The following is a 57,671-nucleotide window of genomic DNA, read 5'->3' as shown; positions in this document are numbered from 1 at the left end:
GGTATATCCTGATGATTCTGAGTACATTGAACTGGGCCGTCTACTCCGTGCTGCTGAAGAAGCTTCGCATCGAGCTGCCATCCCTCGTCATCACGTTTTATATGAGCCTGCTTGGATTTAGTTTGACGATCCCATTCCTCATCCGAAACCGCAGCTGGGAAAGGATTTCCCTTTTATCAAATGTAGAGTGGGCCCACTTGATGTTCCTCGGGATATTTGTTTCAGGTATCGCGTACTGGTATTGGGCGAAATCTTTGGAGGTATTGGATGCGTCCAAGGTGTCGATGTTTCTATATTTGGAGCCTGTCACTACCCTCATTGCGGCAATCTTTCTCCTGCATGAGAAAATTGTTTTCATAAGCATCCTGGGTGGAGTCATAATTATAATAGGAGTTGTCATTGTGAATGGCCAGATGATTTCTGTACTCCACCGGTTTCTATGGAGGAAACGATAACATCAGGGGGGATCCGCCGTGACCTTAAAGGAAAGGATAAAGAATACATTGGATGAATTGACCAATCCTTCAACGAATGAGATGAAAGAAGTTTTGCAGTCTCTTCATTTAACTCTTGAGGAATTACAGCCGTACTTGCAATCTCCGGAAGGAAAGCCATATTATCGTAAGCTCCTTTATCAAAATGAAGCAGTCGAGCTTCTCGTGATGAATTGGTCCAATAGGGAATGTGCCCCGCATGATCACGGAAACTCAAAGGGGTGGATCCAGGTGATGACCGGGACTTCAGTCAATACAATCTTTGAAGTAAAGGATAACCAGCTCCCACAGGAAATATTTGACCGTGAATACTCGAAAGGTTCTTTCTTTTATGCTCCGAAGAAAGGTGTTCACAAAATGAAGAAAGGGAGTGGGGAGGACTTGGTGACCGTCCACCTCTACTCCCCGCCCATTCAGGGTATGATGGTGTATGATTTGGATAAGTGTGCTGCCTGTGTCGTTTCTGATGAATGTGGTGCATGGTGGCCGGATCATCTCAGGCAAAAGATTAAGGAAATGCAATTGAAATAAATAAGGAGCGCTTCGCCGTAATGGGGAAGCGCTCCTTTCATGATTAGTGGACCCTTACTGTTTTCGCATCCTTACTTTCCACCCCTGTCGGAGAAACGGAAGTAACACCATATGTGTACATGCCACCTTCAGCAGCAGACGTATCTTCATAGGTTGTGAGACTTTCTCTGGAATACACGACATCCACGATATTCTCTGGATTCTCGTAATCTCCTTCTTTCACTCCATCAAAACGGTAAATGACATACTTTCGTGCGTCAGAGTGCTTCTTATCATCGATGGTCAATTTGATACCGTCTTCCTGCTTATCCGCCTTCACCTTATTCGGCTTCTTGGGAAGGTGATCATTATTCCATGGAGTGGCAGGAGTCAATGCTTTCTCAGTGTATACTTCATTTTTTAAAATATCTGCGTATCCAAGCGGGTTCTCGAAAATTTGTCTGAGAGAGAAGTGCATCTGTCCAAGGGCCGTTCCGTTATCACGGTTGTCCATGATCTGCTCAGGCAGCTCGTAAGGATTGAACCATTCCTGGTCAAAATTGTCCCCGACCTTATAATCGGCCATCCCGATGTACAGATTGATCGGGTGCTCATACGAATACTCCTTCACTTCCCGGCTCCACCAGTCAAGGAGGACAGAGTAGTTGGCGACAGCGAGTTTCCTAGACCAATAGATTTGCGGGGTGATATAGTCTATGCTGCCATCCTTTATCCACTGACGGGTGTCGGCATACAGGTCGTCGAAATTCGTTTGTCCTGCCTGTGTCGCACTTCCTGTAGGATCATCAGCAATGTTTCTCCATACGCCAAAAGGGGAGATCCCGAATTGGACATAGTCTTTGATTTCTTTGATTTCATTGTTGATATCTGCTACGAGTTCATCGACGTTGTTGCGTCTCCAGTCGTCGATATTGTCGAAAGTACTGCCATATTTCTCGTATGTATCTTGATCTGGGAAGCTTTCTCCTGCAATTTTATAAGGGTAGAAATAATCATCCATATGAACGGCTTCTATGTCGTAGTTGTTTACCAGTTCTTTTACTGTATCAATCAGGTATTGTTGTACTTCGGGAATACCTGGGTTGAGATAATACTGTTTACCATACTTCAGTACCCATTCAGGATGAAGCTTGGCAACGTTATTCTCTGCCAGTGATTCGATGGTTTGATTCGGCATCGTGATGCGGTAAGGATTCACCCAGGCGTGGACTTCGATCCCGCGCTTGTGCGATTCGTCTAACATGATGGCAAGTGGGTCATAGCCTGGGTCGGTTCCCTGCTTGTCCCCGGTGATGTACTGGGACCATGGAGCGAGTTCAGAGGGATACAAGGCATCAGCGGTCGGTTTGACTTGATAGATCACCGTATTGAAGTTTAATTTTTTTAATTCATCCAGGGTGCTCATCACCCAGTCCGTAAATTCCTGCTGATCCATTCCGGCTGCCATGTCGATATTCGTGACGGTTGCAATCCACGCAGCCCGCATTTCGTGCTTTGGAGCACTTGTCTCTGCTGCTTTAACTTTCCCGGTAAAAGGGAGAGCCAGCGAGAACATCATCACGGCGATGATCATGTACTTAACTGCTTTCATGAACAAACTCCTCTCCTTCGGTTTAAAAGAAACCGTTTTCATTTTATTGAAATAATACTTCAAAAAATAACCCGAAAACATGAAATATTATTTCTAATTTCATTATAGTGGGAGATGAACGGATGGTATATAGTACCAACGAGGTGAAAAATCTGAATATTCAATGTATAAACAGGATGAAAGGACTAGTTGAATCGTTCTAAAATAGAATGAAAACGGAAAGAATAATTAGTGTAGAATAGGACATAGAGACCGTGAGGGGAGTGTTCGTTATGTTCAGGGATCTAACCATAGAGCAATGCGATTTACATCAGTATACACTCGTGGACGTACGTTCTCCTTCTGAATACAGGGAAATGACAATTCCGGGAAGCGTGAACATCCCTGTGTTTGATGATGGGGAAAGAGCAGAAGTCGGGACGCTGTATAAGCAGGTGAGTAAGGAAGTGGCGACGGATCGGGGGCTGGAGATTTTTTCAGGGAAACTTACTGCCTTTATTCGTGAGTTTCGAAAGCTGGATGGAGAGATTGTCGTGTTTTGCTGGCGGGGAGGAATGAGAAGCAAGGCGGCTGCGACATTCCTTGACCTGATGGGGATCAAGACACACAGGATTCTTGGCGGGGTCAGGGCCTACCGGCATTGGGTGTTGAACGGCCTTCACTCATTTAAGATGGAGCCACCTTCTTTTGTTTTGAACGGCGGGACAGGCAGTGGAAAGACTGCGATTTTGAAGAGGCTTCAAAGGGAGGGATATCCAGTACTTGATATTGAAGGACTGGCAAACCATCGGGGATCCATCTTTGGAGAAATCGGGCTGACCTCGAACAATCAGAAAACATTCGATTCCCTGCTCCTTCAAGAACTGATGAAGCTGCAGGAGTCTCCTTTTCTATTGTTTGAAGCAGAAAGTAAACGAATTGGAAAGCTTCTTCTACCTGACTTTTTAGTGGAGGAGAAGGAAAATGCGTTTCATATCTTCATTGAGATGCCAATGAAAGAAAGAGTGGGACATATTTTGGAAGAGTACCGCCTTCAAGAGCATCATGAAGAATTTGTAGAAGCGTTCAGGGTAATCAAGAGAAGAATCCACAGTCCCGTGGCGAATGAAATCGAGGATGAGTTGAAACAGAGACATTATGGGCGGATCTTGGAATTGCTACTTGAATACTATTATGACCCGCGTTACAGGCATATGGCCAATCAATATCCTGTAGATCGAAGGATTTCGGTGAAAGTGAATTCAATGGAAGAAGCCTATCAAGAGATCCAAAAGCTTCTTCAGGCAAAAAGTTCATTCGTTTCAGCACAGTGAGACTTTCCCCAGAAGATGGGGTAAAGTCTTTCTTTTTTGACTAAACTTTTATGGAAAGTATTGACCGTGTAGTGCACCACATGGTTTATGATTTAGGTGTGAGGTGATGGGGTTGTACAAAGTAAGCGAGTTTTCCAAGATGACCGGCCTGAGTAAGGAAACACTGCGTTACTATGCAGAGATCAACCTCCTTGAGCCGGTCTATATCGATCCTGCAAACAACTACCGCTATTATGATAATGGATCTTATCTTGTGGGGCGATTACTGGTTTACTTAAGAAGATTTAACTTTACCATACAAGAGATGCTGGCCGTGGTGAATGATGAGTCCTTCGAAAACCTGGAGGAATTGATCAAGGCGAAAAAGCGGGGGCTCGAAGCGGAAGTAGAACGAATACAAACGGTGATCCAGGAAATGGATGATTTCTTTGAAATGGGAATGGAGGATGTAATGGATGATTAAATGGCATGAAGAACGGATCATACCTGTCAATATCGAAACGATCTGGCATTTATTTGAGCTCGAGAATATTCAACGGATTATGCCAAACGTAGTTGAAAACAAGGTCCTTGAACAGAAAGAAGGCGTGGTGGGATCCACCTACCAGCAGAAATACAAAGAAGGGAAGAGGATTGAAACGTATATCGTGGAAGACCTCGAGTATGAGAATACAGCTCTGAAAAAACATAACAAGATCGGCTTCACATTGGCCAAGGCCTTTGAAATCGAGGCTTCATTCACCCTTCATAAAATCGGTGAGGACCAGACGAAATTCATCTACCAGGGTGAAAACAAAGGCCTGAACTTCCTTGGGAAAGTCCTTCTCAAACTAGGTGGAGAAAAAAACAACAACAAAGTCGTCACCGAATTCATGGACCGAGTCGAAACAGAAGCGCTGAAAGAAGCATGAGAAAGAGGGACGGACCTCCGAAATTTTTCGGAGGTCCGTCCCTCTTTCATATGGTTTGGAAAGTTGGAGAGGTGGGAATAGAAGAAGAGTTTCAGCTGATGAAATTGGGCTGTGATTCAGCAGTAGAAGGCAAGGTCCGTCCCTCAAAATGAGAATGTTTTTTTGTTTATAAAAAAAATTTTTTTAGTTATTGTTTTGCATGAAAATTCATGTTGGATTTTGGTGGGATTTGCTTAGGAACGCGAAATATTGTAAGCGATTTCTTTACGATAGTATCAAGCTTTTAAAGATTCTGAATATTAAGTCAAAAAGATGATTAATATATAAGGCTTCTCCCTTGTGTTTACACATATATTTGGAAAATATGCGCTCGTACCATTAACAAAATTTTTCGTTTTTTCTAAATTTCATGATATACTAACGAAAATTAAGAAAATTTAATCATTCGGTTAATTATTCAAAAAATATACAAGTTTAATAGAGGAGGACATTGGATGAAAACGAATCTTCCTGTAGCGCAAGGCATGTATGATCCTGCGCAAGAACATGAAGCATGTGGAATTGGAATGATAGCAAATATAGATGGGACAAAAAGTCACAGCATAGTTCAAAATGCCATTAATATTCTATGTAACTTAGAGCACCGCGGAGGACAATCTGCTGATACAAGTACCGGGGACGGTGCAGGTATCCTTACCCAAATCCCTCATCACTTTTTTAAAAAGCAATGTGAAAAAGAAGACATCATTCTCCCAAGGAAAGGCGAATATGGGATCGGGATGGTTTTCCTTCCTGAAAATTATGACAAGCGCCAGAAGAGTAAAGAAATATTCGAACGCATCATTGAAGAAGAGGGTCAAAAGACACTTGGTTGGAGACCTGTACCACTCAATGATTCCTTTGTAGGAAAAGTGGCATCGAAGTCAAAACCGTTCATCCGTCAAGTGTTCATAGGGGCATCGGAAGACATGCAATCACGGATGGATTTTGAGCGCAAGTTATATGTGATCCGGAAGCGTATTGAAAAAGAAGTAGCGACAGTCGAGGGACAAGAGGACGTTTACCTTTGCAGTCTGTCTTCTACGACCATTGTCTACAAAGGGATGCTCATCCCGGAACAGCTCGATTCCTTTTACATTGACCTCAACCACCCTGAGTTCCGTTCAGCCTTAGCGCTTGTACATTCCCGCTTTAGTACAAACACTTTCCCAAGCTGGCAGCGGTCTCATCCAAACAGATATACCATCCATAATGGTGAATTTAATACATTGCGAGGAAACGTGAACTGGATGCGCGCACGTGAAAAGCTGTGCAGCTCTAGTGCCTTCAAAGACGAAGACCTGGAAAAAATCCTACCCGTCATCGATGAGACAGGCAGTGATTCCTCCATGTTCGATAACTGCTTTGAATTCCTTCATTTATCAGGAAGATCCCTTGCACACACGGCCATGATGATGGTTCCGGAACCATGGGAAAACGATGACACGATCCATCCGAAGAAGAAGGATTTCTACGAATACCACAGCTGTTTGATGGAGCCGTGGGATGGGCCGGCAGCCCTTGTATTCACGGATGGAACGCAGATCGGTGCGTGCCTTGATCGTAACGGACTTCGACCTGCCAGGTACTATGTAACCAAGGGTGGAATGATCGTACTGGGTTCCGAAGTGGGTGCTCTCGATATTTTTGCCGATGACATCGTGTACAAGGATCGTCTGCAGCCAGGAAAGATGCTTCTCGTCGATTTGGAAAAAGGACGAATCATCCCAGATGAAGAGATCAAGCTCCGTGTTGCTTCCGAACAGCCTTACAGACATTGGCTGGATAATAATAAATTTGAACTGGAAGATCTGCAGGAAACGACCCATGAAGTGATTCAAATGGATCCTGATGAGGTCCTGCTGCAGCAACAGGCATTCGGCTACACGACAGAGGAACTGAACAAAATCATCAAGCCGATGGTGACGGATGGTAAAGATCCGGTCGGCTCAATGGGATATGATTCTCCTCTTGCGGTTTTATCGAAAAAGCCCCAACTTCTTTATAACTACTTTAAACAATTATTTGCACAAGTCACGAATCCGCCGATCGATGCGATTCGGGAGCAGATTATCACTTCAGTCGGAACCACGATTGGTGCAGAAGGAAACCTGGTGAACCCGGGGCCGGAAAGCTGCAGGCATATCCACCTCAAGACACCGATCCTGACTGGAGAAGAGCTTGAAAAGCTTAGGCACCAAAATGAAAAAGGCTTTAAAGCCGTCACACTACCGATTTTATTTGATGTAACCGATGAAGGAAACCAACTTGAAGGTACCCTGGATGCTCTTTATGAAAAAGCTGATCAGGCCGTAGCAGATGGTGCGACACTCCTTATTTTATCAGACCGTGGTGTGGTGAAGGAGAAGGCAGCGATTCCAGCCCTTCTTGCCGTTTCAGGTCTGCACCACCATCTGATCCGCAAAGGAACGCGTACAACCGTCAGCATCCTGCTTGAATCAGGGGAGCCAAGGGAAGTCCATCATTTTGCAACTCTTCTTGGATACGGGGCTGAAGCCATTTATCCATATTTAGCGTATGAAACACTGCGGGACTTGATTGAAAAAGGTGAGCTTCAAGACAAGACCTATGAACAAGCGGTGAAAAGTTTTGTAAAATCGGGAACAGATGGTGTCATCAAAGTCCTTTCCAAAATGGGGATTTCAACGATTCAAAGTTACCGTGGTGCCCAAATCTTTGAAGCAGTCGGCATTCATAAGGATGTCATCGATAAATACTTCACCCGAACCGCTTCAAGACTCGGTGGAATCGGAATGGACATCATTGAAAAAGAGGTACTTTTAAGACACACGAAAGCATTTAATGAACGAAAAGATAATCAGCGTACATTAGAATCTGGAGACGAGTTCCAATATCGCCGAAATGGAGAGGATCATGCATACAATCCAAGTACGATCCATACACTCCAGCATGCATGCCGTACGAATAATTATGAGCTATTCAAGAAATATTCCACTATGTTGACGGATGAGAAGCAGAATCTGCAATCTCTGCGTGGACTTCTTTCGTTTAAAGAAACAAAGCCTGTGCCAATCGATGAGGTGGAATCAGTTGAAGAAATTTGTCGTCGATTCAAAACCGGCGCCATGTCATTCGGTTCCATCAGTCAGGAAGCACATGAAGCATTGGCGATTGCCATGAATAAAATCGGTGGACGGAGTAATTCAGGAGAAGGCGGAGAACACCCAAGTCGTTTTGTCCCGGATGAGAATGGAGATTCGCGCCGCAGTTCAATCAAGCAAGTGGCGTCAGGTCGCTTTGGTGTCACAAGCCACTATCTCGTGAACGCCGACGAAATTCAAATCAAGGTTGCTCAAGGGGCTAAGCCGGGTGAAGGAGGACATCTCCCTGGTAAAAAAGTATACCCTTGGGTTGCTGAAGTAAGGGGATCGACGCCTGGAGTAGAGTTGATCTCGCCACCGCCTCATCATGATATCTATTCGATTGAAGATCTTGCCGAGCTGATTTATAACCTTAAGAATGCCAACCCTCAGGCACGTATCAGTGTAAAGCTGGTATCAGCTGTAGGCGTCGGGACGATTGCTGCAGGTGTGGCAAAAGGCAGGGCTGACGTCGTGTTGATCAGTGGGTACGACGGTGGGACCGGTGCTGCACCAAGGACCAGTCTGAAACATACAGGACTGCCTTGGGAAATCGGTCTGGCCGAAGCTCATCAGACATTACTGTTAAATCGCCTTCGCGACCGGATCGTCGTAGAAACGGATGGTAAGATGATGACAGGCCGGGATGTCGTTGTTGCATCGCTTCTTGGAGCAGAAGAATACGGCTTCTCAACTGCACCATTAGTCGTTCTTGGGTGTGTCATGATGCGTGTCTGTCATATGAATACATGCCCTGTCGGAATTGCGACACAAGACCCTGAGTTACGTAAGAAATACACAGGTGACCCTGAGCATGTAGCGAACTTCATGCGTTTTGTCGCCCAGGAAACAAGGGAGCTGATGGCTCAGCTTGGTTTCAGGACGATCAATGAAATGATCGGAAGAACCGATATTTTAGAAGCCAATGAGGCAATCGACCATTGGAAAGGAAAAGGAATCGATCTGTCGGCACTTCTTTATCAGCCGGATGTACCTGAGAAGGTTGGCCGGTATGCAACACGTAAGCAGAATCATGAGCTTGAGAAGACGCTTGATTATCAAGAGCTGATCCCACGTTGCCGAAATGCGATCGAAACTGGGGCACCTGTTGAATGGACGACGGCGATCCGAAACATTCACCGCGTGACCGGTACGATGCTTGGAAGCGAGATCACCAAACGATACGGAGCGGAAGGCTTACCGGAAGATACGATCCGTCTGACCTTCAAAGGCTCAGCAGGTCAAAGCTTCGGTGCCTATATTCCAAAAGGACTGACGTTGAGACTGGTCGGGGATTCCAATGACTTTGTAGGAAAAGGATTATCAGGCGGTAAGATTATCGTTCATCCGGATCCGACAGCCACGTTCATTCCTGAACGGAATACGATCATCGGTAACGTTTCCTTCTACGGGGCATCCGGAGGAGAAGCCTATATTTATGGAGTGGCAGGCGAACGTTTCTGCGTCCGTAACAGTGGGGCACAGGTTGTCGTTGAAAGCGTCGGGGATCACGGCTGCGAGTATATGACGGGTGGAAAAGTGGTCGTCCTTGGATTGACGGGGCGTAACTTTGCTGCCGGAATGTCGGGGGGAGTCGCATATGTCCTGGATGAAGATGAGCAATTCCGTTCAAGATGCAATCAGGAACTTGTCCTCGTACAGCCCCTGTTCGATCCTGATGAGATGAAAGATGTGTACAACATGATCGAGAAATACGTTCATTATACAAATAGTAACAATGGAAAGAAAATTTTAGCGAACTGGGAATCATACGTATCCAAATTTGTCCGTGTCATTCCTAAATCTTATCTCAAAATGAGAGAGCGGATCAGTGAGCTTGAGAATAGTGGATTAGAGAAGTTTGATGCGGAAATGGCCGCATTTGAAGAAGGTACAAAAGAAGAGAAAAAAGTACTGGAACCTGCGAATTAATCAGGGAGGGGGATACCATGGGAAAAGCAACAGGATTTATGGAATATAAGCGAAGAACATTGGATGAACGGCACCCGGCTGAACGGACGAAGGATTGGGACGATTATACGTCCCCTCTTTCGGAAGAAGAAGTCAAGAAACAAGGGGCGCGCTGCATGGACTGCGGCGTTCCCACTTGTCAGTCCGGGATGGAAATCAACGGATCGACTACAGGTTGTCCCGTTTATCACTTAATACCAGAGTGGAATGATCTCGTCTATCAAGGACAATGGAAAGAGGCTTTGAAGCGTGAGCATCAGATGAACAACTTCCCCGAATTCACCGGCTTCGCCTGTCCGGCACCGTGTGAAGGGGCTTGTGTTCTCGGGATCAACGAGCCGCCCGTTGCAATCAGGACCGTGGAACGTTCAATTATCGAAAAAGGTTTTGAAGAGGGCTGGGTCATTCCCGAACCTCCTACGTTCCGCACCGGTAAACGCGTCGCTGTAGTGGGATCTGGTCCGGCAGGATTGGCGTCTGCGGCACAGCTGAATAAAGCCGGTCACCTTGTCACTGTTTTTGAGAAGAATGATCGAGTAGGTGGCCTCTTGACGTATGGTATTCCTGAAATGAAGCTTCCATATTCAGTCGTGAAGCGCCGTGTCGATATTTTAGAAGAAGAGGGCATTGAATTTGTGACGAATACGGAAGTGGGAAAAGACTATACGGTCGAAAACCTTCGTGAAAATTTCGACGCCGTTATTCTGTGCGGAGGAGCCGCGGTTCACCGGGACATTAAGGTGGATGGACGCGATCTGAAAGGCGTGCATAACGCCATGGAATTCCTGCATGCCAATACAAAAAGTTTATTGGATTCCAATTTAGAGGACGGTCATTACATTTCTGCCGAAGGGAAAAATGTCATCGTCATAGGTGGAGGGGATACGGGTACCGACTGCCTCGCCACTTCTGTGAGACATAATTGTAAAAGCCTGACTCAATTTGATATCTACGATAAAAAAGGAGCCATGCGTGATGAAATCGGCAATCCATGGCCGCAGTATCCCGTCATCCACCGGGTGGAGTACGGTCAAAAAGAAGCAGCCGAAGTACTGGGCGAAGATCCTCGTGCTTATGCCGTCATGACGAAGAAATTTGTCGGCGATGAACATGGCCATATCAAAGAAGTCCATACAGTCAATGTGAAGCTTCGTTATGATGACGAAGGAAACAAGATCCGTGATGAAATCCCGGGAACTGAAAAAGTCTGGCCCGCGGATCTAGTCCTTCTGGCCATTGGATTCAGTGGTCCGGAACAAGACCTGATCAAGGAACTTGAAGTCGAAACAAACAGCAACTCCACTGTAAAAGCAGAGTACGGAAACTACATGACCAGCGTCGAAGGTGTATTCGCTGCCGGAGACATGCGCCGCGGCCAAAGCCTCATCGTCTGGGCCATCAACGAAGGCCGTGAAGCAGCCCGCGAATGCGACCGCTACCTCATGGGCACAACCGAACTACCTTAATTTTGAGAGACATTTTAGAGGGACGGACCTCCGTCGGGCTTGATGCCTGATGGGGGTTTTTATTTTTTGGGGACGGACCTCTGTTGGGGTTGGTGGCTGAAGGAGGTTTTGCTTGTTTGAGGGACGGACCTCAGTAGGTATTTGGATACCTTTTTAATGGAAGCAATAAATCATAGTGGGGTGGTATAAGATTTGCGAGGATGTGCTTCTGAAATTCGTTGAAAAGAAGAGGAGGTAGCTGCTTACTAAGGGAAGTGTGGTGAAACATCTTGATATTTGCTTGAACATGCGAGTGAAGCTCTAACAAGGTTTCCTATATGCTCCTATAGATCGTCTCGTAGAAGCATTCTAAAGAGGTTCTAGAGATAATTGCGTCATTTTTACAGGTGATTGCGTCATTATTAAAGTAATTGCGTCGTTTTTGTCTTAATTGCGTCATTTCAATTAGTAATTGCGTCTATTTCAATTTTATGGAAAATACGCACCCCCCGTACCCTAGCAACCCCCATCCAAGGTCCGTCCCTCAATTCCCTCTTGACATTACTACCAATATGCCGTAATTTATGTTTAATTTATCCAATTTAACAATTTGATTAGATGGATAACGAATCAGTTGAGGAGGTGTTGTGGTGGGCGTTGAAATTGTGTTTTCCCCATTTAATGAATTAATGGCCAGTTTGCATGTGCTGTGCAATCCGGTGCATCATCCTTATCGCAGGAAGTGGGCGATGGAGGTAGAGGGATCACTCCCAATAGAAATGATCGAAGAAATCCGCCTGTTAGGTTCGCTCTCGTACGAGTGGATGTACCTCATGAATATCCGTAACGAGTATCGGCTGAATGAATCTTCAACCGAGGAAGTAATCGAGTTTATTTGTTCGATGCCAGATGACACGTTTGTTTTTTATATGCTGGGAGAACAGTATAGTGCGGATATGCTTCTATCCTGGAAGAAGGACACCAGGATGTCCCCGTTGAACCATCATCAGAAGGACTTGTTAACTCAGCCTAAACAGTGGAAGGCCCGCATTCATCAGCTCCTGTACGATTACAACGAAAAGATCTTTCAGCCGGAATTATTCAGGATACGCCCATGGATTAAGAGGGCAGTTACAACGTTCCAACAGAAGCTTGACTACTCTTTCCCGGGGGCACTAAACAAAGTACACCCCGATGTCACTTTAAAAGACCAAACGATTAAAGTTCAAAAAGGAGAGACCTATCGATTTCCTTTATCGGACTATCCCCATATCACTTTACAGCCATCCACATTCATTACTCCCCACGTCATGCTTGGTGTATATCCGGGTAGGCTTTGCCTTGGGTTGCACGTGGCTGTTCCGGAAACAGAAGAGATGAAAGATGAGCCGCCGGAAGATTTAGTGCACATGTTCAAAGCCCTGGGAGAAGCAACAAGATTGAAGATTTTGCGGGACGTATTACTTCATCCTTATAGTACGAAACAGCTTGCTGAAAAACATGATTTTTCTGAAGCGACCATTTCCAGTCATATTAAGACTCTTCAAAAGGCAGGTTTGGTTAAGAGTGAACGCAAAGGGTATTACATCTTTTATTCGGGAAACAGAGATAGGATGGAGTCGTTGCGATCCGATCTGAGTCAATTCATCTCACTCCCATTACTGGAACAATTTATTTATGAGTCTGATTTTACATAAGGGGCCAAAAAGATGAGAACAACATTTATGAAAGAGATAGGTCAATTTGGATTGACGTGCACAAGTATCATTTTCATTCTTGCTTCACCTGCCCTGATACTTGGACCGAAGAGCTTTGCATCAGCCACACTGACGATTCTCCGGGGAATCATCCAGCCTGACACTCTTTCTTATTACGTACATTCGGAAACGCTCTCCTTTTCCCGGATGCCTGAGGCGCGATCGGTCGAATTCCATCAGAAGCTGGTGGCGATTGAATTGTTTCCCTCTATACTAGATTCCTATTTTTATAGTATGTCCCTGCTGATCGGGGGCTTCATGATGGCAATCATGTTGGCTTCTCTTGCCGGCTTGTTTATAATTCGGTTCCCTTCTTATTTGAAAAAAGTGATCTTGTCCGCTATAGACGTACTCGAATCACTTCCTGATGTGTTTTTTATCTTTAGTATTCAATTATTTGTTGTATGGTTTTACAAGCAGACAGGTGTTGAATTGGCCCTCGCTTATTCAACGATCGATAATCAGGCAATTATAGTACCACTGTTGACATTGAGCATCGTACCCGGCATTTACCTACTTAAAATGCAACTTCTTTTAATGAAAGAAGAGGAGGAAAAGGATTATGCACTTTTTGCGAAATCAAAAGGTCTCTCCGATGCGTTTATTTCGTTTCACCACCTTTTCAAAAATACGGTGATGGAGTGTCTGGCTCATTTACCAGTCATCATCCTGTGCCTGCTCACAAACCTCGTTGTTATTGAATACCTGTTTCACAGCAACGGGATCATGAGGTTTATCATGGGGGATCAGCCTGCATCATCCCGGGCCTTGATGCTCATTCTCAGCATGACACCATTCTTTATTATTATAAAAGGATCAAGTCGATATCGGCAGCGATTTTATCAAACGAAGGGAGAGGGAAAAGAATGAACGTGATAAGGATGCTACCACCGTATTTATTAGGTTTCATTTTTATACTGAGCGTCATTTGGCCAATGGTATCAGTGGAGCCTGTTGTCCAGACTTTTCTCTATGGTGAAGATGGGGCAGTGGTGGATACTACCCCTTATCCGCCTTCCAGTCTTTACTGGCTGGGAACGGACCGGGAAGGCAATGATTTATTTTATATGCTCGTGACGGGAGCAAAGTGGACAATGTTATTTGCTTTCGTTATCACATTGTTGAGGATCTTTCTGGCGATATTACTGGGAGTGTGGCTCAAAAACTGGTTCGTTTCGCCATATGGGGAAGGGTTGCTGCAAGCGTTCACCTTCATCCCCCAGTCCTTGATAGCCATTATCTGGATGACCCCTTTCTTGCTATATGAGGTAAGAAGTGCACCACCCTTTACCATGGCTGAATCCGTATTCCTACAGATCATGGTGATGACGGCAGTGGGGGTACCCGCGACTGCGAAAATGATCGGGGAAACCGTACGTCATATCCATTCATTTGAATTTATGGATAGTGCCCGGGTGCTGGGTGGATCGTCCTTCCATCAGGCCAGAAGACATATTCTCCCCCATCTATTCCCGAGACTCATCGTTTTGTCAGGCAGGCAGCTCGTACAAGTCCTCACCCTTATGTTGCATCTCGCTATTTTTCATATTTTTATAGGAGGAACGACCATTACATCGGGACAGGAGCATGACCAATTCAATGTCTATGCAAGCTTGACCAAGGAGTGGGCCGGTTTGATCGGTAGCCGATACGGAGAGTTATTATTGGAACCATACATCGTGTTTTTTCCGGTCATGGCGTATTCCTTATTGATCCTATTGACCAATATGACCTTCAAGCATCTCGAAAAATCTTCTCAGAAGGTCTGAATGCACCGGCATCCACTTCTAAACAAGTGAATACCGGAATATTTTTTATAGAAGGGCTTTGTCCTCTTTCATGAGACAAGGCATCTTTAATAGCAGACTGATAGGGGGAAAACAAAATGATGAAATACTTGCAGCGCATTGGTCGTTCATTGATGCTTCCTGTTGCCGTGTTACCGGCTGCGGCGATTTTGATGGGGATCGGATATTGGATCGACCCGTCCGGCTGGGGAGCGGATAGTCCGATTGCCGCTTTCCTGATTAAGGCTGGGGCATCGATCATTGACAATATGGCGATTCTATTTGCAGTCGGGGTCGCACTGGGGATGGCGAAAGCACGGGATGGATCTGCGGCACTTAGTGGATTGGTCGCGTATCTCGTCATAACCACATTGCTTTCGACGGATTCCGTTTCTTTGTTGCAAGGGATCGATAAAGAGGCCGTGAATCCGGCTTTCGATAAGATCGGAAATCAATTCGTAGGGATTCTGTCAGGGATCGTTGCAGCAAGCATGTACAATCGCTTCAGTGCTGTTAAGCTGCCGGATGCCCTTGCCTTTTTCAGCGGGAAACGTTTGGTGCCGATCATGTCGGCCATTGCCATGCTCGTTGTTTCAGGCGTGATGCTGTTTGTCTGGCCGGTCATCTATACAGCGCTTGTTTCTTTCGGGAAGGAAATCAGCGGGCTCGGGTTTACAGGCGCAGGTTTATACGGTTTCTTTAATCGATTATTGATTCCTACGGGGTTGCATCATGCATTGAATTCCGTGTTCTGGTTCGATGTTGCCGGAATCAATGATATCGGGAACTTCTGGTCTGGCACGGGTGAAAAAGGTGTGACCGGGATGTATCAGGCGGGATTCTTCCCCGTGATGATGTTTGGTCTTCCGGCAGCGGGGCTAGCCATCTATCATGCAGCGAAACCAGGTAAGAAAAAACAGGTCGCTTCCCTGATGCTTGCGGCTGGTTTTGCCTCCTTTTTTACAGGAGTGACGGAGCCTCTTGAATTCGCCTTCATGTTCGTGGCACCTGCTTTATATGTAGCGCATGCCGTGCTGACAGGGTTATCCCTTGCCATCGCCTCCTTCTTCCACTGGACGGCAGGCTTCGGATTCAGTGCAGGATTCGTTGATTTCGTGCTAAGTTCAAGACTGCCACTGGCAAACCTTCCGTATATGCTGTTGATTCAAGGTGTTGTATTTGCTCTTCTCTATTATTTCTTGTTCCGTTTTATGATCGCGAAATTCAATTTAATGACACCGGGTCGTGAAGAAGACGGTGAGGAGGGGGATGCGTTGCCTATAGTCGCAGGAAAAGATAAGTTTGCTGTGATGGCAGCGGAAATCTATGCAGGCCTCGGCGGAGATGAAAATGTAATCTCTGTTGAAAATTGCATTACCCGATTGAGAGTGGAAGTGAAGGACATGGAGGCCGTGGATCAGGAACGGATCAAAGCGACGGGGGTTCCGGGCATCCATGTGGTGGGTGACAATAGCATTCAAGTGATTGTCGGGACTTCGGTGCAATTTGTAGCTGATGAGATTGAGAAGATTCGGGGATAAGGCTTTTCTTATTGAGGGCCGGTGGGAAATGGCGTTTTTAGCAGATTGGCAGATAAACGATTCCCCGCCCACTCTCCTCCCTCAGGAGCTGGGTTCTCATTCTCTTAAACTGCAAAAATATCTGAAATGGTCTATACTTTATCTTATAGAAATTATTCCCGGAAAGGTTTTTACCCATGACGAAACTGAAAGAATCGGATCTTTATCATCCGATCCAGAACCATTTTCATAAACAGGGATATCAGGTGAACGGTGAAGTGAATGACTGTGATCTGACGGCGATGAAAGAAGAGGAGCTGGTCATCGTTGAATTGAAGCTTTCCTTGAATGTCGAGCTTTTGATCCAGGCAACGAAGCGCCAGCGGCTGACGGATCTTGTGTACATTGCGATTCCGAAACCGAAGAGGACCCGTTCAAAGCGCTGGAATGATATACGCCATTTGGTCAGGAGGCTGGAGCTTGGTCTGATCACCGTTTCATTTACGACGAAGACCCCAAAGCTTGATTTTGTCATTCATCCGGAAGCCTTTGACCGGAAGAAGATCATGAAGAATAGTAAGCGTAAACGGGCAGCCCTGGTGAAAGAAATCGAAGGTCGCAGTGCGGATTATAATGTAGGCGGCAGCAATAAAACGAAGATCATGACCGCTTATAAAGAAAGCTGCATTCACATCGCCTGCTGTCTGGAAACATACGGGCCCATGTCCCCAAAGAACTTAGCCAAGCTTGGAACAGGTGACAAAACACCGTCCATCCTCCAGAAGAATTACTACAGGTGGTTCGAGAGGGTGAAAAGGGGCGTGTATCAAATCACTGAAACCGGCAGGGAAGAGATTCAGAATTACCCTGAGCTTGTAAGCTATTACTCACAGAAAATAGAAGAAATTCAAGAAGAGCCTGCTCCCCGATAACCGGGTGGCAGGTTCTTCTTTGCTTCTCACTACTAGTACCCGTGTTCTTCTCATATACATAACAACAGAGAAGCTATGTGGGAGGACATATGATGAAAAAAAACATAGAAAAAACGATCAGAAATATGAAACAGCATCTTCTGAAGATGCAAAGTGCAGAAGGAAGCTGGTCCTTTTGTTTTGAAAATAGTGTGATGACCGATGCATATATGATCATCCTTCTCCGTTCACTTGAGACCGATGAGGATGAACTCATCGTGCGCCTGGTCGACCGGCTTTGGAAATTGCAGACAGCGGAGGGGACATGGAAGCTCTTTGAAGATGAAAAGGAAGGGAATCTGTCATCTACCATCGAAGCATACTTTGCCCTGAGATACAGTGGTATGGTGAGTGAAGAGGATATAAGACTTCTGAGAGCCGAACAATTCATAGAGAGAAAAGGGGGATTTCACAAGGCTCATTCCATTACAAAATTCATGCTGGCCGTTCATGGTCAATATGACTGGAAGCACCTCATGCCGATCCCCATTGAATTCCTGCTGCTCCCGAAAACATTCCCCCTGAATTTCTGGGATTTAAGCAGTTATGCCCGTGGTCACCTGGCTCCGATGATGTTACTGAAAGATCAGCGATTCACTATCAGAACAAGCAACACGCCGTATATACAGAATCTTTCCCGTCCTGTTGACGAAATGAGGTACAACGACCGTGAGTTGAGACTATTTTCTAAAATTAATGAAGGCATTCAGGCACTTGCGAGTATCCCCTCCCATCTTCATCAACAAGCAAGGCAGTTTGCCCTGGAGTACATGCTGCAACGGACGGAACGGGACGGGACTTATCTCAGCTACTTCAGCACGACGTTCTATATGATTTATGCCCTGTTGGCCACAGGGTATAAAAAGACTGATCCCATCATTGTAAAGGCGTTACAGGGATTAAAAGAAATGGCCTGTGAAACGAAGAAAGGCATTCATATCCAGAATTCTCCTTCGACCGTATGGGATACAGCCCTGATAAGCTATGCCTTGCAGGAAGCGGGGATGGAGGCAGGAGAAGCTTCCATTGAAAAGTCAGTGGATTATCTTCTTAAGAAGCAACACTTCAAGTATGGAGACTGGGCATATGAAAGTGGAGTGATGCCCGGGGGATGGGGATTTTCAGAGAGCAACAGTATCCATCCCGATGTGGATGATACGACAGCTGCTCTCAGGGCCATCACATATTCCGCTGCAGATAAACCCTCGATCCGGCCATCATGGGATCGGGGGGTTGAATGGACTTTTGGGTTGCAAAACCGGGATGGGGGGTGGCCTGCTTTTGAAAAAAATAAGACGAAAACGATCCTTACTTCTTTTCCAATGGATGGGGCAGAGGCAGCGGCCCTCGATCCTTCCACTCCTGATCTAACAGGGAGAGCGCTTGAATTTCTCGGGGGCAGGACAGGATTGTCAAAGGACCATCCAAAGGTGAAAAAGGGTGTTGAGTGGCTGAAACTCATGCAACAAGATGATGGTTCCTGGTACGGTCGCTGGGGTGTTTGCTTCATTTATGGAACATGGGCTGCCGTCACGGGAATGAATGCAGTGGGGGTCCTGCCATCGGATAAACATCTTCAAAGGGCCAAAGTCTGGTTGGAAAGCATTCAACAAAAAGACGGGGGTTGGGGGGAGTCCTGTTACAGCGATCAGGAAAAGACTTTCGTACCCCTAACATTCAGTACCCCTTCACAAACGGCATGGGCGCTTGAATCTCTCATCTGTATCGAAGACAAACCGACACCTGCCATCGATCTTGGGATGATGTCTCTTCTCGAATTGATGAATGGAACGGCAGGAGATAACGCCAAAACATATCCAACCGGAGCCGGCCTTCCGGGAAACTTCTACATCCATTACCACAGCTACCAATGGATATGGCCACTCATCACACTCAGCAGGTACAAAGAGAAATACGGTTGAGGTCCGTCCCTCTATAAGGTACTATAAAAGTAAGAATTTTCTAAAAAAAGGAGTGAGTGTATGATGAAGGTGGATTCGTTCCCTTATCCCTTCAAGGGGGATGTGTACCGGTATTCGAATAATTCGGTCCCTTTGGAGGAGCCGTTCTGTATAGAGATTACCTCTTCCTATCAGGAGGAAATCAAGCTGAAACGGAAGCTGTTATCTCACCATCCCGACCGCTGCTTTCAATCCCGGCCGTATAGCCTGAAGGCTCAATGGGAAATAACGGAGCTCGTCATTCAACATCTCACGCAGCGATACCCGCAGTTGTTTTCCTTTGAAGTACATGACGGTGAATGGACGTTCCACAATCATATATTGAAAGAACAAACTTCCTTCATACCGGGTGATCAGTCTACATTATCAATGGAGCCACTTGATTTCATCGGACGACATGTGCAGGAGGACCTGATTCTCATGATGGAGCGGGATGGGGATCTGTTTCTGGATGCCGGCCAGTTATGTTTCCCTGCCAACTGGTCCCTTACGTTTAATACCGGGATGAGCTTCAAGGAGATTCACGGACCGATCCCCGGCTTTAAAGAAGACGGGATGGATCAGCGGATTTTCACATTTTTAATGAGGATGGAAGCGGGAGACCCCTGGGTGAGGAGGAACTGGTCTTTAATGGCGGGAAATCGCCTGGATACCTCTCTGGAAACGTATGATGAGTGGGGAGAAGGACGAAGCAGCGTTACAAGGGAAAATGTTGGGGAATACGTTCATTTGAGGGTGGAGGTGCAGAAGCTGTTCCGTTTGCCGGGTTCAAACGGGCTGTTGTTTACGATTCACACTCACCTTCTTTCCCTTGAAGAATTTGCCGGGAATCATGAGTGGGCGGATCAGTTTTATCACATTCTACTTGAGCTGCCTGACCTTATTGCCGATTATAAAGGGATCTCCTTATTCAGAGAAGTGGTCATCGAGTACTTGAAGGAAAAGAGGATGGGAATTTGAAGGCACTATCGCAACCTTCGTTCGTACCAAACAAACGAAAGTACTTATTCTACGGAGATGAAGAAGGGATGGATCGGCTGTCACCCGTCATTCAAAAAGTCCAAAAGGAAAACCACTCCTATCAGCTTTTGTTGGTGGATGAAAAGGAAGGAAAGGATATTTCTCATTGGCTGCAGAATCAGAAAATGGGGAGTTATCTCTACATAGCGGTGGAATGGAACAAACTGAAACATTTTATAAAAGTGGCAGAGGATCAAGGGTTTTCCGTTGATGAAGTACAATGTATCGGTCACGGGGCAAGGTTCATCCAAGTATTCTGTTATAAATGTCATCTGAAAACGGTAGTGAGTGGAGAGTCAATCAAGCAAGTTATAGATTGTCCTAATTGCCACTTGACATTATCTGTTTCTGATCATTATTCTCCCTTACATGACTCCTATCTCGGAAATCCGGCTACAATCGAAAAGGGGAGTGATCACGCATGAATCAACCTAAAACCATAGCCGTCACGGTCCAATCGATTCATCAGGAGACGCCATATGTCAAACGGTTCTCACTCGCTCCCAGAGGGGATGAACGTCTTCCTGACTTTAGCGGGGGTTCCCACATCACCACTTATATTGAGACAGGGAGTGAGACGATCGCCCGATCCTATTCCCTTACGAACCCACCTGGTGAAAGGAATACATATCACATAGCCATTCGTTTCCATGAACAATCCAAGGGGGGCTCCCGTTATTGGCATGAGCGAATGAATGTAGGAGATACCCTTCGCATCAGTCATCCACGGAATCATTTCCCACTGAGCTTTAGAGCGAAACATCATGTTTTCTATGCCGCAGGAATCGGTATCACTCCTTTCCTATCCATGATGGCAGCACTAACAAAGGAAGGTCGCTCCTTTGAACTGCATTACGCCGCAAAATGCGAGGAAGAGTGTTCATTCTATTATCATTTAAAGAACTTGTATCCTAAAGAGACACACTTTTATTTTTCAAAAGAAAAGAGATTGACAGATGAAAGCCTCTGGGAGCATAAGGTCGGGACCCACGTATATTTTTGCGGTCCGCCTTCCTTTATTGATGACTTGACTGCCAGTGCCCTTTCAATTGGATATCCCCGCTCAAGCATTCACTTTGAACGATTCACCCCCAGTCAGTCAATGGTGGGTCACGACTTTTGGGTGGAATTAAAAGGAAGACCTATCATTAAAGTGCCACAAGAGATGACGTTATTAGAAGCCCTTCACGAGGCAGGGATCGAAGCACCTTATTCCTGCAGGGTTGGCCGATGCGGAACTTGTGAGGTAACCGTATTGGAGGGAGAAGTCGATCATGGAGATTCTTTCTTGAGTGAGAGTGAAAAGAGGGAACACCGATCGATTTTGACATGTGTTTCAAGGGCGAAGACAGAGAAACTAAGGATTGAGTTATAAAGAGTCATAAGGTGTACAATGGCCCTCTGTGTCACCTTTACTTTTCTTTAATGCACGCGAACCAGCGTGTTTTTTTCATTTTTTGGATAAACGTTAACAAAAACATCGAACGAAAAAGGAAAAACTCACCAATATAGAGTATAAACGCAAGGGGGTTGGACTTTGGGCGACAGAGAAGAAGAATTAAAAAGTTTGGTTAATGAGGTGAAAGCGGGTAATAAAGAAGCATTTGAATGGTTATATGATGCAACCATAGGGGATGTGTATAAGAATGTCTATTTCCTGCTTTCCCATAAAGAGGGTGTGGATGATCTCGTTCAGGATATTTATATTGAAGTGTATCGTTCTATAGGGAAGTTCCATGGTGACCGGCCATTTAAGCCATGGCTTATTGGGATTGCGGTCAATCAAGTGAAATCCTTCAGAAGGAAGAATTGGCTGCATGACCGTATTTCAAAAAAAGTCGCTGAAAATGAGCGAAGCAGGGAAAAAATGACGGAAATGATTACGGACATAGAAAACGATGAACTGTATCAGTCAATTGAAGGCCTCCCTTTTAAACTAAAGCAAGTCATCATACTCCGATATTTAAATGAGTATTCACAAGAGGAAGTGGCAGCCATTTTGCAGATTCCCATCGGAACAGTTAAATCACGCATACATGCTGCTCTGAAAAAATTACGTGTGAATGATCAACAAGGTCAATTCATGATCAGAAGGGTGGAGGATTTGTCGTGAAGATGGAAGATCGAATAAGAGGCAGTCTTCAAGAAAGAGGGAGTAGAATCATCCCGCCACCACAATTAAAGTTAACGATCATGAACACTCTACCGGAAAGACATAAGCGATGGAAAAAAGGACTGATAACATGCGCACTCTTGACTATATTCTTTGTTCCGACCACGACCATCGCTTACCAGTCTTACGGCGCAGACAGCCTTTACGGTTCTTATGAAAACCTGAAAAAACATATTTCCACCGCTACAATGAAAGGGTATTTCCTTCTTGATGCGAAATTTTCGCAGGCAAAAGGCGAGTTGGATAAAGAAGAGTACAACGAATTCAATGTTTTATTGAATAAAATCACACAGGCTAAATTGAGCTATGCAGATTCCTATGGCAACATCGATTATACGACGTTGCCACCAGAGGAAGCCCTGGACATGAGGGAAACCCTCTTTCAGATTCAGCCGTTTTTTGATGAGTTGAACAATCAGGTTTCCAGTAAGGAGGTGTTATCAGAAGAAGAGTACAATCGTTATATAGATGTCCTCATAATGTACGAATCCATTGTTTCGCGAAGTGGTACAGATCCATCAAACGGTGTCAAAGTGGAAGATATTCTCCCTGAAAGCCGGAGTGCATTTTTGGAGATTCGAACTTACTTGGATTATGTAAATGAAAGACAGGCAAATTTCGAACAATAATGAGTGGCAATATGGCCATGATTCTCATGAAACCAATCGAATGACAAACAAAAGACCCGGAGAACAAATCCGGGTCTCTTCATTCACTTGCCGAGTATCGCCATAATCCCTTTATAGATTAAGAAAAGTGAGAATATGAGAATAGCTAAAATACCGATGATGTCCGTTACCGGAGATACACTAGCCAAAAATGTACCAGCCAAAGGAACCTTTAACAATGCGAAACCGGAAAGAATACCTGCTACTAATAAAAGAATAAATCGATCCATTCTGTGATGCCTCCTCTCGAGATAGTATATGAAGGAGGGTACAGGAAGTTGAATCCAATATTTGTTAATGGGTGTATAAAGTTTGATCATTCTAATTCATAATAGCTGATTTCATTCGACATCTTCTCAGATGCCAGCTGGAACCCTTTTTCCGTTTGGCCGGTTTTGACATAATACAAGAATAGCATTCTTTCATAATGCTGGTTCATTAGATGGTTGCCCATGTTTTTGAAGTGAGGAAGGGCGGTCTTCTCAATATATGTATATAGTTCATCTTCATCATCATTCAGAGTGAGCAGGTAAATCTCAAAGAATACCCCGGTTGGATCCTGATGGTCCTTGGCCATCTTCCGTCCCCGGTTTGCCAATTGATAAAGCTCTTCTTTAGAAAGCAGGTTTCCTTTCAGACAGGCAAGGATATATCCGCTGAGTGTGACTAAATAAGAGGAAGGTGGCGTTTTCTCTGTCGTAAGCCCCAGTGCTCGTTCATAGGATTCTTTCGATTCTGGAAATCGTTTTCTGCGGAAATATTCGAATCCCAGATTATTGTGGATTTTATGTGCCCTTTCCTTCGAATTGACAGATTCACATACTCTGAGGAGTTTATCGTATTGTTGTTTGGTTTGTTCCATGTCGAATGGCTCTTTGGCATTCAATTGGATTAATATGAGGATTTCAGAATCAATGACTCTTAAGATGTTCAATGTTTTTTGGAAAAACTGCAGTGCCTTTTGACCATAATAATAGGCGAAAGTGTTTGAATGAACGGAATGATATGCTGTTGCCAAATGGAAATAATATTCTGCGTTGGGATATTCATCATCGATTTGATTCAATGCCTGGATGCAGCAGTCAAATTTTCTCGTTGAATAATAATAGATTCCTTTTACATGCAACAATAAATTACGCTCAAATGGGGAAAGTGTGTCATGTTTATTCTCCAACATGTTCAAGATTTCTTTTGCTTTTTGAGGGGCAGCCAGGAACAGATAATATCTTGCTAATAATAAATGGTATTGAACGAAGAAATCGGTTAGGAATCGTAAGGGTTCATTTTCAATCACTGATTTTAGTTGGTGTATTTCACGTACCCTGATCATAATGATCGCGTCGTTCCATTCGGCCAATGTAATCTGAAGAGATTGATAGCGGGAACGTTCTGCTTCCATATCGACTCCGAGCCGTTCAGCAAGTAAATCCGTAATTTCACTGGAGTACTCCGTGATTCCTCTTTCAATCTTACTTAAATGTGTGGTGGACAGATTCCCCGTGCCAATTGCTCCTGAGTCAAACCTGACTCTTCACGATGAAATTTAATCAATTTACCTTCAATCATAGTACACCTCGGAGTGAAATAATTTATTATCCATTATAGGAAAAATATGCTCAATGTTCCATAGACGTGGAACAAGACGGAGGTCTGAAGGCAAAAACATCCAGAAGGCTATATGGCTTTAATATTTTCTCTATCAAGTTCATCCTGCACTTCCTTAACTAAATGTGGGGAATCGTTGATGATTTTTCCGATATAGAAGAATCCGATGACCGTGACACCCGTCATGATCCAGCTGAATGCCTGGCGCAGAATGATTCCTTTATCAAACGCCTCCACACCATACTCCATAATAAGCCAAGCTTTCACAACGGCGAGGATCCCGCTCCTCAGTGCGAAGCACAGCGTGATCAACTGAAATAAGGTATACAGAGGTTTCTTATAGAAAAGTCGCTTACTAAACGTGCGGTCATGGCCTTGCAGCTCTGCGAAATCAAGACCAAAGTATAAAGTGATTGGCCTTCTGACGATCATGGTCAGTAAGAAAAACAAACTAATCCCGGCAGCGTAAAAGACATTATTCCAAAGTAGCTGTAAAGACGAACCAGCCAGAACGTCGATCAGTGTACCGACGATCAATGTGAAGAGAATGAACAGGCCGAACGTATTTATCTTCTTCATTTCAGTGAACCGGTAGATCGTGTACAATATTCCGGGAACCGAGGATAGAAGCATGGCATAATAATCCCCAGTGTAATCTCTTACTATATTCCAAACAAATAGAGGGAGCGCTACATAAATCATCAGATCCAATAGAACAATATTTTTCTTCACTTTTATCACTCTTCCTTTTTTTGTATACATAGATTACGTTTTTCAAAATCATAAAGTTTCAAAAAAATGGATGTAATCTGATAGGGTTGTGAAACCGTTTCATTTAAATATGAAATTCTTATTGAGATTATTTCTCAACTACACTATAATGATAAACAGTAATGAGAATCATTCTCGAATGGTTCGTGATCGTTGAGAGGGGTTACATAGAATGAACAAACCATGGAAAGTATTATCTGCATCTGTATTGGCTTCTTCACTATTACTTGCTGGGTGTGTCAGTGATAAGGAAGAAGTTTCGAAATCAGATGGAGAAAAGAAAACGGCAGCAAGCAAGGTGAAAGTATCCGATTATACTTTTGATACTGCCGGTAATATGTTTGCTTATGCAGAATTTGAATTATCCGGCGAGCCGCTTGCAGAAAGTCTGGGCCTGGATTTAGATATATTGGATATCAACAAGTTGGATCAGCCAACAAAATTTGATTATACAGCCGGCGTTGAATCCTATGAGTACTCAGAGGAAGCCATGTATGAAGTCGTTGAAAAGTCCGGAATGGGACTGCATCTGATCAATGGCCCTGCGGTTGAGACCCTTCAAAATGGGAAAACGCCTGATGAAAAATTAGGGAACCGTTTTTATGAATTAGCCGATGCTGTCGGTTATCCACAGGATGAGATATTCCGAAATATGTATCCGACATTTATCGAATACTCTGCTGGTGACCCACATTATAAAAACGAAGTAGATACAAGTGAATACGCATCCAATGATGACGGAAGCTATGTGCCTATGTATCAAGTAAACTTTGAATCACTCCGCTGGGACCGTGAGAAAATGGAGAAGACCCTTGTTCCTTCCGCTTATGGGGCAACGTTCTTGAAGCAGGCGCTATGGGCCGGGGACTTCATGGGGGGGTTCCATACGATTGATGCTGATGAAGAATTGGCAGGAGAAACGTCAAAGGATGACGATGATCAAAATGTTGCGCTGGGGGTCAGCTCAGCTGATGGTTTCCAGGGAGCGGTTCTGACCGAAGAAATTTGGAATAAAGTAAATTATGTTTCGAATGAGTTATTTGTGGATGGCACGACAGGAAAATTGACGGCTGCGGGCCTGGGAAGCCAGTATGATCCTGCCAAAGGATTCGTGTACTTACCACATAGTGTAGAAGTGACCGAAGACGGTAAACAGGCACCAAACGCAAAGTCACTGTCTATTAAGGATTCAAACAGTGTTCTAGAAGACCAGTGGATGATGCTTTGGCCGAGTTCGGAATTCTACGGGATGACGGACCAAAGAGAAAGCAACCCGAACAAGACGCCATCATTCCAGGCGCTGTTTGACGGAGCACCGTATCCTTCTGCACCTAAAGAAAATACGGATGACTCACCTGAAAACGACGTGAACGGAACAGATCCTTTCACGGCCAATCAGAATGTGATGCTCCATGTATTCAAGAATATTGATGCCATGCATTTCAATGACGATAAAGGAATGTTCGTAACAGAAAATGATGGGAAAGAACAAGGGACCTATATGGATACGTTCCAGGCAGGATACACAATGGAATCGATGAGGATTTTTAAGCGTGCCATCGATGGGCTTCCTGTCGGATACGCTTCAGGGGAGTCAGCTGAAGGATTGAAGACACCTGAAGGGAAACGTGCACTCGAAATGATCCGAAAGCAGGCAGACTTCATGCTAGATAACCTCGTCATGGATTCAGGCCTTGTAGCAAAAGGCTTTGATATCGAGAAAGGGGCGGATGATGACGTCACATTAGATGCACAACTCGGTGCGATCAGAGGATTAACAGCAGCTTATTTAGCCACTGATGATGTGAAATATCGTGAAGCAGCCCGCTCCATTTATGAAGCGATGGATTCTAAGCTTTGGGATGATGAATTGAAAGCCTATGAAACATCAGAAGGGAAAATGGAGTATACCCCATATACAGCAGGCGCATTGTCTGCCACATACAGGGTTGCCCTGCAGAATTTAAGCAACAGGGAATCAGATTCAGAAACTCCTGAAAGCCTGGAAATCGATGGGATCACCGCCCGCTACAGTGATTTCTACGACACGGTCATCGATGGTCCGTCCCTCAAAGAAGGAATGCAGGCGAGTGAATTCTGGGATACAGGGGATTATTATGACAGCAAGGATTCATCTGGGAATACAGATGGGGACAATGTTCCACAAGTTCAAGCCGGACATGGCAAAAACGGGATAGCGCCTGTATTGCTTCCTGTCACGGTCGAAAAACGATAAAGAAGGGATCCTATGAAGAAGATGATAGGATATGCGGCAGCGTTTCTCATAGCAGGAACGCTTGTTGCATGTTCAATTCACACGACAACCAAAGATGACCCTAGCTTCGATACAGTTCGAAAAGAAGCAGTCAATAGCGATAACATCCTCCAAAATAAAGAAGGAACAGAGCTATATATCGCCAATCTCGATGCCAACACGGTTTCCATAGTGAATGAAAAGACACAGAAGGTACAAAAAGAAATCTCTGTCGGAAAAGAGCCGGTCCAATTAGCGTTGTCACCGGATGAAGACCGCCTTTATGTTTCGTGCCGATACGATAACAAGATCGATGTCGTCTCATTGGAAGAAGAGAAAGTAATAGATTCCTATGAAGTGGGATCGGAACCCTTTGGTCTCATGACAAGCAGGGACGGTAAGACCTTGTATGTAGCCAATTATCGAGAAAGCACGATCATGATGGTTGATGTGAAGAGTGGCGACGTGACAGAGACGCTTGCCGTTCACGATCGACCAAGAACCATGGCTCTTACAGCAGATGGGAAGAAGCTGTATATCCCTCATTATTTATCCGGAGAGATATCTGTATTGGATACAGAAAAGAAAAAAGTCGTCAATACGATCAAACTTGCGGACTCCCCTGATGTTTCCGACCGGAAAAAGAGCCAGGGAATCCCGAACACCCTTGAGCAATTTGTCATTGCCCCTGACGGGAAGACGGCATGGGTCCCGCATTTAGTGACCAATGTCGATACAGTCATACAGTTTGAAGAAACGATCTTTCCTGCCATTTCCGTCATTGATCTTGAAAAAGATAAAGAGGTAGTGGATCAGAGAAAAGAATTGTTTGATGAAATCAATGTACTGGATTCGAAAAATGAAACGATGATTGTGTCAAACCCTTATGATGTAAGTTTTCAGAAGGATGGGTCCAAAGCATATGCAGTGATGTCAGGAAGTGAAGATTTAGTCGTTTTTGACCTGAAACGAGGTGGGAATGCCACCCAAATTCTAAGAAGGATCGAAGGGGACAATCCCCGTGGCATCCTGTTGAGTAAGGATGGTGAAACCCTCTACGTCCATAACGCCATGAGTCACGATCTTGCGACCATTGACTCCGGAGGTGCATCTGTACATTCCAGGGCGAAAAAGCTTAATGACAACATTTCCTTAATAAAAAAGGATCCGCTGGACCCGCAAATTCGTAAAGGAAAAACGATTTTTTACAGCGCCAATAGCGAGGAATTTGAAGCAGATATTACCGGAAACAACTGGATGAGCTGTGCGTCCTGTCACAGTGATGGAGAGATCAATGGCCTGACTCTCATGACAGGAAAGGGGCAGAGGAATGTCCCGACCAACACGCAAACGTCAGAAAACGGTCTCTTCCTTTGGGATGGCAGCCGGGATGACTTCACGGACTATCTCCTGACCGTTCAAGGTGAAATGGGCGGGATGATGAAGTATGAGCCAGGCGAAGAATTGCCGGCAGATGTCGAGAAGATGTATGATGATTTATTCGCTTTTCTGAAGGAACCGGCATCTTTCCCCGTACCTCAGAGTCCTTATAAGGAAAACGGGGAATTAACAAGCTCGGCTAAAGATGGGAAGATTCTCTTTGAAGGCAAAGCATCCTGCATTTCCTGTCATAGCGGACGTCAATTTACGGATAGTGTAAAAGCATCCGGTGAAAATGGAGAGCTGTCAACAAGCATGACAGACTATCTCCATGATATCGGCACGGCCAATCCATCTGATGTACCATCGAAGGGGGACGCAAGAGCAGACTTCACAAATCCTCGGGATGGGAAGAGCTTTGATACTCCCAGCCTGATCGGTGTGTGGGCGACTGGCCCATATCTTCATGATGGAAGTGCAAAGACGATTGAAGAGACTATCGAGCGTCATCAATATGAAGAAAAATCAGAGCTTAGTCGAATCGAGATGTCAAAGATAGCCGATTATGTGCGCTCACTTGATTAATCCAGTCAAAAAAGCTTGAGGATTCATTTCCTCAAGCTTTTATTATTTATGGAGTTTTCTGTTTCGATAACCATTTTGCCTTCATAAATGAGTCCCTTCATTTCTTTGTTTTCTGAATTTTGTTTACAATTATATTACATTATTGTAACATGAATATAGAAAAATGTATCATTTTGGAAATGGTTTGGAGGGGTTGTATGAAAAGGGTGATGGAAATTCCCTTTCATTTTCTTGTAGTTGTATTGGGGTTGTATTTACTTAGCGGAATCGGTTCACTGCTCGCATATGATACAGAACTTCTGATCAATCTGGCTGCCTATGGTGACCGTCTTCACCAGACCTGGGTTGAAATCATGCATCCATCCTCCATCTATATTTATTGGGGAGATGGGAATAAACAATACAGCATAACTGAAGTCTTTTCAAATACGTACTTATACTCTTTTCTCATTCTTTTTAGCTCATTCTTCCTGGCGATTTGCCTGGCGGTACTCTTTAGTTATGCCCACATGTTATTGCCACGGAAAGCATATCGATTCTCGACTAAGATCGTCAATGTAATGGACGCGCTTCCGGATGTGTTCATAGTTGTTTTATTTCAGCTTTTCATCATCTGGTTATTCAAAAAGACGAATCTACTCGTGTTTGATATCTATGCCCTCGGTGAAGAGCGAATCTACTTATTACCTATTCTCTGCTTATCGGTGCTGCCTGTAGTGTTTTTGTTAAAACAGTTTTTGTTTCAACTCAAGGAAGAAGAAAGCAAACCGTATGTGGAATTTTCTTATTCGAAAGGATTCAGAAGGGCCTATACGGTTTGGCATCATCTGTTCCGGAATGTCTGGGTCCACTTCTTCTTTCATCTCAAACCAATCTTTCTACTGATGCTTTCCAATCTATTAATCATTGAACTTCTATTTAACATCAATGGGTTCATGCAGGCGTTGTTGCGAACGGCGACCAGTTCTCCTGCTGCATTCTTCCTAGGGATGCTTCTCATTTTTGTGCCGTTCTTTATTGTGTTCACGATTGGATCAATGATTCTATCAAAGTGGCTGAAAGGAGGGGAGCAGAATGAATAGATGGATGCTCAAACGGTTGGCACTTCCCATCTTTTTACTGATTACCTTCATTGCCGTCAGTTTCCTGGTTCCGGTGATAAATCCCAGCTATGATGAGGTGGTAGACTATCTATCTGATGAGAATGGAAGAGTGATAGCGGCGCCGCCGTTCACCCCTGATGAGATGCCTCCTCTCGGCAGTGATAAACTCGGGAGGAATTTTCTGCTGCTGTTATTGGTCGGAGCGAAATATACCATCTTTGCGGCATTGGCCATAGCACTATTACGTATGGTATTTGGGTTTTTCTTTGCAGTACTGTACACTTTCCTTCCTGTATTTTTGGGCAGGTTCATTAAAGGGCTGGGGGAAGCGTTTCAATATATCCCCCTCGTAATCATTGTGTTTACGCTACTGATTCCACTAGAAGGGGCCTTCCATTCCGAAATACTCCCTTCCAACAGGTATTTCTTCATACAAGTAGTCGCGATTGCCGCAGTGACGATCCCATCTCTTGGCATTTATTTAGGGGAAGAGATGAAACTGTTTATGAAGAGTGATTTCATTCAAGTGTCACGTACGATGGGGGCAGGGAGATTTCATCTATTCAAGCAGCATCTGCTGCCCCAGTTCAGAAGGCATTCGATTGTATTATTTTCAGAACAGGTGTCCCAGACGCTTGCCCTTCTCATTCAGCTAGGCATCCTTCATATGTGTCTTGGAGGACTGAAAATCGCCAACTTCGGCATCATGGAAAGTATCCCGGTATATTTTTCTGAAACGAACGAATGGGCAGCGACGATCGCCATCAACATTCAGCAGATCTTCCTGCGTCCGATGCTTGTTGTGGTTCCACTGGCGTTATTCGCTCTGTTGATTCTCTGTGTGAACTCGATCAGTTCCACTTTACGGAGGGTCTTGATAGAAGGAGAGGGCGGAAGGATGGCGAAAAAGACGGAAGGAGAACGTCATGAAAGAACCATTTCTGTATCAAAGGATCTTTTCACTTTGAAACAGTAGGAGGAAGTCGGATGAAGGAAAAACAGGGTGGTAAGATGTTTTTGATTGTATCTATCCTATTTTTTATATTTGGTGGAGTGGTTTCCGTATACACCGGGTTTGAACCCGACCCAGATCGTTCCTTATGGTTTCCGCTTATATTCCTTGCAACTATGATAATCAATATATTCATTTCTAAGAAAGAAAGCCGTCCTTACTATACAATAGGGTTTAGTCTGCTGGCAGTCTCTACTCTTTTATACATGGTCATTCCGAAGCTGATATAGAAAACACTCAGAAACAATATCTGAGTGTTCTTTTTTTATAATATCAATGCACGGTTCTTTCTCTGATCCTTTCGGAGAGGTACGGTCTTCATTAACCCCTTCTCTTCTTTTGATAGAGAAGGGGTTTAAACTAAGGCTTTTTTAAGTTCCTTATCCTGTGATGAGTATGATATATTAATATAATAGAAAATTCAGTATAATCAGGGGTATTTAGATGAATAGACTTCTTAAGGTGCCGCTACAGGTCAAGATATTGGGCTTGGTCATTTCGCTGCTGCTGATCGTGATCGGGCTGCTTACATGGATGTTTGCATACCGGGAATCAAAGGAAGACGTTGAACAGGCAGAAGATTTGGCGATGCAAACGGCCAAGACACTTTCTTATATGCCGGTCATTCAGGATTCTTTTAAGAATGAGGAGCCTGTAGAAGATTTAAGTGCGGTCACGGAACAAATCCGCGATCAGGTGGATGCTTCTGCTGTCCTGATTGAAAACAGGGACGGGCAGATATTCAGTTTTGTCGGACAAGCAATCGGGGATGGGGATCCCGAAGAACGTTATCGTGCATTGGTATTCGGAAGTAATAATCTGATACATACCGGGGATGGCGACGAGGAAGTGCTAAAGGGGATTGTCCCGGTCATGATTCGGTATGACAACTACAAAAAAGTCGAAGGCACTGTAACGGTTGAGTTTGATATGAAAACTATTCGGAGTAAGATTGCCTATGAAATCCGTACCATGCTTGCTCTTTCCGGGGGAGTCCTGATCCTCGGGGTGTTCGGCAGTCTGTTTTTGGCCAGGAGTATCAGAAGGGATACACTTGGTTTGGAACCGTATCAGATCAGTGCGCTCTTCAGGGAAAGAAATGCAGTTCTTCAATCTGTAAAGGAAGGGATTTTAGCCATCGACACACAAGGTGTGATTACGATGATGAATCAATCTGCCCGTGAGTTACTTGATATTAAGGGAAATGTTGAGGGTGAATTCGTGACAGAAGTCATTTCTTCTCAAAAGATGCCCGAAATGTTGGCTTCTTCTTTGCATGTTTCCAACATCGAACTTCAATATAAAGAAAAGACGATGATCGTCAATGCCCAGCCTATCATCGAAAATAACCAGAAGGCGGGCACTGTGTTCAGCTTCAGGGACCGGACAGAAATTAAACAAATGGTGGATGCCCTTTCGGAAGTTCAGCAATACTCGCAGGACTTACGGGCACAAACGCACGAATTCAAAAACAAGTTGCATGTACTTCTCGGGCTGCTTCAGCTGCATAAATATGAAGAAGCCATCACATTCCTCACGGAGGAATCGGATCTGCAGGAGTATCATTCGATCATATTCTTTCAGAGTATCCTGGATAAGAAAGTTCAGGCCATTCTATTAGGGAAGATTGCTAAAGCATCAGAAAAGAAAATAGATTTCCAAATCGACGATGAAAGTTCGCTTTCCCCGCTTCCTGTATTCATCGGTCTTTCACCCCTTATCGTTATATTGGGTAATCTGATTGATAATGCATTCGAAGCGGTGATGGACAAAAACCCCAAAAACAAGGTCGTTTCTTTTTTCGTTACCGACATTGGCAACGATATCATCTTTGAAATCGCAGATAACGGAAAAGGGATTTCTGAAGAAGAAGAGGGACGTATTCTTCAGAAAGGAGTCTCATCCAAGGGTGCCCACCGGGGTTATGGACTTTCAAACGTTCAGGAAGAACTATCCCTGCTCGGGGGTACGATTGAATGGGATTCCAAAAAGGATAAAGGGACGGTTTTCACTGTCATCCTGCCGAAATCACACACAAAAGGGGAATAGGTATGATTAAAGTTGTCATTGCCGAAGATGATTTTCGCATTGCACAGATACATGAAGAATTTCTTGCGAAAAATGAGCAGCTGACATTAGTCGGTAAAGCGATGAATGCGAAGGAAACATTGAACATCCTAGATACACATTATGTTGATTTGCTTTTACTTGATGTATATATGCCTGACCAGCTTGGTACTGAATTACTGCATAAAATCCGCTCTTATTATCCTTCCGTTGATGTCATCATGATCACAGCTGCGAAAGATAAGGCTTTTTTAGAAAAGGCACTCCGGTACGGTGTCGAACATTATTTGATCAAACCGGTGACACTGGAGAAATTTCAAGAAGCCATCACGTCTTATCTCCAGAAAAAAGTGTTGCTTGATTCTGCTGAAGAGGTCAATCAACAGATGCTGGATCAATTCTTTGGGAAGGAAAGAAAGAAAGCCCCCGAAAAAAGCTACGATCTTCCGCCGGGCATCGATTATTTGACTCTTCATAAAGTGACAGCCATCTTGCAAGAGGAGAAAGAAGGCATCACCTCGGAAAGAGTCGGCGAAAAGATGGGGGCATCCCGGACAACGGCACGGAGATATCTCGAATATCTGGTCGGGGTAAGAGATGCTACGGTGGAGCATGTATATGGGATCGTCGGACGTCCGGAAAGGAGATACCGGATGGGCAGTGAGAATGCAGTGAAATAGATTCCGGGACTATCGTGTCTGCCGCATGGATTAAAGTGATCACTTTAATCCATGCGGCAGACTTCTTTAGTTAAATGGAAAGAAACCGGTGAACAAAATGAACAAAATCCACATAAGTTTTTTAAAACATAATATTTTGGAAACGTTTACATAGACTCGTTTGCCGACTAGGATTAACTTAACGTATTTCACCTTTTTGACAGTTGATGTTTTCGGTGAGTACAAACAAGATAAAAGGGGTGCAGAAATAATGAAAAAGTTTGGCTTTGTACTGATCATTTGTGTAATGGCTTTGATGACTGCCTGTTCAAGCTCTGCTTCGGGTGACAAGGAATTTCCGTCAAAGAATATTGAAATCATCGCACCGGCTTCTCCGGGTGGAGGCTGGGATTTAACGGCACGTTCTGTCCAGAAGGTTTTGCGTGATAACGACATTGTGGATAAGAACATCAATGTCATCAACAAACCGGGCGGAGGCGGTGAAGCGGGATGGAAATATCTCGAGAAGAAGGATTCCCACCACCTTGCAATCAATTCAAGTCTGGTACTGACAAATAAATTATTGGGTCAAAGCGATCTATCATATGAACAATTTACTCCGATTGCAACATTGGCAACAGAATGGCAGGCACTCGCGGTACCGGTTGATTCAAAATATGAAACCGCTTCTGAACTGCTGGATCAGATGAAGAAAGATCCGAAGTCGCTGAAAATCGGAGTAGGTCCAGGGCTCGGAAACGATGACCATCTTTCAATTGTACAGGCAGCAAGCGAGAAGGGGATCGATCCTACTAAACTCGACTTTCTTGTCTATGAAGGCGGCGGCGACGTCGTGACGGCACTGCTCGGCGGACATGTAGATGCAGTGACGACTTCCCTTTCAGAAGTAAAAGAGCAGCATTTGGCTGGGAAGCTTAAGATTCTTGTGGTTTCTTCAGAAAAAAGGCTGGAAGGACTGGATGACGTTCCAACCTGGACGGAAGAAGGAGTGGACATGGTGTTCCCTCACTGGAGAGGAATCATGGGCCCTGGGGATATGACAGAAGAAGAAATCGCCTATTGGGATGAAAAAATCGGCGAAATGGTCAAAACGGATGAATGGAAGAAGATGCTTGAAAACAATGACTGGGATGATTTTTATAAAGATAGTAAAGAATCAAAGGAATTCATGAAAGAGCAGGAAAAATTATATTCCGATCTAGTGGAAAGCTCCGGTTTGAAAAAGTAATGGAAGTGACGGGTGGGATACGGATGAGCGTCTCCCGCCTTACTCTCTTAGAGGAGGTTGACGTATATGAGAGCAATCAAACTCGGGATGCCGATTTTTTTAATTCTATTAAGCTTCTTTTTTTTAATAGCATCCATCAATTTGCCAAAGGCAAATCTCGGGAACCCAAATGGGCCGCTCTATTTTCCTGTCGGATTGAGTGTCTTCATGCTGATATTCAGCGCGGTTTATTTATTTCAGGAGTGGAAGAGCCTTCATGTTCATAATGAAGATATCAAGCTTCTGCTGAAAGGGAGAACGCCGAAATTAATTGCCCTGACTGTTTTATACGGAGCTGTTTATGCGTTCATATTTGAACGGATCGGGTTCTTATTTTCTACTATTTTGTTTTTGGGTGCTTTGTTATTTACGGTCAATGGAAAGAAATATGTTGTGAATGTGATAGTGGCAGTCAGCTTTTCTTTTCTATCATGGTATGCATTCAGCATTTTATTAGGAGTCAGTCTTCCATAGGAGGTGCACTAGATGGATTTTAGCAATTTTATGCAGGGGTTAACAACTGCGTTGGAACCAATCAATATTATGTGGGTTGTCATCGGAGGATTCCTTGGAACGATCGTCGGGATGCTCCCCGGGCTGGGGCCGGCAACAGCCGTAGCCGTGTTGATCCCGATTACATTCGGCATGGAGCCCGTCAGTGCCATCATCCTGATGGCTGCTATCTATTATGGGGCGATGTACGGGGGATCAAGGAGTTCGATTCTATTAAATACTCCGGGTGACGGTTCTGCGATTGCCGCCACATTCGACGGGTATCCAATGGCTCAGAAGGGTCAGGCAGGACAGGCCATGGCCATTTCGGCAGTCGCCTCTTTCATAGGGGGAATGATGGCCGTCATCGGGTTTATCTTCCTTGCCGAGCCGCTTGCAAGCTTTGCATTGAAATTTGGTCCTGCTGAATACTTTTTATTAATGTTGCTGACTCTTTCGGCGATTGTTGCCTTGTCAGTAGGGAAAATGGTGAAGGGATTCATTGCCATGTTTCTTGGGCTGATGCTCAGTACGGTAGGCATTGATACGCAGAGCGGAGTCTATCGCTTCACTTTTGGAAGTTCCCATCTAAGTGAAGGAATCGATTTTCTAATCGTGATCATAGGCGTTTATGCAGTAGGGGAAGTCCTTTACAATTATTTGACGATCGATCAGGAGAAAAAAGAGAAAAAGAAAGTCGGTAAGATCTGGTTTACGAAAAAGCAATGGAAACGCTCATTGTGGCCGATTCTCAGGAGCGGTCCGCTGGGATTTGTCATCGGTGTCCTTCCGGGAGCCGGGGGATCGATCGCATCCATGATCAGTTACTCGACAGAAAAGCAGATCTCCAAAAAACCTGAAGAGTTCGGAAAGGGTGCAGTAGAAGGGCTTGCAGCTCCTGAATCTGCCAATAATGCTGCTTCAGTAGGTGCCATGATTCCGCTATTGACGATGGGGATCCCCGGATCGGGTACAACCGCTGTCATGCTTGGAGCTCTCGTCATGCTTGGCATGAAACCTGGACCGCTTTTATTCGAAAATGATCCCAATACGGTCTGGACACTGATCAATAGTATGTTCATCGGAAATATAGCCCTTGTTATTATTAATATTTTGCTTGTCGGTCTGTTAGTGAAAATACTGGATACGCCTGCAAAAGTGTTGTATCCGGTCATTGTGATACTTGCATTTATCGGAACCTACACGCTCAGTTACAGTGCAGTGGATTTCTTCCTTCTATTGATTTTCGGAATATTCGGGTTATTCCTTAAGATCATGGATTTCCCAATTGCCCCGCTTGTTCTGGCATTGATCGTCGGAGCGGATATGGAGCAGAACTTCAGGATGGCCGTGCTTTCGTCAAATGGCAGCCTCGGTATCTTCTTTGATACGCCGATTGCCATCGCATTGGCTGGATTGACTCTTTTATCACTCTTTTATCCATTGCTGATCAAAGCGTTTCAAAAGAAAGGGAAGAATCCTATCGACCCTATCTCAAAAGACATGTAATAAGGAGGAGTATCGATGTCAAAAACGAACTCATACGACGTAGTTGTCGTTGGAGCGGGGAATGCAGCCTTATGTGCAGCCATTTCAGCCCGTGAAGAAGGTGCGGAAGTACTGGTCCTTGAAAAAGGTCCTGAACATAAAAGAGGTGGAAATTCTTTTTTTACCGATGGAGCGATCAGGGTGGCCTATCATGATCTCACAGATATTCGGAAGGTCGTGACGGATCTCTCTGATGAAGAAGCGGATTCAATCGTTATGCCCGACTACAATGAGGAAGACTATTATGATGATATCATGCGTGTAACAGAAGGGGAGAGTCAGCCGGAGCTTGCCAGACAACTGGTGGACCGCTCGTTTGAAACGCTCGTGTGGATGAAGGGGCATGGTGTGAAATTCGAACTCAATTATGATAATCAATCTTATGAAAAGGAAGGCAAGTGGCATTTCTGGGGAGGTCTTCCGGTCAAGACGGAAAACAAAGGCATCGGGTTGATGAAGCAGCTTTTTTCTCGTGCCGGGGAAATGGGTATCGATATTTGGTATGAGGCTGCGGCAGTGGAGCTTATAAAAGAAGGCGGAAAGATAAGCGGTGTGGTTGTACAGAAGGATGAGGAGCGGATCAACGTTGAATCCACAGGTGTCATTCTTGCCTGCGGCAGTTTTGAAGCAGACAAAAAGCTTCGGAAACAACATATTGGGGAAGAATGGGAAGCGGCAATCGTACGCGGAACCGAATATAACACAGGGGACGGGATTACAATGGCGGTTGCGGCAGGAGCGCAGAAGTTTGGTGAATACTCCGGCTGTCATTCAATCGGCACGGATTATCATGCACCGAAAGTCGGTGACTTTAAAAAACCCGGTGACATCTTCAAGAAACATTCCTACCCTCTCAGCATCATGCTGAATAACGATGGAAAACGATTTGTAGACGAAGGTGCGGATTTCCGGAATTATACGTACGCAAAGTACGGGAGGGAAATCCTGAAACAGCCTGGTCATGTCGCCTATCAGGTTTACGACTCCCAAGTCCGGCCGCTGCTGAGGAAGGAATATGATCTTGAAGAAGCGACCTGTTATAAGGGTGAAACCCTGGAGGAGCTTGTTAATCAGCTTTCCATTAACAAGAAGCAATTCCTGCATACGATTGAGGAATATAATGCAGCCGTTCAAGACGGGGAATACCATCCTACGGAAAAAGACGGCAAGAAAACAGCAGGGCTTACACCAGAAAAGACGAACTGGGCATTGAGGATCGAAAAGGGGCCATTCTATGCATTTCCGGTTACGTGCGGTATTACGTTTTCATTTGGGGGACTCCGGGTCAATCCTTCAGGTGAGGTGTTAAAAAAAGATGATCAACCACTATCCGGCCTGTTCGCTGCTGGAGAAATGGTCGGCGGCATTTTTTATCACAATTATCCTGGAGGGTCGGGATTGATGTCCGGGGCTGTATATGGGAAAACAGCCGGTTCTTCAGCTGCCCGGTATGCCCTCTGCAATAAACAGGATTCAACGATCATTCACTGACAGTTATTGAAGAAAAGGAAAAGTCACCCCATCGCCGGTGGCTTTTTCCTTTGATTGAAAGATGGGAGTAATCGTCATGAAAAAACAACTGTTACTGGTTATCACGTTTCTATTATATGCCTTTTTCTTTCTACCATTTTTTGAGTGGGATGAAACATGGAAGGCTATCGCTGCACTCAGCATCATACAAATCCTGTGGATCGGCAAAATATTTCCTCTTGCGTTCAGTTCGCTGCTGCTTATATTGCTGATATCGTTTCATTTTTTCAGTTATGAACAGACTTTGAGTTATTTTAGTTCGGGTATTGTTTGGCTCTTGTTTTCCACATTCATTATCTCAACTGCATTCATCAAAACCGGTCTGGCTAGCAGGGTATCGCTCTATATGTTAAAGCTGTCTGGAGGGTCGGGGAAAGCGTTGATTTTCATTTCGTTTCTGCTCATGACTGTCCTGTCTGTCCTGATACCGTCGAATGTAGGGAAGGGCAGCCTGTTATCATCGGTACTCGACAGCCTGATGAAAAGTCTGCGGAAAATAGCGGATGTCCATTATCTGGGCAAGTCACTATTTATAGGGGTTGCCTATCTGGCTGCCATTTCAGGATCGTTTGTCGCGACTGGGGCCAGTTCCACTATCTACGCTTTCGGAATCCTTAGCGACGTTTCGGGCGATCTGAATTATATAAGATGGTTTCTGATTTTTGGAATACCGGTGCTGCTTTTTATCGTGATATTGTGGGGGATATTCTTAATGATCTTTCCCCCTGAGAAGATTGACCGAAAGCTGTTATTGGCATTGATCGAAAAAAGAATCAGTGAGCTTGGGCCGGTCGGCATCAATGAAAAGAAAATCATGTGTATCATCGGGGGAACGTTGATCCTGTGGATTGCACAGCCTCTACATGGATATTCCATTCCTCAAGTTGGCCTTCTGGGCGCATGTATGACCGTCATTCCTTTTGCAGGAGTATGGAAGTGGGAAGAAGCGCGGGAATCGATTGATTGGGATCTGATGCTCTTTTTTGCCTCCACTCTGATGGTATCGGGGATGCTGGTCGAGACAGGGACGATTGAATGGATGGCAGAAGGGTTGAATTCTATACTTACTGGCCACCAATCCTGGGTGATCATCCTGCTCCTCATCTTATGTACGAGTATTATTCGGATCGTATTCGTCAATATCCTGGGGTTTTTGACCATCATGCTCCCTCTCAGCATCACGATCGGGCACACAATCCCGGGTTTATCACCCATGCAAATTGCCATGCCGGTGTTCCTGGCATGCGTCCCGGGATTTTTCCTCGTCACCCAGTCCCCGGTTCATCTGATCAGCTACTCGTACGGTTATTTTACCGACAAGGATTTAATGCGGGCGGGAATTTGGTCATCCACAGCATGGATCGCCGTCATCATCTGCTCGGTGTTCTTTTACTGGTAAGACAATATTTAGTGTTAAAAAAGGGTATGAACAGCGTGCTGTCCATACCCAAAAACTTATTTTATCAATGCCCGGTTCTTCCGATGTTCCTTCCTCAGAACAGCTGAGTTGAACAATCTCTTCTCCTCTTCTGTTTCCGGGATCACTTTCGGCACCGGTTTCGGCTTACCGTTTTCATCCACCGCAACCATGGTAAGGAATGATTCCGTCGTCAAGGTTTTGATACCTGTCAATAGATTCGAAGAGAAAACTTTTACGTACACCTCCATTGAAGTCCTTCCCGTGGAAGTTACAATCGACTCGAGGCTGAGTGCGTCTCCGACAGTTGCGGATGACAGAAAATCGACCGAATCGATCGAAGCCGTGACTACCACAGAGCTCGAATGCTTCATCGCTGACAGCGCAGCAATTTCATCGATAAATGCCAATACCTTTCCCCCGAAGATTGTTTGCATATGATTGGTATCCGGTGGCAGTACCAATCTGGTTTGTACGGTTCGTGAACGCTCAACAGAATAAGCTTGTTCCATTCTTGTCATCTCCCTGATTGTATAATGGCGAAACAAAAAAACATCTTCCTTTGTGAAAAGAAGATGCAGTTACTCCAAACGAGCGTCCGGGATCCCTTGGTTCCCTGTATGACGTTTCATATGCGCAACACCCTCCTATCTCCCGTAGGAACTTTCGTGTTCTTCTCAGCTTGGCAGGTCTCCTGGCTCAGCGTCTCCGATTCCATATTCCTTCCCATTTCGATGCGAAACAGTGGATCCATATGGAATCTCAGCCTTACAGTGGCGGGACCGCGTTGGATTTTCACCAACTTCCCTTTAAAGAAAATGAACATATCATTTTCACCAATGAGCAATGATTAAATTGTGAACGGTTTTATTTTATCATAGACTTTCATAGAATGAGCACCCTCTATGGTAAAATGAAGAAAAGGGGATGGGATATTGTGAAGAAATTCAATAAATGTCAAAGTTGTGCCATGCCGCTGAAGAAGGCAGAAGATCGGGGGACGGAAAAAAATTCAGAGGAAAGTGTCATGTATTGTAAGCACTGTTACCAGCAAGGAGAATTCACTCAAAAGGATATTACGATGGACGAAATGAAGCTTTTTGTGAAAAACAAATGCATTGAAATGGGGGTCCCGGCATTTTTATCAGGTATGTTTGTGAGGAATATCCACAAGCTTGAACGATGGAAATAGGGAGATTCATTGAATGCATGTGAGGAATCGAAATGACATATAGTGATCAACAGACGCAGATTCATAGAGTAATTCAATACATAGATCAACATCTTACAGAAGACTTATCTTTAGAGCATCTCGCCAAAGTCTCTACCTATTCACCTTATCACTTCCAACGATTGTTTAAAGGGTTCATAGGTGAGACCCCTGCAGGTTATGTGAAAAGGATTCGATTGGAAAATGCCGCACATATGCTGATTTATGAGCCAAGGGTTCCTGTGACTGAAGTTGCCTTGAAATGTGGATTTTCTTCTTTATCTTATTTCACCTATTCGTTCAATACCTATTTCAACACCAATCCGAAAAGCTGGAGGGAAGGTGCTTATTTAGAACGATTTCCAAGGGAATATATTAATAGCAAGAAATCTAAACTTTCCAGCACAAATCCGAAAGCATCCCGGGATAGAGAGACTTATAATGAGTTTAAATGGCTGGACCTTTCCAAAGTGAAAGTCGCACATTTACCAGGATGCTCCACTGTCAACCGATACCATACAGGATCCTACGTCAAAGGGATTCCTGCAGTGTGGCGGGATCTTTATCATTGGGGGAATGCAAGGGATCTATTGGAGGACAGCCCGTTGTTATTCGGTGTACCTAAGAGTAACCCGTACATCACCCCTGCTGAAAAAAACAGGTATGAATGCCGGTTGGGCGTTAAGGGGCGCAGTATCCCCGGGGAGGACACCAATCATTTCTCCGGAGGGAAGCATGTGATATATGAGTTTCCTGAGCCAGTCGATTATGAGGAAAGGGGCATGCTGATTGAATGTTACTCGGAGCTTTATAGTTATTGGCTGCCACAAAGCGGCTTTAGGTATTTGGGGAATCCGGTTGAACTTGTTGAGGTAAAGGGTATACCAGGGTCGCTTGAGATAAGATGTGGTATAAAGGCGATCGCACTGGCCATTGAACCGAATTAATGGAGGAATAGGGATGACAGCAGATTTGAATATGTTCGCGTTTTTAGCGGGGGCCGTGTTGTATATGATATACGGCGGGATTTTTTATTCAATCCTTCTTGGGAAGAAAGATCAGGATGGAGCAGGCCCGGTGAAATATGTGGTGGCTGTCCTGGTGGCATTCATTAGTTCTGCCCTGGTAGGAGTTCTCGTTCAAGGGACGGAATCCAGTGGTTTAGCTTCAGGAGCGTTGGTAGGAGGAATCGTTGGGATATTGGTTTCCATTGTTTATTTAAAAAATGCACTTTTTGGACTCATGACCAAAAGGATGTTCCTGATTGCCATTGGTGATCATCTCATCATTTTTACTTTGCTTGGTGCATTACATGGCTGGTTTTTATAGGATGAAAGCTTGAACTTTTACAGGTTCAGGCTTTTTTATATAAGCTGTTTTCGCAAAGTTTATATACAAACTAAGATTTGCGAATGCTCTGTCATTCAGGGTGTGGTGCAGGAGGGTGAAGGGAACAGTCCCTCTTTCCACGGACGTTCGGCCGAGCCTCCTCAGCAAAAACCGCTTCCGGGGTCTCGGCACGCCCGTTTTCCGTAGGAGTCTACGCAGTTCCCTTCACCCTCTAGAGTAGTAAGTGGTTGACAGAGCAAAATGGTTTGTGTCCATCAGTTTAAAAAAAGTAAAGGACTTTAAAATAAAATCAATCACAGCAAAGAGTGAAAAAGCAGTGGCATAAGAAGTCTCCACATTTCCTATGTGATAGTCAAACTTTTCGTCAGTTGATTGGAGCGGAAAGCGAGCACCTGTAGCGGAAATCAACCGCCACTCGCTACATCCAAAAGCAACAAGGTATATGAAAACAGCCTTTATATAAAAATAGGAGAATAGCCTAATTTTTTGAAACTTTTTCATTCTGGCATCCGTATATAGTAGTGTAGCTAGCACTTTTATTTAAAAATTAAATCAGACAGCATGCTGGTTTAAACAAAATGTCGAGAGGGGTTGTCAGAATGCTAGGATCATTGAGTGTTATTGGATTTTTCGTTTTCTTGATTCCTGTACTGGTCATTGCGGCAATTGTAGGGATCGCATATTATTTCTGGATGAGGTTTCGTTATCGTACCGCAAGATCCAATCAGGCATTGATCATTACCGGACCAAAACTGGGGGATCCTGAAAAGGAATCGAATATTTTCACCGACCAGGAAGGCCGTTCCATGAAAATCATCCGTGGTGGAGGATACAGATTAAGACGTTTCCAAACAAGCACGCCTGTTAACCTTACATCTTTCCAATTGAAGCTTTCCACTCCACGAGTGTATACAAACGGAGGAGTTCCGATTGTCGCCGATGCAGTGGCCATGGTGAAAGTGGCCGACACCCTGAACGGGATCGCCAACTATGCCGAGCAGTTCCTCGGGAAGGATCAAAAGGAAATTGAAGATGAAATCATCGAAGTATTGGGTAGTAATCTTCGTGCCATCCTTTCAAAAATGACCGTTGAAGACATTAACAGCAACCGTGAAAAATTCAACGCCGATGTATCGGAAATCGCCCAGAAACAGCTTGATCTGATGGGCTTTAAAATCACGTCACTCGGATTGACGGACATACGGGATGCCGATGAAGAAAACGGATATTTGAAAAACCTTGGTCGTCCTCGTATCGCAGAGGTGCGTAAGCAAGCGGAAATCGCAGAAGCGAACACAGAGCGTGAAACACGCATTCACCGTGCACAGACCGACCAGGAAGCGAAAGAAGAAGAGTACAAGCGTCAAATTACGATTGCTCAATCGAAGAAAGAAAAAGACATCAAAGATGCTGCATTCAAAGAAGAAACAGAGCGTGCAAGAGCGAAATCCGAGCAGTCATACGAGCTTGAAAAAGCCAAACTGGCCAAGGAAGTAAAAGAAGAAGAGCTGACCCTTCAATTCCTTGAACGTGAACGTGCGGTTAAACTCGAAGCGGAAGAATCCAAGGTCCGTAAAACAAAAGCCGATGCAGATTATTACGAAACAACTCGTAAAGCAGAAGCCGAAGCACGGAAATCGGAAATCGACGGGGAAGCGAAAGCCAAGATCCGCAGGGAAGAAGGGTCTGCAGAAGCAGATGTCATCCGTGAACGTGGTAAAGCCGAAGCTGAATCCCGTAAACTTCTTGCAGAAGCCATGGAGAAACACGGAGATGTCATCATCACCGAGAAACTCATTGAAATGCTTCCGATATTTGCAGAGAAGATCGCTCAGCCTCTGAACAATATCGATTCGGTCAAGATCATCGATTCAGGCAATGGTCAAGGGGTTCCATCCTTTGGTAAGAGCATCACGAGAACGATGCTTGACATGCAGGAACCACTCCGTGAAATGACAGGCATTGATGTAGGCGAGCTACTGAAGTCTTATGCCAACAGAACCCAGCCTGTGCATTATCAGCCTGCTATTTCCGAATCTGCAGATAAGGAAGTGGCAGCCTCCAATGAAGTGGAGGAAAAAGAGTTAGAGGAAGCCGGCAAGGGAAATAAATAGGAAATAAGTAAAGAGAGATGTTTCCGGGAGGAAGCATCTCTTCTTTAATTATGAAATCGGTGCAGTGTGGAAAAGGTTGTTCTGTACCTTGTTTAAGGTGTATTCAGCTGCTGAAAAAACAGCGGAAATCAGCTGCTGAAATCATGAAGAAAATCAACAGCTGAAACCACCCAAACTTCACCTGCTAACCCCATTCCCTAAAACCTCAATCCCTTACCCCAACCTCAATATGCCGGCAATCCCTGACATCAAACAATCCTAAATCGGTCAGCTTCAGTTCTGGAATCACAGGCAGGGTCAGGAAAGAAAGGGTGAGGAATGGATTGAAGTCCCCGGTGAATCCCAGCTGTACAAATGCATCCTTCAACTGTATGAGTCCCTCGGCAACTTCTTTATAGCCACCATCAGACATTAAACCGGCAATGGCTAATGGAAGGGAGGCGATGACCTTTCCGTCCTTCACCATGACAAGGCCGCCTTTCATTTCACCCAGTGCCTCTACGGCTTTCAGGATATCCCCGTCATTGGTGCCCGCTGCCACAATATTGTGTGAATCATGGGCAATGGTCGTGGCAATGGCTCCTTCCTTCAGGCTAAAACCTTTTACGATTCCTAAGCCTATATTTCCTGTGTGGTGATGCCTTTCCACCACGACCATCTTAAGTTGGTCATCTGAAATGGAAGGGATAAAGACACCGTTTGCTGACTGAACCGATTCAATCACTTTATTCGTTCTGAGCTGATTGGGATTAATCTCGATGATATGAGCTTTTTTTGTATCACCGATCTTGATTTGCAGATCTTTATCCGTGAGGTCAGGAATATGAACAGTTGAAGTCAGTGATGATTCCGCGCTTTTTTTGGCAATATGGTTTCCAAGATACTTCCCCATTTCAGCTACCGGTTTCCCTCCCTTGTACACGCTGGATATTCCTATTCCTTCAAGGTTATCAAGCAAGATGAAATCTGCTTCATAGCCCGGTGCGATCGCTCCTTTTTTATGAAGCCCGTAGCATTCGGCAGCGTTGAGTGAGGCCATGGAAATCGCTATGAGGGGATCTAGACCAACGCTTATGGCGAGCCGAACATTATGATCGATGCTTCCTTCTTCGATTAAATCATCGAGATGCTTGTCGTCTGTACAGAAAAGGCATCTGCGTGCATTACGTTCATTCACCACAGAGATGAGGGATTGCAGGTCCTTTGCAACGCTTCCTTCCCGAATCAGCACATACATCCCTCTCTGTAAGCGGTCCTTTGCTTCCTGAACGGTGGTGCACTCATGATCGGTCCGGATGCCGGCTGCTCTATATACATTGATTGCGTTCGTTTCAAGGCCAGCCAGATGTCCGTCCATATTGTGCGTGTACGGGTTTGTAGCCGTGATTTTATCCAACAAGGAATCTTCCCCTTTTCGAAGGGAGGGATAGTCCATCACTTCAGCAAGTCCGATGACACGTTTATGCTGATAGAAGGGTTCCAGCTCATTGGCAGTCAGTGTCGCCCCTGAATTTTCAAAAGGGGTGGCCGGGACGCAGGAAGGGAGCATGGTAAACACGTCCAGGGGGATGTGCTCAGAATCATCCAGCATAAACCTTAGTCCTTCTTTTCCTGACACATTGCCAATTTCATGTGGATCCGTGATGACAGTGGTAACACCGTGTGGAAGAACGACTTTGGCGAATTCTGAAGGGGTGACCATGGAGGATTCGATATGAACATGAGCATCGATAAAGGACGGACAAATGTATTTGCCTTTCGCATCGATCACTTGTCTACCTTCGTAATGTCCGATCCCTATGAACATCCCATCTGAAATCGCCACATCTCCTTCTGTGATTTCCAGGTTGAAGACATCGATGATCTTCGCGTTTTTTATGACCATGTCTGCAGGGATATCTTTATTAGCCGCTGCAATCCGTTTTTTAAGTGTTTCTTTCTGTTTACTCATGTGATCCTCTCCTTATCGAATAGAAAAAACCCCGGAATGAATGCACCCGGGGTTTGACATAGAGAGAAGTGGAGGGACTCCTGCCACTCTTTTTCTCTCGTAGTCAAACCATTTACGGTAGTTTGGTAGAAACTTTTGGACCATATTTCCAATATTATACGAGTTTGTTGAACATTTTATTTATTCAAAAATGATTATTTCACATTTTATATGCATCGATTGGAATGTGTCAATGGTAATCTCCTTGTATAAGCCGACTGCTATTGGTAGGTGACATATACCCGGTTTGAATGGCTGGTGAAAATCACAGATCATCTTTATCATTATCGCGGGCAGCTTCACGCGATGCTTGTCCACTGTTGTGATAAGGATCCAAAGGTCCGACTGTTTGAATAATCTCGAGTGAAGAGTTGAATGTGCTGTTGTGACATGTTAAATCTTGAAATCTATTTCTATTAATTATACATTTAATGTACAAGTTACATACAAAACTTGTACAAAAATCAAAAGGAGTGGAAAGAATGAAAAAGATTTTCTCGATTTTTGCAACAGTCATGCTTATGCTATCACTGGCCGGGGGTGCTTTCGCCGCTGAGAATGATGCGATGGTCCGTATTGTCCATGCGTCTCCTGATGCTCCTGCTGTGGATGTATATGTGGATGGGAATGCAGTGGTGGAAGGAGCGGAATTTAAAGCAGCGACGGATTACATGAATCTTCCTGCCGGGGATCATAAAGTCGAAATCTATGCTGCCGGCACGATGGGCAGCGAAGATCCTGTCATCTCTCAGGATTTAACAGTGGAAGCAGGAATGGCTTACACAGTAGCGGCAGCCAATACGCTTGAAAACCTGGAACTGGTCGTAGCACAGGACTCTATGGATGTAATGGAAGGAATGACAAAGGTACGCGTGGGACATCTTTCTCCAGATGCACCAACCGTTGATGTCGGTCCTATAGGTGGAGATGCGCTATTCAGCGGGGCTGAATTCAAGGCAATCACGGACTACAAGGAATTGGATCCGGGAACATATGATTTAGAGATCAGAACACCAGAAGGAGATCAAGTGCTGGATCTGTCCGGTACGATGCTTGAAGAAAACACTGTATACAGCGTATTGGCCATTAATACAGCGGATCAATTAGAAGTGCTTGTTCTTAAAGATTATACGATGATGCCGGGAAGCATGCCTGAAACGGGTATGGGTGGAGCAGCGGCTGAGCAGTCGTCTACTACTCTTCCAATCGTCTTGGCAACTGCTGTATTTGGTGGAGCGGCACTGCTATTCGTCACTCGCAGAAAACTACAAAGGTAATGAAAAGACTTCTATACTCTATTCCCTTGATGGCTCTTTTGGCAGCATGTGCTGCCGAAGAGCCTCAAACCCTTCCTGAAAGCAATGTTCAATCTTCCACCGTTGAACGGCCAGTAGAGCCTGTGATGCCTGAGAGTCTGAAAGGAGAAGAAGTGAACAAACTGACACCAGCCTTCCTATCCATTCCGAAACTGGGTATCGAGGCACCGATCAAACAGTTCGGACTTGATTCAAAGGGGAATATGGAACTCCCCCAGAACGGAAAGGATGTTGCTTGGTTCGAGCCGGGCTTTCAGCCGGGTGAAAAGGGGAGTGCGGTTCTGGCGGGGCATGTGGATGATGAGAAAAAACCAGCCGTTTTTTTTGAACTGAAGAAACTTGAACCAGGAGATCAGGTCGTTCTGCAAGATGGACAGGGAAAGACTTTTACATTCGAAGTAAGGGAAAAAGTCGCTTATGAAAAAGATGACGCTCCACTTAGGAAGATTTTCGGACCAAGCGATAAAAGGATGCTGAACCTGATTACGTGCACAGGATATTTTGATCATGATATTCATAATTACGTAGAACGTTTAGTCATTTATACAGAACTGATAGATGAATCTTGATCTAGAGCTTAACTCCCATTACGTGGAAGGTAAGCTCTATTTTTTTCCATAAAAAGCCTTTACACGAACTTAATTTCCGATACTATTAATAGAGAGAGTTTTCTGATAAAAAAAGTAGCGGAGGTAAAGATGAATTTAAAAATCATACATACAAATGATATGCACAGCCATTTTGACGCATTTGGGAGAGCGGCATCTCTGATTAAGGAATTGAAGGACGAGTCTACCATTGTTCTCGATGGAGGGGATTTTGCTGATTTCAAGAGCATCGAACTTCAGGGAACGAAAGGGATGGCGGCGATTGAACTTCTTCAATCTGTCGGATACGATACGTTGACGATCGGGAACAACGAGATGTTCAACGGCTTCGACACCCTTGAACATATGGCAGATAACAGTCCCATCCCTTTTATCAGTAATAATCTTTACAGAAAAGACAAAGCGAGCGTCAACGGAGTGAAGTCAAGCGTGATTCTTGAGAAGAATGGTATCAGGATTCTCATCACGGGTTCCTCTCCTGATCTTCAGGGTTTCAATGATGGTCTTGGTGTACATATAACGGATTATAAAGAAGCCATCAGGGAGGAGCTGGAACGCAACCGGGGGGCATACGACCTTTGTATCCTCCTCAATCATGTAGGGACAGTGGCCGATGAGGAACTGGCTAATGAACTGGAAGATGTGGACATCATTCTTTCCGCACATGATCATCAACTCTTTACAGAGGCAAAGGTTGTCAGTGGGACTGTGATGAACAGCGCTGGCTGCTACGGGGAATACATCGGAGTGCTCGAATTGGACGTGACAAGTGATGGGGTGGAACTGATACGGGGAGAAACGTTAGCGACTGATTCGTCCCCTGTGGATCGTGAAGTCAAAGCCATTCTTAAGAAAAACAAAGAGATTGCGATCGAGGTGTTGAGCAAACCTCTTTATACAATAGATCAATCCCTTTGGCATGATGTGCTGGAAGAGAATCCGATGACCAATTTGATTGCTGATGGTTTGCAGGACATGTTGAAATGTGATCTCGGTATGATCAACAGTGGAGTCGTGAACGCCGGGGCCTTTCAAATGATCAGTCATAAAAAGCTCATAGAAATCTGCCCATCCCCACTGAACCCGACTTCTTTTGACATACAGGGGAAGCATATAAGGAAAGCAATCGAAGAGTCCCTGGATGTGGAGATTTGTCTGGCAGATGGAAAAGGACCGGGATTCAGGGGTAAGTTCGTCGGGAGGCTGCATGTTTCCGGTGCTGAAATTAGTCACAATGGGCAAGAGATCTTTAGCATTCTAATAGGAAGCGAGCCGTTAGAGGATGAGAAATGGTATTCTGTTGCCTCCTCCGATTATTTACAGAGGGGTTCTGGATATGATTCACTTGGTCATGCCCGGAATGAAAAATATCTGCCTGAGGAAATACGGGATGTCATCAGGATATATGGAGGACGTGAAGATTTCATTAAAAGAGCGCAAGTTAATAGATGGAAAGAGAGTAGTAGTATAACGGTTTAAATCGTGTTAAAGCGCTCAGGGATGCCTGAGCGTTTTTCATTGTGGTAAACGATGCAATTGGACGTGTCTTTTTCTATGAATCTGATAACTTATTACGGTAAAATATAAGTAACTTATCTGTACGAAGGAGACCATGCCATGAAGAAGAAAATTGTGTGGATTGTGAGCAGTTTGCTGGTGTTGTCCCTCCTTGGTTTGATCGTTGCCGGAAACTACTTTTATGATGTGGCCATTAACCGCAGCAATGAAGCGGTTGAACTATACGGAGGCACAGAAGAAGCGGTGGAAGCGGTCAGCGCTTTGGAGGAGGAACAGGAGAAATTAGAAGAGTTGCAAAACTGGACAAGTAAACGGGATTTTCAGGAGGTGGAGGTGAAGTCGGATGATGGATTGACCCTCAGAGCCCAATACCTCGAGAACGAGTCACCGAACGGGAAGACGGTGATCCTTGCCCATGGGTATAAGGGAAACAGCGAGCAGATGCCTGAAATTACTAGATTCTATTATGAAGAGGGATACAATATTCTTAAACCCGATGCCCGTGGACATGGTAAGAGTGAAGGGGATTATATCGGCTATGGCTGGGACGACCGGCTGGATGTGAAAAAGTGGATTGGATTCCTGGTTGATGAAAAAGGACAGGACACCATCTTCCTCCATGGTTTTTCCATGGGAGCCGCAACCGTGTTGATGACGAGCGGGGAGGAGCTTCCGGAAGAAGTAAAGGGAATCATTGCGGATAGTGGATATACCTCTGTCGACGAGGAGCTTGCCCATCAGTTGAAATACCTTTATCGCCTGCCTGCGTTTCCGATTATGGATATCACGGGTGTGGTGACCAAGGTGAGGGCAGGTTATTCATTTAAAGAAGCATCTGCACTGGAGCAGGTGAAGAAGAACCGCTTGCCGCTCTTCATCATTCACGGTGATAAGGATGAGCTCGTCCCGACAGAGATGGCCAATCGCTTGTATAAGGCAGCAGGCGGTGTGAAGGAATTATGGATCGTTCCCGGTGCAGGTCACACGGAAGGCTTCACAGTGCAAGAAGAGGAATACAAAAAGCGGATCAAGGGGTTCATTGCAGAGGCGATGAAATCATAGAAGGGGTGAATGGTGATGGGAGAAAAAAGGTTATTTGAGGCGTATAGAAGTGCTCCATATTCTGTACCAGGGCATGGAAAAAGGAATCTTGATGTTATGAAAGAGGCACTAGATAGGCTGGATGGTGATTTGGAAAGCGATATTTATGGATCCGGTAAGATAATAGAAGATTTTCAGGAGAAGATGGCGGATCAGCTTGGGAAAGAACGTGCAGTGTTCTTTCCGAGTGGAACGATGGCCCAACAGATCGCCCTCCGTATTTGGTGTGACGAAAAAGAGGTTCCGAAAGTAGCATATCATCCTTTATGCCACCTGGAAATACATGAAGAGGATGGATTGAAGAAATTACATGGGATTGAACCCATTTTATTGGCAGATAAGGAACGTGTGATTGACCTTGAGGACGTTACCGGTCTGGATGAGGATATTGCATGCTTATTATTGGAACTGCCACAACGGGAAATTGGAGGGCAGCTGCCGGAGTATCAAACCCTTGAAGCCATCTCACGATTCTGCCGTGAGAAAGGGATCAAGCTTCATTTGGATGGAGCCAGGCTCTTTGAGGTGCTCCCTCATTACGGAAAGACGGCCTCAGAAATATGTGATTTGTTTGATAGTGTCTATATTTCATTTTATAAGGGGTTCGGCGGGATAGCGGGGGCAATCCTGGCGGGAAGCGAGGCATTCACGGAAGATTCCAAAGTATGGAAGCGTCGGCACGGCGGTGATTTGAACAGTCTGTACCCTTACATTATCAGTGCAGACTACTATTTCGATCAGCGTGTCGGGAAAATGGATCAGTATTATGAAGATGCGAAGGAACTGGCTGCCCACTTCAATGACTGTGAGGGGATTTCCACCTTGCCGCTAAAGCCTGTTTCAAACATGTTTCACGTTATCTTTCACTATCCTCAAAAACAAATCGAATCCATCCTGATCGACGTGTACGAAGAAACCGGTGTCGGTTTAACCGGATACGTGAAAGAAATCACTGAAAACGAATGTGCCTATGAAGTAAGCATAGGAGACCAATACCAAACCATCCCAAAAGAAAAACTCCAAGCAACATTTACCCTGCTAAACAAAAAGCTCACAATAACATAACCTAGAAACCAGTGGTATCGGCCATGCGCCGATACCACTTTTTTTGAGGGACGGACCTTATCTGAATCCCGGTATGATGAGGATTCACGTCTAAAAATGCCCGTTTTAGAGGTCCGTCCCTCAAATGACAACCCAAATAGTTACATCAAAAGAATCCCAATTTACTATTGAAATATTCTGATTATTGGGTATAATTCGATACATTATACATTTTTTTGAAGGGGAGAGTGTCGTATGAGTGTGAAGGTTAGTCGTTTGTTGGACGAGTTAAGGGAGGTTGTAGGCAATGGCCAGGTGACGGTGAATGAAACGGTTTTGGATCAGCACGGCAAGGATGAATCCTACCATTCTCCAAGCCCGCCGGATGTGGTGGTGTTCCCGAGGAGCAGTGAGGAAGTGAGTGCGATTGTGAAAGTCGCTTCGACTCATACTATACCCATCATTCCTTTCGGGCTTGGTACAAGTCTCGAGGGACATGTGATTCCTTATGATAAAGGGATCACGATCGACTTTTCCCAGATGAATAAAATCCTTGAGGTGAGGGAGAAGGATTTCCTCGTAAAGGTTCAACCCGGGGTGACGCGCACTCAGCTGAATAAAGAATTAAAGAAATATGGCCTCTTTTTCTCAGTGGATCCTGGAGCGGATGCGACACTCGGCGGTATGGCTGCAACCAATGCAAGTGGTACGACTTCGGTTAAATATGGTGTGATGCGTGATCAGGTGCGTGATCTCGAAGTGGTGCTTCCCGCCGGGGAAGTGATCCATACTGGGAACATGGCGCAGAAATCCTCCTCCGGTTACCACTTAAATAGTTTATTCGTAGGGTCTGAGGGGACGCTCGGATGTATTACGGAAGTGACCCTCCGCGTATATGGGATCCCTGAACATATCGTGGCGGCACGGGCATCATTCCATACTGTGAATGATGCGGTGGAAGCGGTCGTCTCCATATTACAGGCGGGGATTCCGATTGCCAGGTGTGAACTCGTGGATGAACCCTCCATGGTACAAGTGAACCGATTCAGTGACACGGATTATAAAGAAAAACCTACCCTTTTCCTTGAGTTTCATGGAAATGAGGCGGGTCTGAATCAAGATGTGGAATTCACGAAAGAAATCGTAAAAGATCATCAATGTGAAGACATTGTCTTTGAAGAGGACACCGCAGCCCGCAATAAACTGTGGGAAGCAAGGCATAACCTTGCCTATGCTTATGTGCATGGGCATCCGGGAAGGAAACTCATGGTGACGGATGTTTGCTTGCCCATTTCGGAATTATCAGGAGCCATTCAGTACGCAAGAAAGAAACTGGAGGAATTAGAGCTAATCGGAGGGATTCTGGGACACGTCGGAGATGGGAATTATCATACCTCACTTATGATTGACTTGAATGATCCCGGCGAGGTGAAAAGGGCCGGTATATATAATGAACTGATTGTTGAATACGCCCTTGAACGGAACGGCACATGCACGGGAGAACATGGAGTAGGAGTCGGGAAGATGAAGTATCAGGAGCGGGAGCACGGTGGAGCTTTAAGGGTAATGGAGAAAATCAAACATGCACTTGATCCACTTGAAATCTTCAACCCTCATAAACTTGTACATAAAAAGGAGGAGGACAAAAAATGAAACTACTTGAAACCATCAGCAATCTGGCAGGGAAGTACTTTGCCGTCTGGGTCATCCTCGTAGCGGCTGTCGCTTACTTTGTTCCTGCACCATTTCTGCCATTGGGTGCCTATATTACGATTCTATTAGGAGTCGTGATGTTTGGGATGGGTCTAACCTTGAAGCCCGTTGATTTTCAACTGGTACTGAAAAAGCCACTTCCTGTCATCACGGGGGTTCTGGCACAGTTTCTCATTATGCCTCTTGGTGCCTTTTTGATTGCTTACATACTTGGCCTGCCGGCTGAACTGGCTGCCGGTTTGGTATTATTGGGGTCTGTTCCAGGTGGGACGGCATCGAACGTCATGGTATATCTGGCAAAAGGCAATCTGGCATTATCCGTTGCCATGACGTCACTGTCGACGATCCTTGCACCTATTGCTACTCCACTGATCCTTCTGGGGCTGGCGGGGCAGTGGCTGCCGGTCAATCCCGTCGCCATGTTCCTTTCAATCGTTCAGGTGATCATCCTTCCGATCACAGTGGGGCTCGTGATCCGTAAATTATTCCCGGGTGTTGTGGAAAAAAGTTTGAATGTCATTCCGCTCATTTCAGTACTGGCAATCATCATCATCGTTTCAGCCGTCGTTTCGGCAAATGTTGAAAATATTGCTGCTTCCGGCGCTATCATTTTCACGGCGGTCATACTGCATAATCTATTTGGGCTCGGTCTCGGCTATGGAACAGGTGTCCTCCTGAAGTTGGATGAGGGAACAAGAAGGGCCATCTCCATTGAAGTGGGAATGCAGAACTCCGGGCTGGGTGTTGCTCTTGCCAGTGCCCATTTCGGTCCACTTGCGGCCCTGCCGAGCGTCATTGCAGCTGTATGGCATAATATTTCAGGTCCAATCCTCGCTACGTTTTGGAGTAAGAAGCCCGTGGCAGTCGAAGTTGAGGAGGAATATAGAAGCGCTGACGTCAGTCCGACGGTGAGATAGCAAGGATGGGATCAGTCGGAATCCTAAAAAGATGAAATGTCTATTACCTAAAAATGGATAACGCTTCTGCTATACTAGAATGTAAGATGTAAGTTTACCAGGGAGGCGTAAATATGGTGGAAGTAAAGAAAACGATGAGGTTCACATTTTTCGAGGAAGTGGAAGTACCCCAGGAGTTATATACGATGCTGATTGAAGGAGAAAGAGTGGAAGTCGCATATAAAACGGTCAGGGATGTAGCGGTTGTCACGAATAAAAGAATCATGATTGCAGACCGCCAGGGTATTACGGGAGAAAAAATCGAAGTATATACGATTCCATTCAAATCAATCATTCTCTATTCCAGCGAAAACGGGGGAGCACTAGACATCGACGCCGAACTCGAACTTTGGACAAAAGTCGGAAAGATGAAACTAAGCCTGAATAAAAAAGTGGACATCCGTAAACTAGACCGATTAATTGCCACTCATATCCTATAAGAAAGAAAAAATGCTGATCCCCACCTACAGGTGGAGATCAGCATTTTTTTGAGGGACGGACCTACTAAATCAAGCCACATATCCCGTCATTATAGCAATCCTTCGTTAAATTAGAGGTCCGTCCCTCAAGCCTACTTCCTTAGTAGCAGGTACATGAAGTAGGGGGCGCCGATGAGGGCGATCATGATGCCGGCAGGGATTCCGTCGGGTTGGAGGATGTTCCGGCCTATGGTGTCTGCGAGGAGCAGGAGCCAGCCCCCGAGTAGGATGGCGATGGGCATGAACATTTGGCTGCGTGGTCCGACCAGGGCCTTCGCCATATGTGGGGCCATCAGGCCGATAAAGGCGATCCCGCCAGTGACGGAGACGGCCGATGCGGCTAAGGCGACGGCTACCATCAGCATCATGAAGCGCTCACGGTTTATGGAGACCCCTACTCCTATGGAAACAGGTTCACTCAATCCCAGTAGATTAAGCATTTGGGATTTATACAGAGCAAAAGGAATCAAAATGACCAACCATGGAAGGATGGCCCAGATAAACGGCCAATCGGTCCCCCATATATTACCCGCGAGCCACTTGGCAATAAAGTCAACCTTTGCCCTTTCCGCACTGGATATCAGGATGATCATCAGCCCTGATAAGGCCATGGAGAATCCGACTCCCACCAGGACAAGGCGTACTGGCTGGATTCCATTCCGCCTGCTGTAAGAAAATATGTAAATCAAGCAGGCTGTAAGGAGTGCCCCAGCGAATGCCACAATCGGAAGCATATAAGCAAAGGAACCCGCATTCATAGGGAAGAACAAAAAGAAGATGGCAATCGCTACACCTGCCCCCGAGTTGATCCCGATGATCCCGGGGTCAGCCAGGTCGTTCCGGGTCACCCCCTGAAGGATGGAACCGGATAAGGCAAGGGCCATTCCTGCAAGAATGGTGATGATGATCCTCGGCAAGCGGATGGAAAAGAGGATGAACTCTTCTTTAAATGATCCTTCCCCCAACAAAGTGGGGACGAGCCTGTTATATGATACAGAAGAATAGCCCATTCCAATGCTGACAAAGGCGGTTGCCCCGATAAGTATGAGTAGAGCGATAAGGAGCATGCGCTGTTTTTTGATCAAGTCCGGATGTATCATGAGAAGCCTTTCCCTCCTTTATGAACGATGAACAGGAAGAAGGGAAGCCCCATCATCGCAACGATCGCGGCCACAGGTGTTTCAAATGGCGAGTTGATCGTACGTCCAAGTGTGTCGGCAAGAAGCATGAATGATGCGCCAAACAGGGAGGAGATGGGAATGATGAAACGATAATCTGTTCCAACGA

General features: G+C 45.1%; 50 protein-coding genes, 1 pseudogene and 2 riboswitches (2 of these 53 cut by a window edge). Of the genes and pseudogenes, 43 read left to right on the top strand and 8 right to left on the bottom strand.

Annotated elements, in window-relative coordinates; genetic code table 11:
- Together SLH55_RS14900 and SLH55_RS14895 are read left to right on the top strand one after the other, a co-directional pair.
- A protein-coding gene (locus SLH55_RS14900) for a DMT family transporter (RefSeq protein ID WP_320323844.1) crosses the window boundary here: on the top strand, positions 1 to 455 show its 3' portion. It extends 469 nt beyond the left edge of the window; 455 of the gene's 924 nt are visible here — the last part of the coding sequence; its start codon lies beyond the left edge, outside the window; it ends in the stop codon at positions 453 to 455.
- 18 nt (positions 456 to 473) lie between these two features.
- Positions 474 to 1,025 (top strand): cysteine dioxygenase family protein, encoded by a 552-nt coding sequence (locus SLH55_RS14895; protein WP_320323843.1) that lies wholly within the window; start codon positions 474 to 476, stop codon positions 1,023 to 1,025.
- Between the two features lie 43 nt (positions 1,026 to 1,068).
- Here the strand turns inward: SLH55_RS14895 and SLH55_RS14890 are convergent, their stop codons facing one another.
- Entirely contained in the window at positions 1,069 to 2,616 is a 1,548-nt protein-coding gene (locus SLH55_RS14890) for a glycoside hydrolase family 10 protein (RefSeq protein ID WP_320323842.1), read from the bottom strand.
- A gap of 272 nt (positions 2,617 to 2,888) precedes the next feature.
- Between SLH55_RS14890 and mnmH the strand changes: the two genes are divergently transcribed.
- The 16 genes from mnmH to SLH55_RS14810 all read left to right on the top strand — a co-directional run bounded on the left by mnmH (position 2,889) and on the right by SLH55_RS14810 (position 23,235).
- On the top strand, positions 2,889 to 3,929 hold the full coding sequence (gene mnmH, locus SLH55_RS14885) for a tRNA 2-selenouridine(34) synthase MnmH (RefSeq protein ID WP_320323841.1): 1,041 nt from the start codon (positions 2,889 to 2,891) through the stop codon (positions 3,927 to 3,929).
- 106 nt (positions 3,930 to 4,035) lie between these two features.
- Positions 4,036 to 4,392 carry a MerR family DNA-binding transcriptional regulator gene (locus SLH55_RS14880; RefSeq protein ID WP_226672670.1) on the top strand — a complete coding sequence of 119 codons (357 nt, stop codon included), beginning with the start codon at positions 4,036 to 4,038 and terminating at the stop codon, positions 4,390 to 4,392.
- Positions 4,385 to 4,840 (top strand): SRPBCC family protein, encoded by a 456-nt coding sequence (locus tag SLH55_RS14875; RefSeq protein WP_219167088.1) that lies wholly within the window; start codon positions 4,385 to 4,387, stop codon positions 4,838 to 4,840. Before SLH55_RS14880 ends, SLH55_RS14875 begins: the two co-directional genes overlap by 8 nt.
- 494 nt (positions 4,841 to 5,334) lie before the next feature.
- Positions 5,335 to 9,933, top strand: coding sequence for a glutamate synthase large subunit (gltB, locus tag SLH55_RS14870; RefSeq protein ID WP_320323840.1), 4,599 nt, complete (start codon positions 5,335 to 5,337; stop codon positions 9,931 to 9,933).
- 17 nt (positions 9,934 to 9,950) lie between these two features.
- Entirely contained in the window at positions 9,951 to 11,438 is a 1,488-nt protein-coding gene (locus tag SLH55_RS14865; RefSeq protein WP_320323839.1) for a glutamate synthase subunit beta, read from the top strand.
- Between the two features lie 629 nt (positions 11,439 to 12,067).
- The gene (locus tag SLH55_RS14860) at positions 12,068 to 13,114 is read left to right on the top strand and encodes an ArsR/SmtB family transcription factor (protein WP_320323838.1); all 1,047 of its coding nucleotides are present in this window, start codon (positions 12,068 to 12,070) and stop codon (positions 13,112 to 13,114) included.
- A 12-nt stretch (positions 13,115 to 13,126) separates the two neighbouring features.
- Positions 13,127 to 14,044, top strand: a complete 918-nt coding sequence (locus tag SLH55_RS14855; RefSeq protein ID WP_320323837.1) for an ABC transporter permease subunit — start codon at positions 13,127 to 13,129, stop codon at positions 14,042 to 14,044.
- Positions 14,041 to 14,943 (top strand): ABC transporter permease subunit, encoded by a 903-nt coding sequence (locus tag SLH55_RS14850; protein ID WP_320323836.1) that lies wholly within the window; start codon positions 14,041 to 14,043, stop codon positions 14,941 to 14,943. The genes SLH55_RS14855 and SLH55_RS14850 overlap by 4 nt, the downstream gene beginning before the upstream one ends.
- 116 nt (positions 14,944 to 15,059) lie before the next feature.
- The gene (gene nagE / locus SLH55_RS14845; RefSeq protein WP_219167082.1) at positions 15,060 to 16,502 is read left to right on the top strand and encodes an N-acetylglucosamine-specific PTS transporter subunit IIBC; all 1,443 of its coding nucleotides are present in this window, start codon (positions 15,060 to 15,062) and stop codon (positions 16,500 to 16,502) included.
- Between the two features lie 176 nt (positions 16,503 to 16,678).
- Positions 16,679 to 17,413, top strand: a complete 735-nt coding sequence (locus SLH55_RS14840) for a DUF2161 domain-containing phosphodiesterase (protein ID WP_219167081.1) — start codon at positions 16,679 to 16,681, stop codon at positions 17,411 to 17,413.
- A 92-nt stretch (positions 17,414 to 17,505) separates the two neighbouring features.
- Positions 17,506 to 19,374 carry a squalene--hopene cyclase gene (gene shc, locus SLH55_RS14835; RefSeq protein ID WP_219167080.1) on the top strand — a complete coding sequence of 623 codons (1,869 nt, stop codon included), beginning with the start codon at positions 17,506 to 17,508 and terminating at the stop codon, positions 19,372 to 19,374.
- A 60-nt stretch (positions 19,375 to 19,434) separates the two neighbouring features.
- A complete protein-coding gene (locus SLH55_RS14830) occupies positions 19,435 to 20,373 on the top strand; it encodes a DUF3445 domain-containing protein (RefSeq protein ID WP_320323835.1) in 939 nt (312 codons plus the stop codon).
- Positions 20,370 to 20,858: a hypothetical protein gene (locus SLH55_RS14825; RefSeq protein WP_219167078.1), complete on the top strand. Its 489-nt coding sequence runs from the start codon at positions 20,370 to 20,372 to the stop codon at positions 20,856 to 20,858. The genes SLH55_RS14830 and SLH55_RS14825 overlap by 4 nt, the downstream gene beginning before the upstream one ends.
- A complete protein-coding gene (locus SLH55_RS14820; protein WP_219167077.1) occupies positions 20,855 to 21,808 on the top strand; it encodes a PDR/VanB family oxidoreductase in 954 nt (317 codons plus the stop codon). Before SLH55_RS14825 ends, SLH55_RS14820 begins: the two co-directional genes overlap by 4 nt.
- Positions 21,809 to 21,970: 162 nt before the next feature.
- Complete coding sequence (locus SLH55_RS14815; RefSeq protein WP_320323834.1) at positions 21,971 to 22,546, top strand: sigma-70 family RNA polymerase sigma factor; 576 nt, start codon at positions 21,971 to 21,973, stop codon at positions 22,544 to 22,546.
- Between the two features lie 2 nt (positions 22,547 to 22,548).
- Complete coding sequence (locus SLH55_RS14810) at positions 22,549 to 23,235, top strand: DUF3600 domain-containing protein (RefSeq protein ID WP_320323855.1); 687 nt, start codon at positions 22,549 to 22,551, stop codon at positions 23,233 to 23,235.
- An 83-nt stretch (positions 23,236 to 23,318) separates the two neighbouring features.
- Here SLH55_RS14810 and SLH55_RS14805 read toward each other — a convergent pair whose 3' ends face one another.
- The 3 genes from SLH55_RS14805 to SLH55_RS14795 form a co-directional block, all read right to left on the bottom strand.
- The gene (locus tag SLH55_RS14805; protein WP_219167074.1) at positions 23,319 to 23,504 is read right to left on the bottom strand and encodes a hypothetical protein; all 186 of its coding nucleotides are present in this window, start codon (positions 23,502 to 23,504) and stop codon (positions 23,319 to 23,321) included.
- Positions 23,505 to 23,590: 86 nt separating this feature from the next.
- Positions 23,591 to 24,673, bottom strand: a complete 1,083-nt coding sequence (locus SLH55_RS14800; RefSeq protein ID WP_320323833.1) for a transcriptional regulator — start codon at positions 24,671 to 24,673, stop codon at positions 23,591 to 23,593.
- Positions 24,674 to 24,948: 275 nt separating this feature from the next.
- A complete protein-coding gene (locus tag SLH55_RS14795) occupies positions 24,949 to 25,611 on the bottom strand; it encodes a VC0807 family protein (RefSeq protein WP_219167072.1) in 663 nt (220 codons plus the stop codon).
- Positions 25,612 to 25,822: 211 nt separating this feature from the next.
- Between SLH55_RS14795 and SLH55_RS14790 the strand changes: the two genes are divergently transcribed.
- The 12 genes from SLH55_RS14790 to SLH55_RS14735 all read left to right on the top strand — a co-directional run bounded on the left by SLH55_RS14790 (position 25,823) and on the right by SLH55_RS14735 (position 40,967).
- Positions 25,823 to 27,886, top strand: coding sequence for a hypothetical protein (locus SLH55_RS14790; protein ID WP_320323832.1), 2,064 nt, complete (start codon positions 25,823 to 25,825; stop codon positions 27,884 to 27,886).
- A 12-nt stretch (positions 27,887 to 27,898) separates the two neighbouring features.
- Positions 27,899 to 29,869: a beta-propeller fold lactonase family protein gene (locus tag SLH55_RS14785; protein WP_320323831.1), complete on the top strand. Its 1,971-nt coding sequence runs from the start codon at positions 27,899 to 27,901 to the stop codon at positions 29,867 to 29,869.
- A 197-nt stretch (positions 29,870 to 30,066) separates the two neighbouring features.
- On the top strand, positions 30,067 to 30,951 hold the full coding sequence (locus SLH55_RS14780; RefSeq protein WP_320323830.1) for an ABC transporter permease subunit: 885 nt from the start codon (positions 30,067 to 30,069) through the stop codon (positions 30,949 to 30,951).
- Positions 30,944 to 31,948, top strand: a complete 1,005-nt coding sequence (locus SLH55_RS14775; RefSeq protein ID WP_320323829.1) for a hypothetical protein — start codon at positions 30,944 to 30,946, stop codon at positions 31,946 to 31,948. The genes SLH55_RS14780 and SLH55_RS14775 overlap by 8 nt, the downstream gene beginning before the upstream one ends.
- Before the next feature lie 11 nt (positions 31,949 to 31,959).
- On the top strand, positions 31,960 to 32,214 hold the full coding sequence (locus SLH55_RS14770) for a hypothetical protein (RefSeq protein WP_320323828.1): 255 nt from the start codon (positions 31,960 to 31,962) through the stop codon (positions 32,212 to 32,214).
- 214 nt (positions 32,215 to 32,428) lie between these two features.
- Entirely contained in the window at positions 32,429 to 34,033 is a 1,605-nt protein-coding gene (locus SLH55_RS14765) for a sensor histidine kinase (RefSeq protein ID WP_320323827.1), read from the top strand.
- Between the two features lie 2 nt (positions 34,034 to 34,035).
- Complete coding sequence (locus SLH55_RS14760; RefSeq protein WP_320323826.1) at positions 34,036 to 34,731, top strand: response regulator; 696 nt, start codon at positions 34,036 to 34,038, stop codon at positions 34,729 to 34,731.
- A 250-nt stretch (positions 34,732 to 34,981) separates the two neighbouring features.
- The gene (locus SLH55_RS14755; protein ID WP_320323825.1) at positions 34,982 to 35,959 is read left to right on the top strand and encodes a tripartite tricarboxylate transporter substrate binding protein; all 978 of its coding nucleotides are present in this window, start codon (positions 34,982 to 34,984) and stop codon (positions 35,957 to 35,959) included.
- Positions 35,960 to 36,025: 66 nt separating this feature from the next.
- Positions 36,026 to 36,472: a tripartite tricarboxylate transporter TctB family protein gene (locus tag SLH55_RS14750; protein ID WP_219167063.1), complete on the top strand. Its 447-nt coding sequence runs from the start codon at positions 36,026 to 36,028 to the stop codon at positions 36,470 to 36,472.
- A 12-nt stretch (positions 36,473 to 36,484) separates the two neighbouring features.
- Positions 36,485 to 37,999: a tripartite tricarboxylate transporter permease gene (locus tag SLH55_RS14745; protein WP_320323824.1), complete on the top strand. Its 1,515-nt coding sequence runs from the start codon at positions 36,485 to 36,487 to the stop codon at positions 37,997 to 37,999.
- A 15-nt stretch (positions 38,000 to 38,014) separates the two neighbouring features.
- Positions 38,015 to 39,529, top strand: coding sequence for an FAD-dependent tricarballylate dehydrogenase TcuA (tcuA, locus tag SLH55_RS14740; RefSeq protein WP_320323823.1), 1,515 nt, complete (start codon positions 38,015 to 38,017; stop codon positions 39,527 to 39,529).
- A 76-nt stretch (positions 39,530 to 39,605) separates the two neighbouring features.
- Positions 39,606 to 40,967 carry a DASS family sodium-coupled anion symporter gene (locus SLH55_RS14735; RefSeq protein WP_320323822.1) on the top strand — a complete coding sequence of 454 codons (1,362 nt, stop codon included), beginning with the start codon at positions 39,606 to 39,608 and terminating at the stop codon, positions 40,965 to 40,967.
- A gap of 56 nt (positions 40,968 to 41,023) precedes the next feature.
- Here the strand turns inward: SLH55_RS14735 and SLH55_RS14730 are convergent, their stop codons facing one another.
- On the bottom strand, positions 41,024 to 41,497 hold the full coding sequence (locus SLH55_RS14730) for an acyl-CoA thioesterase (RefSeq protein WP_219167059.1): 474 nt from the start codon (positions 41,495 to 41,497) through the stop codon (positions 41,024 to 41,026).
- 154 nt (positions 41,498 to 41,651) lie between these two features.
- Positions 41,652 to 41,841: riboswitch (cobalamin riboswitch) on the bottom strand.
- Between the two features lie 81 nt (positions 41,842 to 41,922).
- Between SLH55_RS14730 and SLH55_RS14725 the strand changes: the two genes are divergently transcribed.
- From SLH55_RS14725 to SLH55_RS14710, 4 genes are all read left to right on the top strand, one after another.
- The gene (locus tag SLH55_RS14725; RefSeq protein ID WP_219167058.1) at positions 41,923 to 42,177 is read left to right on the top strand and encodes a zinc ribbon domain-containing protein; all 255 of its coding nucleotides are present in this window, start codon (positions 41,923 to 41,925) and stop codon (positions 42,175 to 42,177) included.
- 32 nt (positions 42,178 to 42,209) lie between these two features.
- Positions 42,210 to 43,142 (top strand): AraC family transcriptional regulator, encoded by a 933-nt coding sequence (locus tag SLH55_RS14720; protein ID WP_320323821.1) that lies wholly within the window; start codon positions 42,210 to 42,212, stop codon positions 43,140 to 43,142.
- A gap of 13 nt (positions 43,143 to 43,155) precedes the next feature.
- Positions 43,156 to 43,524 carry a DUF1761 domain-containing protein gene (locus tag SLH55_RS14715; protein ID WP_320323820.1) on the top strand — a complete coding sequence of 123 codons (369 nt, stop codon included), beginning with the start codon at positions 43,156 to 43,158 and terminating at the stop codon, positions 43,522 to 43,524.
- A gap of 620 nt (positions 43,525 to 44,144) precedes the next feature.
- Positions 44,145 to 45,659: a flotillin family protein gene (locus SLH55_RS14710; RefSeq protein WP_219167055.1), complete on the top strand. Its 1,515-nt coding sequence runs from the start codon at positions 44,145 to 44,147 to the stop codon at positions 45,657 to 45,659.
- 205 nt (positions 45,660 to 45,864) lie between these two features.
- On the opposite strand, the gene ade is transcribed toward SLH55_RS14710, so the two are convergent.
- Entirely contained in the window at positions 45,865 to 47,610 is a 1,746-nt protein-coding gene (gene ade, locus SLH55_RS14705; RefSeq protein WP_320323819.1) for an adenine deaminase, read from the bottom strand.
- 80 nt (positions 47,611 to 47,690) lie between these two features.
- A riboswitch (purine riboswitch) is annotated at positions 47,691 to 47,792 on the bottom strand.
- 88 nt (positions 47,793 to 47,880) lie between these two features.
- Between ade and SLH55_RS14700 the strand changes: the two are divergent.
- The 9 genes and pseudogenes from SLH55_RS14700 to SLH55_RS14660 all read left to right on the top strand — a co-directional run.
- Positions 47,881 to 48,006, top strand: a pseudogene (locus SLH55_RS14700) (DinB family protein); the annotation flags it as partial.
- A gap of 125 nt (positions 48,007 to 48,131) precedes the next feature.
- Positions 48,132 to 48,926, top strand: a complete 795-nt coding sequence (locus SLH55_RS14695) for a DUF4397 domain-containing protein (RefSeq protein ID WP_320323818.1) — start codon at positions 48,132 to 48,134, stop codon at positions 48,924 to 48,926.
- On the top strand, positions 48,926 to 49,534 hold the full coding sequence (locus SLH55_RS14690) for a class F sortase (protein ID WP_320323817.1): 609 nt from the start codon (positions 48,926 to 48,928) through the stop codon (positions 49,532 to 49,534). The genes SLH55_RS14695 and SLH55_RS14690 overlap by 1 nt, the downstream gene beginning before the upstream one ends.
- Positions 49,535 to 49,663: 129 nt before the next feature.
- Positions 49,664 to 51,052: a bifunctional metallophosphatase/5'-nucleotidase gene (locus SLH55_RS14685; protein ID WP_320323816.1), complete on the top strand. Its 1,389-nt coding sequence runs from the start codon at positions 49,664 to 49,666 to the stop codon at positions 51,050 to 51,052.
- Positions 51,053 to 51,190: 138 nt separating this feature from the next.
- On the top strand, positions 51,191 to 52,153 hold the full coding sequence (locus SLH55_RS14680; RefSeq protein ID WP_320323815.1) for an alpha/beta hydrolase: 963 nt from the start codon (positions 51,191 to 51,193) through the stop codon (positions 52,151 to 52,153).
- A 15-nt stretch (positions 52,154 to 52,168) separates the two neighbouring features.
- A complete protein-coding gene (locus tag SLH55_RS14675; protein ID WP_320323814.1) occupies positions 52,169 to 53,257 on the top strand; it encodes a threonine aldolase family protein in 1,089 nt (362 codons plus the stop codon).
- Positions 53,258 to 53,491: 234 nt separating this feature from the next.
- Positions 53,492 to 54,889 (top strand): FAD-binding oxidoreductase, encoded by a 1,398-nt coding sequence (locus SLH55_RS14670; protein ID WP_320323813.1) that lies wholly within the window; start codon positions 53,492 to 53,494, stop codon positions 54,887 to 54,889.
- Positions 54,886 to 55,866, top strand: a complete 981-nt coding sequence (locus tag SLH55_RS14665; protein WP_320323812.1) for a bile acid:sodium symporter family protein — start codon at positions 54,886 to 54,888, stop codon at positions 55,864 to 55,866. The genes SLH55_RS14670 and SLH55_RS14665 overlap by 4 nt, the downstream gene beginning before the upstream one ends.
- Positions 55,867 to 55,979: 113 nt before the next feature.
- Positions 55,980 to 56,345, top strand: a complete 366-nt coding sequence (locus SLH55_RS14660) for a PH domain-containing protein (RefSeq protein WP_320323811.1) — start codon at positions 55,980 to 55,982, stop codon at positions 56,343 to 56,345.
- A gap of 131 nt (positions 56,346 to 56,476) precedes the next feature.
- Here SLH55_RS14660 and SLH55_RS14655 read toward each other — a convergent pair whose 3' ends face one another.
- Together SLH55_RS14655 and SLH55_RS14650 are read right to left on the bottom strand one after the other, a co-directional pair.
- Positions 56,477 to 57,484 (bottom strand): iron ABC transporter permease, encoded by a 1,008-nt coding sequence (locus tag SLH55_RS14655; protein WP_320323810.1) that lies wholly within the window; start codon positions 57,482 to 57,484, stop codon positions 56,477 to 56,479.
- Positions 57,481 to 57,671, bottom strand: the 3' portion of a protein-coding gene (locus SLH55_RS14650; RefSeq protein ID WP_219167804.1) for a FecCD family ABC transporter permease. The gene runs 817 nt beyond the window's last position; the window shows 191 of its 1,008 coding nt (coding positions 818–1,008); the start codon falls outside the window, past its right edge; it ends in the stop codon at positions 57,481 to 57,483. Before SLH55_RS14650 ends, SLH55_RS14655 begins: the two co-directional genes overlap by 4 nt.

Origin of the sequence: Rossellomorea sp. YZS02, from assembly GCF_033963925.1 — a bacterium.
Classification (GTDB): Bacteria; Bacillota; Bacilli; order Bacillales; family Bacillaceae_B; genus Rossellomorea.
This window is presented reverse-complemented; position numbering and strand designations above follow the sequence as displayed.

What these genes read in the sequence shown, in the direction of transcription:
- SLH55_RS14890 (WP_320323842.1), bottom strand. Translation starts at nt 2,616, where the DNA reads ATGAAAGCAGTTAAGTACATGATCATCGCCGTGATGATGTTCTCGCTG.
- mnmH (WP_320323841.1), top strand. Translation starts at nt 2,889, where the DNA reads ATGTTCAGGGATCTAACCATAGAGCAATGCGATTTACATCAGTATACA.
- SLH55_RS14880 (WP_226672670.1), top strand. Translation starts at nt 4,036, where the DNA reads ATGGGGTTGTACAAAGTAAGCGAGTTTTCCAAGATGACCGGCCTGAGT.
- SLH55_RS14875 (WP_219167088.1), top strand. Translation starts at nt 4,385, where the DNA reads ATGATTAAATGGCATGAAGAACGGATCATACCTGTCAATATCGAAACG.
- gltB (WP_320323840.1), top strand. Translation starts at nt 5,335, where the DNA reads ATGAAAACGAATCTTCCTGTAGCGCAAGGCATGTATGATCCTGCGCAA.
- SLH55_RS14865 (WP_320323839.1), top strand. Translation starts at nt 9,951, where the DNA reads ATGGGAAAAGCAACAGGATTTATGGAATATAAGCGAAGAACATTGGAT.
- SLH55_RS14855 (WP_320323837.1), top strand. Translation starts at nt 13,127, where the DNA reads ATGAGAACAACATTTATGAAAGAGATAGGTCAATTTGGATTGACGTGC.
- SLH55_RS14850 (WP_320323836.1), top strand. Translation starts at nt 14,041, where the DNA reads ATGAACGTGATAAGGATGCTACCACCGTATTTATTAGGTTTCATTTTT.
- nagE (WP_219167082.1), top strand. Translation starts at nt 15,060, where the DNA reads ATGATGAAATACTTGCAGCGCATTGGTCGTTCATTGATGCTTCCTGTT.
- SLH55_RS14840 (WP_219167081.1), top strand. Translation starts at nt 16,679, where the DNA reads ATGACGAAACTGAAAGAATCGGATCTTTATCATCCGATCCAGAACCAT.
- shc (WP_219167080.1), top strand. Translation starts at nt 17,506, where the DNA reads ATGAAAAAAAACATAGAAAAAACGATCAGAAATATGAAACAGCATCTT.
- SLH55_RS14830 (WP_320323835.1), top strand. Translation starts at nt 19,435, where the DNA reads ATGATGAAGGTGGATTCGTTCCCTTATCCCTTCAAGGGGGATGTGTAC.
- SLH55_RS14820 (WP_219167077.1), top strand. Translation starts at nt 20,855, where the DNA reads ATGAATCAACCTAAAACCATAGCCGTCACGGTCCAATCGATTCATCAG.
- SLH55_RS14810 (WP_320323855.1), top strand. Translation starts at nt 22,549, where the DNA reads ATGGAAGATCGAATAAGAGGCAGTCTTCAAGAAAGAGGGAGTAGAATC.
- SLH55_RS14805 (WP_219167074.1), bottom strand. Translation starts at nt 23,504, where the DNA reads ATGGATCGATTTATTCTTTTATTAGTAGCAGGTATTCTTTCCGGTTTC.
- SLH55_RS14800 (WP_320323833.1), bottom strand. Translation starts at nt 24,673, where the DNA reads ATGGAAGCAGAACGTTCCCGCTATCAATCTCTTCAGATTACATTGGCC.
- SLH55_RS14790 (WP_320323832.1), top strand. Translation starts at nt 25,823, where the DNA reads ATGAACAAACCATGGAAAGTATTATCTGCATCTGTATTGGCTTCTTCA.
- SLH55_RS14785 (WP_320323831.1), top strand. Translation starts at nt 27,899, where the DNA reads ATGAAGAAGATGATAGGATATGCGGCAGCGTTTCTCATAGCAGGAACG.
- SLH55_RS14780 (WP_320323830.1), top strand. Translation starts at nt 30,067, where the DNA reads ATGAAAAGGGTGATGGAAATTCCCTTTCATTTTCTTGTAGTTGTATTG.
- SLH55_RS14775 (WP_320323829.1), top strand. Translation starts at nt 30,944, where the DNA reads ATGAATAGATGGATGCTCAAACGGTTGGCACTTCCCATCTTTTTACTG.
- SLH55_RS14770 (WP_320323828.1), top strand. Translation starts at nt 31,960, where the DNA reads ATGAAGGAAAAACAGGGTGGTAAGATGTTTTTGATTGTATCTATCCTA.
- SLH55_RS14765 (WP_320323827.1), top strand. Translation starts at nt 32,429, where the DNA reads ATGAATAGACTTCTTAAGGTGCCGCTACAGGTCAAGATATTGGGCTTG.
- SLH55_RS14760 (WP_320323826.1), top strand. Translation starts at nt 34,036, where the DNA reads ATGATTAAAGTTGTCATTGCCGAAGATGATTTTCGCATTGCACAGATA.
- SLH55_RS14755 (WP_320323825.1), top strand. Translation starts at nt 34,982, where the DNA reads ATGAAAAAGTTTGGCTTTGTACTGATCATTTGTGTAATGGCTTTGATG.
- SLH55_RS14750 (WP_219167063.1), top strand. Translation starts at nt 36,026, where the DNA reads ATGAGAGCAATCAAACTCGGGATGCCGATTTTTTTAATTCTATTAAGC.
- SLH55_RS14745 (WP_320323824.1), top strand. Translation starts at nt 36,485, where the DNA reads ATGGATTTTAGCAATTTTATGCAGGGGTTAACAACTGCGTTGGAACCA.
- tcuA (WP_320323823.1), top strand. Translation starts at nt 38,015, where the DNA reads ATGTCAAAAACGAACTCATACGACGTAGTTGTCGTTGGAGCGGGGAAT.
- SLH55_RS14735 (WP_320323822.1), top strand. Translation starts at nt 39,606, where the DNA reads ATGAAAAAACAACTGTTACTGGTTATCACGTTTCTATTATATGCCTTT.
- SLH55_RS14730 (WP_219167059.1), bottom strand. Translation starts at nt 41,497, where the DNA reads ATGGAACAAGCTTATTCTGTTGAGCGTTCACGAACCGTACAAACCAGA.
- SLH55_RS14720 (WP_320323821.1), top strand. Translation starts at nt 42,210, where the DNA reads ATGACATATAGTGATCAACAGACGCAGATTCATAGAGTAATTCAATAC.
- SLH55_RS14715 (WP_320323820.1), top strand. Translation starts at nt 43,156, where the DNA reads ATGACAGCAGATTTGAATATGTTCGCGTTTTTAGCGGGGGCCGTGTTG.
- SLH55_RS14710 (WP_219167055.1), top strand. Translation starts at nt 44,145, where the DNA reads ATGCTAGGATCATTGAGTGTTATTGGATTTTTCGTTTTCTTGATTCCT.
- ade (WP_320323819.1), bottom strand. Translation starts at nt 47,610, where the DNA reads ATGAGTAAACAGAAAGAAACACTTAAAAAACGGATTGCAGCGGCTAAT.
- SLH55_RS14695 (WP_320323818.1), top strand. Translation starts at nt 48,132, where the DNA reads ATGAAAAAGATTTTCTCGATTTTTGCAACAGTCATGCTTATGCTATCA.
- SLH55_RS14690 (WP_320323817.1), top strand. Translation starts at nt 48,926, where the DNA reads ATGAAAAGACTTCTATACTCTATTCCCTTGATGGCTCTTTTGGCAGCA.
- SLH55_RS14685 (WP_320323816.1), top strand. Translation starts at nt 49,664, where the DNA reads ATGAATTTAAAAATCATACATACAAATGATATGCACAGCCATTTTGAC.
- SLH55_RS14680 (WP_320323815.1), top strand. Translation starts at nt 51,191, where the DNA reads ATGAAGAAGAAAATTGTGTGGATTGTGAGCAGTTTGCTGGTGTTGTCC.
- SLH55_RS14675 (WP_320323814.1), top strand. Translation starts at nt 52,169, where the DNA reads ATGGGAGAAAAAAGGTTATTTGAGGCGTATAGAAGTGCTCCATATTCT.
- SLH55_RS14670 (WP_320323813.1), top strand. Translation starts at nt 53,492, where the DNA reads ATGAGTGTGAAGGTTAGTCGTTTGTTGGACGAGTTAAGGGAGGTTGTA.
- SLH55_RS14665 (WP_320323812.1), top strand. Translation starts at nt 54,886, where the DNA reads ATGAAACTACTTGAAACCATCAGCAATCTGGCAGGGAAGTACTTTGCC.
- SLH55_RS14660 (WP_320323811.1), top strand. Translation starts at nt 55,980, where the DNA reads ATGGTGGAAGTAAAGAAAACGATGAGGTTCACATTTTTCGAGGAAGTG.
- SLH55_RS14655 (WP_320323810.1), bottom strand. Translation starts at nt 57,484, where the DNA reads ATGATACATCCGGACTTGATCAAAAAACAGCGCATGCTCCTTATCGCT.